General features: G+C 44.3%; 50 protein-coding genes and 2 tRNA genes (1 of these 52 running past the window's edge). 7 read left to right on the forward strand and 45 right to left on the reverse strand.

What is annotated here, in order from left to right; genetic code table 11:
- Positions 1–2: 2 nt before the first annotated feature.
- From Q4561_RS15080 to Q4561_RS15100, 5 genes are all read right to left on the reverse strand, one after another.
- Positions 3–76, reverse strand: a tRNA-Arg gene (locus Q4561_RS15080).
- 41 nt (positions 77–117) lie between these two features.
- A tRNA-Ser gene (locus Q4561_RS15085) sits at positions 118–208 on the reverse strand.
- A 282-nt stretch (positions 209–490) separates the two neighbouring features.
- Entirely contained in the window at positions 491–682 is a 192-nt protein-coding gene (csrA, locus tag Q4561_RS15090; RefSeq protein ID WP_013785064.1) for a carbon storage regulator CsrA, read from the reverse strand.
- A gap of 133 nt (positions 683–815) precedes the next feature.
- Positions 816–3,413, reverse strand: coding sequence for an alanine--tRNA ligase (gene alaS / locus Q4561_RS15095; RefSeq protein WP_303461674.1), 2,598 nt, complete (start codon positions 3,411–3,413; stop codon positions 816–818).
- Positions 3,414–3,644: 231 nt separating this feature from the next.
- Positions 3,645–4,094 carry a regulatory protein RecX gene (locus tag Q4561_RS15100; RefSeq protein WP_303461676.1) on the reverse strand — a complete coding sequence of 150 codons (450 nt, stop codon included), beginning with the start codon at positions 4,092–4,094 and terminating at the stop codon, positions 3,645–3,647.
- A gap of 104 nt (positions 4,095–4,198) precedes the next feature.
- On the opposite strand from Q4561_RS15100, the gene Q4561_RS15105 reads away from it, so the two are divergent.
- Positions 4,199–5,473, forward strand: coding sequence for a GNAT family N-acetyltransferase (locus Q4561_RS15105; protein WP_303461678.1), 1,275 nt, complete (start codon positions 4,199–4,201; stop codon positions 5,471–5,473).
- Positions 5,470–7,548, forward strand: coding sequence for a M13 family metallopeptidase (locus Q4561_RS15110; protein ID WP_303461681.1), 2,079 nt, complete (start codon positions 5,470–5,472; stop codon positions 7,546–7,548). The genes Q4561_RS15105 and Q4561_RS15110 overlap by 4 nt, the downstream gene beginning before the upstream one ends.
- A gap of 116 nt (positions 7,549–7,664) precedes the next feature.
- On the opposite strand, the gene betI is transcribed toward Q4561_RS15110, so the two are convergent.
- The 4 genes from betI to Q4561_RS15130 form a co-directional block, all read right to left on the reverse strand.
- Positions 7,665–8,246, reverse strand: coding sequence for a transcriptional regulator BetI (gene betI, locus Q4561_RS15115; protein ID WP_303461683.1), 582 nt, complete (start codon positions 8,244–8,246; stop codon positions 7,665–7,667).
- Between the two features lie 69 nt (positions 8,247–8,315).
- Positions 8,316–10,730 carry a TonB-dependent receptor gene (locus Q4561_RS15120; protein WP_303461685.1) on the reverse strand — a complete coding sequence of 805 codons (2,415 nt, stop codon included), beginning with the start codon at positions 10,728–10,730 and terminating at the stop codon, positions 8,316–8,318.
- 283 nt (positions 10,731–11,013) lie between these two features.
- Positions 11,014–12,651 carry a SulP family inorganic anion transporter gene (locus Q4561_RS15125; RefSeq protein WP_303461687.1) on the reverse strand — a complete coding sequence of 546 codons (1,638 nt, stop codon included), beginning with the start codon at positions 12,649–12,651 and terminating at the stop codon, positions 11,014–11,016.
- Between the two features lie 57 nt (positions 12,652–12,708).
- Complete coding sequence (locus Q4561_RS15130) at positions 12,709–13,356, reverse strand: carbonic anhydrase (protein WP_303461689.1); 648 nt, start codon at positions 13,354–13,356, stop codon at positions 12,709–12,711.
- Positions 13,357–13,498: 142 nt separating this feature from the next.
- Here Q4561_RS15130 and Q4561_RS15135 point away from each other — a divergent pair, with 142 nt between their 5' ends.
- Both Q4561_RS15135 and Q4561_RS15140 read left to right on the forward strand, forming a co-directional pair.
- Positions 13,499–14,443 (forward strand): hydrogen peroxide-inducible genes activator, encoded by a 945-nt coding sequence (locus Q4561_RS15135; RefSeq protein WP_303461690.1) that lies wholly within the window; start codon positions 13,499–13,501, stop codon positions 14,441–14,443.
- Positions 14,444–14,498: 55 nt separating this feature from the next.
- The gene (locus tag Q4561_RS15140; RefSeq protein ID WP_303461692.1) at positions 14,499–15,392 is read left to right on the forward strand and encodes a LysR family transcriptional regulator; all 894 of its coding nucleotides are present in this window, start codon (positions 14,499–14,501) and stop codon (positions 15,390–15,392) included.
- 14 nt (positions 15,393–15,406) lie between these two features.
- Here the strand turns inward: Q4561_RS15140 and Q4561_RS15145 are convergent, their stop codons facing one another.
- The 36 genes from Q4561_RS15145 to Q4561_RS15320 all read right to left on the reverse strand — a co-directional run bounded on the left by Q4561_RS15145 (position 15,407) and on the right by Q4561_RS15320 (position 55,312).
- The gene (locus tag Q4561_RS15145; RefSeq protein WP_303461694.1) at positions 15,407–17,428 is read right to left on the reverse strand and encodes a methyl-accepting chemotaxis protein; all 2,022 of its coding nucleotides are present in this window, start codon (positions 17,426–17,428) and stop codon (positions 15,407–15,409) included.
- A 551-nt stretch (positions 17,429–17,979) separates the two neighbouring features.
- Positions 17,980–18,576, reverse strand: a complete 597-nt coding sequence (locus tag Q4561_RS15150) for a DUF938 domain-containing protein (protein WP_303461695.1) — start codon at positions 18,574–18,576, stop codon at positions 17,980–17,982.
- Positions 18,569–21,193: a methionine synthase gene (gene metH / locus Q4561_RS15155; RefSeq protein ID WP_303461697.1), complete on the reverse strand. Its 2,625-nt coding sequence runs from the start codon at positions 21,191–21,193 to the stop codon at positions 18,569–18,571. The genes Q4561_RS15150 and metH overlap by 8 nt, the downstream gene beginning before the upstream one ends.
- A gap of 8 nt (positions 21,194–21,201) precedes the next feature.
- Positions 21,202–22,269 carry a homocysteine S-methyltransferase family protein gene (locus Q4561_RS15160; protein WP_303461698.1) on the reverse strand — a complete coding sequence of 356 codons (1,068 nt, stop codon included), beginning with the start codon at positions 22,267–22,269 and terminating at the stop codon, positions 21,202–21,204.
- A 3-nt stretch (positions 22,270–22,272) separates the two neighbouring features.
- A complete protein-coding gene (gene metA, locus Q4561_RS15165; protein WP_303461700.1) occupies positions 22,273–23,211 on the reverse strand; it encodes a homoserine O-succinyltransferase in 939 nt (312 codons plus the stop codon).
- Positions 23,212–23,311: 100 nt separating this feature from the next.
- Positions 23,312–23,752 (reverse strand): DUF2802 domain-containing protein, encoded by a 441-nt coding sequence (locus Q4561_RS15170; RefSeq protein ID WP_303461702.1) that lies wholly within the window; start codon positions 23,750–23,752, stop codon positions 23,312–23,314.
- Between the two features lie 90 nt (positions 23,753–23,842).
- On the reverse strand, positions 23,843–24,334 hold the full coding sequence (locus Q4561_RS15175; protein WP_303461703.1) for a chemotaxis protein CheW: 492 nt from the start codon (positions 24,332–24,334) through the stop codon (positions 23,843–23,845).
- Complete coding sequence (locus Q4561_RS15180) at positions 24,324–25,160, reverse strand: chemotaxis protein CheW (RefSeq protein WP_303461705.1); 837 nt, start codon at positions 25,158–25,160, stop codon at positions 24,324–24,326. Before Q4561_RS15180 ends, Q4561_RS15175 begins: the two co-directional genes overlap by 11 nt.
- A gap of 6 nt (positions 25,161–25,166) precedes the next feature.
- Positions 25,167–25,931 (reverse strand): ParA family protein, encoded by a 765-nt coding sequence (locus Q4561_RS15185; protein WP_303461707.1) that lies wholly within the window; start codon positions 25,929–25,931, stop codon positions 25,167–25,169.
- A gap of 113 nt (positions 25,932–26,044) precedes the next feature.
- Positions 26,045–27,175: a chemotaxis response regulator protein-glutamate methylesterase gene (locus Q4561_RS15190; RefSeq protein WP_303461709.1), complete on the reverse strand. Its 1,131-nt coding sequence runs from the start codon at positions 27,173–27,175 to the stop codon at positions 26,045–26,047.
- A gap of 29 nt (positions 27,176–27,204) precedes the next feature.
- On the reverse strand, positions 27,205–29,475 hold the full coding sequence (locus Q4561_RS15195) for a chemotaxis protein CheA (protein ID WP_303461710.1): 2,271 nt from the start codon (positions 29,473–29,475) through the stop codon (positions 27,205–27,207).
- An 11-nt stretch (positions 29,476–29,486) separates the two neighbouring features.
- A complete protein-coding gene (locus tag Q4561_RS15200; protein ID WP_303461712.1) occupies positions 29,487–30,263 on the reverse strand; it encodes a protein phosphatase CheZ in 777 nt (258 codons plus the stop codon).
- 34 nt (positions 30,264–30,297) lie between these two features.
- A complete protein-coding gene (gene cheY / locus Q4561_RS15205) occupies positions 30,298–30,681 on the reverse strand; it encodes a chemotaxis response regulator CheY (RefSeq protein ID WP_303461714.1) in 384 nt (127 codons plus the stop codon).
- Between the two features lie 36 nt (positions 30,682–30,717).
- The gene (locus tag Q4561_RS15210; protein ID WP_303461715.1) at positions 30,718–31,449 is read right to left on the reverse strand and encodes an RNA polymerase sigma factor FliA; all 732 of its coding nucleotides are present in this window, start codon (positions 31,447–31,449) and stop codon (positions 30,718–30,720) included.
- Positions 31,446–32,312, reverse strand: a complete 867-nt coding sequence (locus Q4561_RS15215) for a MinD/ParA family protein (RefSeq protein ID WP_303461717.1) — start codon at positions 32,310–32,312, stop codon at positions 31,446–31,448. Before Q4561_RS15215 ends, Q4561_RS15210 begins: the two co-directional genes overlap by 4 nt.
- Entirely contained in the window at positions 32,309–33,703 is a 1,395-nt protein-coding gene (flhF, locus tag Q4561_RS15220) for a flagellar biosynthesis protein FlhF (RefSeq protein ID WP_303461719.1), read from the reverse strand. Before flhF ends, Q4561_RS15215 begins: the two co-directional genes overlap by 4 nt.
- A 30-nt stretch (positions 33,704–33,733) precedes the next feature.
- The gene (flhA, locus tag Q4561_RS15225; protein WP_303461721.1) at positions 33,734–35,833 is read right to left on the reverse strand and encodes a flagellar biosynthesis protein FlhA; all 2,100 of its coding nucleotides are present in this window, start codon (positions 35,831–35,833) and stop codon (positions 33,734–33,736) included.
- Positions 35,834–36,066: 233 nt separating this feature from the next.
- Positions 36,067–37,197, reverse strand: coding sequence for a flagellar biosynthesis protein FlhB (gene flhB / locus Q4561_RS15230; protein ID WP_303461723.1), 1,131 nt, complete (start codon positions 37,195–37,197; stop codon positions 36,067–36,069).
- An 18-nt stretch (positions 37,198–37,215) separates the two neighbouring features.
- Positions 37,216–37,995, reverse strand: a complete 780-nt coding sequence (fliR, locus tag Q4561_RS15235; RefSeq protein WP_303461725.1) for a flagellar biosynthetic protein FliR — start codon at positions 37,993–37,995, stop codon at positions 37,216–37,218.
- Position 37,996: 1 nt separating this feature from the next.
- On the reverse strand, positions 37,997–38,266 hold the full coding sequence (fliQ, locus tag Q4561_RS15240; RefSeq protein ID WP_013785095.1) for a flagellar biosynthesis protein FliQ: 270 nt from the start codon (positions 38,264–38,266) through the stop codon (positions 37,997–37,999).
- 8 nt (positions 38,267–38,274) lie between these two features.
- Positions 38,275–39,033, reverse strand: coding sequence for a flagellar type III secretion system pore protein FliP (gene fliP / locus Q4561_RS15245; RefSeq protein ID WP_303461727.1), 759 nt, complete (start codon positions 39,031–39,033; stop codon positions 38,275–38,277).
- On the reverse strand, positions 39,026–39,445 hold the full coding sequence (fliO, locus tag Q4561_RS15250) for a flagellar biosynthetic protein FliO (protein WP_303461728.1): 420 nt from the start codon (positions 39,443–39,445) through the stop codon (positions 39,026–39,028). Before fliO ends, fliP begins: the two co-directional genes overlap by 8 nt.
- 28 nt (positions 39,446–39,473) lie before the next feature.
- Positions 39,474–39,875, reverse strand: coding sequence for a flagellar motor switch protein FliN (fliN, locus tag Q4561_RS15255; protein WP_303461729.1), 402 nt, complete (start codon positions 39,873–39,875; stop codon positions 39,474–39,476).
- Between the two features lie 17 nt (positions 39,876–39,892).
- Entirely contained in the window at positions 39,893–40,951 is a 1,059-nt protein-coding gene (gene fliM / locus Q4561_RS15260) for a flagellar motor switch protein FliM (RefSeq protein ID WP_303461731.1), read from the reverse strand.
- A 13-nt stretch (positions 40,952–40,964) separates the two neighbouring features.
- Positions 40,965–41,501: a flagellar basal body-associated protein FliL gene (gene fliL, locus Q4561_RS15265; RefSeq protein ID WP_303461733.1), complete on the reverse strand. Its 537-nt coding sequence runs from the start codon at positions 41,499–41,501 to the stop codon at positions 40,965–40,967.
- A gap of 151 nt (positions 41,502–41,652) precedes the next feature.
- Positions 41,653–43,848 carry a flagellar hook-length control protein FliK gene (locus tag Q4561_RS15270; protein ID WP_303461734.1) on the reverse strand — a complete coding sequence of 732 codons (2,196 nt, stop codon included), beginning with the start codon at positions 43,846–43,848 and terminating at the stop codon, positions 41,653–41,655.
- Positions 43,849–44,142: 294 nt separating this feature from the next.
- A complete protein-coding gene (gene fliJ / locus Q4561_RS15275) occupies positions 44,143–44,589 on the reverse strand; it encodes a flagellar export protein FliJ (RefSeq protein WP_303461736.1) in 447 nt (148 codons plus the stop codon).
- A gap of 6 nt (positions 44,590–44,595) precedes the next feature.
- Positions 44,596–45,930: a flagellar protein export ATPase FliI gene (fliI, locus tag Q4561_RS15280; RefSeq protein ID WP_211071157.1), complete on the reverse strand. Its 1,335-nt coding sequence runs from the start codon at positions 45,928–45,930 to the stop codon at positions 44,596–44,598.
- The gene (gene fliH / locus Q4561_RS15285; protein WP_303461738.1) at positions 45,923–46,708 is read right to left on the reverse strand and encodes a flagellar assembly protein FliH; all 786 of its coding nucleotides are present in this window, start codon (positions 46,706–46,708) and stop codon (positions 45,923–45,925) included. The genes fliI and fliH overlap by 8 nt, the downstream gene beginning before the upstream one ends.
- Positions 46,709–46,809: 101 nt before the next feature.
- A complete protein-coding gene (gene fliG / locus Q4561_RS15290) occupies positions 46,810–47,850 on the reverse strand; it encodes a flagellar motor switch protein FliG (protein WP_013785105.1) in 1,041 nt (346 codons plus the stop codon).
- A 13-nt stretch (positions 47,851–47,863) separates the two neighbouring features.
- A complete protein-coding gene (gene fliF, locus Q4561_RS15295; protein WP_303461740.1) occupies positions 47,864–49,558 on the reverse strand; it encodes a flagellar basal-body MS-ring/collar protein FliF in 1,695 nt (564 codons plus the stop codon).
- Positions 49,559–49,570: 12 nt separating this feature from the next.
- Positions 49,571–49,900: a flagellar hook-basal body complex protein FliE gene (gene fliE, locus Q4561_RS15300; protein ID WP_303461742.1), complete on the reverse strand. Its 330-nt coding sequence runs from the start codon at positions 49,898–49,900 to the stop codon at positions 49,571–49,573.
- A 352-nt stretch (positions 49,901–50,252) separates the two neighbouring features.
- Positions 50,253–51,593 carry a sigma-54 dependent transcriptional regulator gene (locus Q4561_RS15305; RefSeq protein ID WP_303461744.1) on the reverse strand — a complete coding sequence of 447 codons (1,341 nt, stop codon included), beginning with the start codon at positions 51,591–51,593 and terminating at the stop codon, positions 50,253–50,255.
- 18 nt (positions 51,594–51,611) lie between these two features.
- Positions 51,612–52,775, reverse strand: coding sequence for a PAS domain-containing sensor histidine kinase (locus Q4561_RS15310; protein WP_303461745.1), 1,164 nt, complete (start codon positions 52,773–52,775; stop codon positions 51,612–51,614).
- 132 nt (positions 52,776–52,907) lie between these two features.
- Complete coding sequence (locus tag Q4561_RS15315) at positions 52,908–54,359, reverse strand: sigma-54 dependent transcriptional regulator (RefSeq protein WP_303461746.1); 1,452 nt, start codon at positions 54,357–54,359, stop codon at positions 52,908–52,910.
- A gap of 155 nt (positions 54,360–54,514) precedes the next feature.
- Positions 54,515–55,312 (reverse strand): flagellin, encoded by a 798-nt coding sequence (locus Q4561_RS15320; protein ID WP_303461747.1) that lies wholly within the window; start codon positions 55,310–55,312, stop codon positions 54,515–54,517.
- A gap of 231 nt (positions 55,313–55,543) precedes the next feature.
- On the opposite strand from Q4561_RS15320, the gene Q4561_RS15325 reads away from it, so the two are divergent.
- The 3 genes in view from Q4561_RS15325 to pseG are tightly spaced (at most 22 nt apart) and all read left to right on the forward strand, a layout consistent with a single transcriptional unit that may run on beyond the window.
- Complete coding sequence (locus Q4561_RS15325; RefSeq protein ID WP_303461748.1) at positions 55,544–56,653, forward strand: hypothetical protein; 1,110 nt, start codon at positions 55,544–55,546, stop codon at positions 56,651–56,653.
- 22 nt (positions 56,654–56,675) lie between these two features.
- The gene (pseF, locus tag Q4561_RS15330; protein ID WP_303461749.1) at positions 56,676–57,380 is read left to right on the forward strand and encodes a pseudaminic acid cytidylyltransferase; all 705 of its coding nucleotides are present in this window, start codon (positions 56,676–56,678) and stop codon (positions 57,378–57,380) included.
- On the forward strand, positions 57,377–57,671 hold the 5' end (the start) of the coding sequence (gene pseG, locus Q4561_RS15335) for a UDP-2,4-diacetamido-2,4,6-trideoxy-beta-L-altropyranose hydrolase (protein ID WP_303461750.1). Its footprint extends 785 nt past the window's final position; only the first 295 of its 1,080 coding nucleotides appear in the window; its start codon is at positions 57,377–57,379; its stop codon lies off the right edge, out of view. Before pseF ends, pseG begins: the two co-directional genes overlap by 4 nt.

Raw genomic sequence — 57,671 nt, forward strand, 5'->3', positions numbered from 1 at the left:
GGCGCGTGTGGAAGGATTCGAACCTCCGACCGCCTGGTTCGTAGCCAGGTACTCTATCCAGCTGAGCTACACACGCGCAATAAAACTTTTGTTGACCGTCACACCATCAACGAACAATGGCGGAGAGGGAGGGATTCGAACCCTCGATACCAGTATTAGGTATGGTTCCTTAGCAGGGAACTGGTTTCAGCCACTCACCCACCTCTCCTTAAGTGGTGCCGCATTTTACGGATTCACTGGCCGGAGTCAAACCTTTTTTAGATAAAAATGTTTACTCGCTGTCATTTTGTACGATTCGTACAAAAAACCTGTGTTTTGGTTAGGTTATAACCAAATTTTAGCGGGTTAATTTAAGAATGCACGTCTTAGTGCAAAATGAACATTTTTAATAAATATTGAAAAATATCTAAATTTTTTGAAATTAATTTAAAAAAAGCCCTAAAAACAAAAAAGGCCAGCATAAGCTGACCGATTTTTGTGCAGAGAGTGATTACTCAGCCGTTCCAGGTTGTCCACCTTTCTCAGCTTGAATTCTCATGTAAATCTCTTCACGGTGCACAGAAACTTCTTTCGGTGCATTCACACCAATTCGGACCTGATTCCCTTTTACACCTAGAACAGTGACAGTTACATCATCACCAACCATTAGTGTTTCACCAACTCGACGAGTCAAAATAAGCATTCGCTTGCTCCTGTTCCTTAATACTGAACATTTCCTTAATTACTCCGCCACTTATCGGCACGACCCGACAGTAGCAACAGTGATTCCATGTTTCTGTGTCACTTCAAAAACTCACTGCAAGTCTCAGATTCGATTATAGCTTATCTTCCAACCAAGCGTTAACTGAATCTAACGCTGTACCCAGACACTCTGGCTTATCGCCACCTGCTTGAGCCATATCTGGGCGACCACCACCCTTTCCGCCAACTTGCGCAGCGATAAAGTTCACCAGTTCACCTGCTTTCACTTTACCGGTAAGGTTTTTAGTCACGCCAGTGATAAGATTGACCTTATCTTCACTTGCTACACCAAGTACTACGATACCTTCGCCAATTCGGTTTTTAATATCATCCATCATTGAACGTAGAGATTTCGCTTCAACACCTTCCAACTTAGCTATGAGTACTTTCACACCCTTTATTTCAATTGCATTACTAAGCATATCAGCACCTTGCTGACTCGCCAGTTTTTGTGTGGCAGAAGTGAGTGATTTCTCTAGTTCTTTAGTATGAGTTTGTACTGCAATTACTCGTTCAACCAAGTTTTGCGTGTCAGTTTTTAACAAACTAGACAATTCTGTCAGCGTGGCTTGCTGATCTTGAACATAATGCAGAGCGTGCTCACCGGTAATCGCTTCAATACGGCGTACGCCAGATGCTATGCCCGCTTCGCTGGTAATTTTGAATAAACCAATATCACCCGTACGGTTTACGTGAGTTCCACCACATAGCTCTATAGAGAAAGGCCCCATAGTCACTACACGTACTTTCTCGTCGTACTTTTCACCGAATAACGCCATCGCACCTGAAGCTTTGGCTTCATCTAAGTCCATCAGTTCAGTTTTTAACGCGTGGTTAGCACGAATTTCTTCGTTAACTCTACGTTCAACTTGAATAAGTTGTGCTTGCGTTACGGCTTCAAAGTGAGAAAAATCAAAACGCATACGCTGCGCTTCTACTAACGAGCCTTTCTGAGTAACGTGGTCACCTAGGGTTTCACGAAGGGCTGCGTGAAGTAAGTGAGTCGCACTGTGATTTTTCTTCACAGCATCACGGTTTGAGTTATCGATAGCAGAAGTAACACGATCACCTTTTGTAATGGTGCCTTTTACTTTTCCTTTGTGAGCGAAAGCATTACCCATTTTTTGGGTATCAGTAACGATAAACTCGCCATTCGCAACACGCAGTACACCTTTGTCACCAGACTGACCACCGCTTTCAGCGTAGAAAGGGGTTTGATCTAATACCACTACCCCTTCTTGACCGTCTTCTAAACGCTCACAAAAGGCGTTGTCTGCAATAAGCTCTACAATGTTTGCTTCGCCTTCAACATCACTGTAGCCAGTGAAAGATGTAGCATGGTCAACCGCAAGCGTATTGTTGTAATCGGCACCAAAGTTGCTGGCTTGTTGTGCTCGTGCGCGCTGCGCCTGCATAGCACTTTCGAAGCCTTTCACGTCGATTTTAAGATCGTGTTCACGAGCAACATCGTTGGTTAAATCAGTTGGGAAGCCGTAAGTGTCATAAAGCTTAAACACTACATCACCTGGAATAGTGTCACCTTCAAGGGTTTCTAGCGTGTCGTTTAGCATTGCCATACCGCGGGCTAGGGTTTTACTAAACTGCTCTTCTTCTACTCGTAGTACTTTTTCAACTACCGGTAGTTGGTCTACAAGCTCTGGGTAAGCTTCGCCCATTTCTCTGCTTAGTGCTGAAGCCAGTTTATAGAAGAAAATATCGCTGGCACCTAACTGGTAACCATGACGCACTGCACGTCGAATAATACGACGGAGCACATAGCCTCGGCCTTCGTTAGATGGCATCACACCATCACAAATCAAGAAGCTACAAGAACGAATATGATCGGCAATAACCCGTAAAGATTTATTCTCTAAATCTTCGCTGCCAACAATTGTGGCCGCCGCTTGAATCAGATTTTGGAACAAATCAATTTCGTAGTTACTGTGCACGTTTTGCAAAATAGCTGAAATACGCTCAAGCCCCATGCCGGTATCGATAGATGGCTTAGGCAACGGCTCCATAGTACCGTCGGCTTGCTTGTTGTATTGCATGAATACCAGGTTCCAGATTTCGATGAAACGATCGCCATCTTCTTCTGGTGTTCCTGGAGGACCGCCCCAAATATGCGCGCCATGGTCATAAAATATTTCTGAACACGGACCGCATGGCCCTGTGTCACCCATAGACCAGAAGTTATCTGATGTACTGATGCGAATAATCTTTTCTTTAGGTACACCAATGTGGTTTTCCCAAATATCGAAAGCTTCATCGTCTTCTGAATAAACGGTAACCAGTAGCTTTTCTTTTGGAAGGCCAATTTCAGATGTTAAGAAATTCCACGCAAACTCAATCGCTTCTTTTTTGAAGTAATCACCAAAGCTGAAGTTACCTAGCATTTCGAAGAATGTATGGTGACGGGCGGTATAACCAACGTTTTCTAAATCGTTATGCTTACCACCAGCACGAACGCAGCGCTGAGAAGAAACCGCGCGGGTATAACTGCGTTTTTCAGCACCTAAAAAGGTGTCTTTAAACTGGTTCATTCCCGCGTTAGTAAAAAGAAGGGTTGGATCATCTGCTGGTACTAGAGACGAGCTAGCCACAGGCTGGTGACCATGACTCTTGAAATAATCTTTAAACTTTTGGCGTAAGTCAGCAGTTGATAATGTCATTGAAAACCTAACTTCCTTAATACATTGAATGAGAATGTGCGGGATTGATGCCACAGACCGATTAATCGTTCTATTAACCACCTAGGTGTTTATGCATTTCATACCCTCGCACGGATGTGCGCAACAATACCATGGTTAGCGCTTTTTTGTTAAGCCCATAGCCTGCTCTAGCAGTATAAATAAGCCCTTTTATACCCGTTATAAAGGGCATAAATGAATTTTATGCGTTTTTTATTCACCCTTGACGGCAAATTCGATGTGTTCACTATAGAAACCACGATATTGAAGAAACTGCTTTTGCTTCATCAGTAGCTTAAAATCGGTTTCTTGTAACGGTCCGAACTTTTTATCTTTCACCCATTTCGCTTTTTCGAACCAATCAGGCTCTATTTCATCAAGGGCACGCTCAGCCGCAATTTCATCAACGCCGTATTGCTGCAAATCGAGTTTAATTTTTCTAGGACCAGAGCCCTTAATGTACAAAGCACGGGCGCGACTTTCAGCAAATCGCTCGTCACTTTGTATATCAGCTTCTCGGAATGCTTCCAATACGGGCATAAAAGCCTCACTTTCAATGCCTTTTTGGGAAAGCTTACGGCAAACTTCTGAAAAGCTATGCTCTCGTCGTGCAAGCATGCGGGTAATCGCGTCGGTAATGAATTTTCTGTCAAATTCTGACATTTTATTAATCGAAACCTTCTTAAAATACTTTTCAATCTCGTTATATTATTATTAATGGTAATCTTTAGCGTCGTTGAACGAAAGTGAATAAAGTAAACGTGAGCATGGAATATAAGGTAAAAGTAGTTAATGCGGTGGCGGATATTCCCCAAGCTACATGGGATGCGCTTGCAGAAGGCGAAGGCCCTTTCTTACGTTACGACTTTTTAAATGCGCTAGAACAAAGTGCATGCTGCGATGAAGCGTCTGGCTGGATACCGCAGCACCTTTTGATTGAGCAAGTGCCGATTAATGACCAAGCATCGATTAACGAAGAGACACTCTCAGCGTCAGTTGAAAGCACGGTAATAGCCATTATTCCCGGCTATTTAAAGACACACAGTTACGGCGAGTACGTGTTTGATCATTCATGGGCAAATGCCTACCACCAGCACGGTATTCCTTATTATCCTAAGTGGGTTGCTGCTATTCCGTTTACCCCCGTGACCGGTTCGCGAATCTTAACCCGTGAAGATACGTCGTTTGATGAAGCGCTATTAACCCTTGTTTCAAACACAGTGCAATCCATGGGCGAAGAAACCGTCTCTTCCTGTCATTGGCTATTTACTAATGCACGCACCCAAAAATTACTCGGTAACCATTCAGAGCTGCTCACACGCTACGCCGTTCAATTTCAATGGCACAACTACCAATACACCAGTTTCGACAGTTTTTTAAATGCGCTAACGTCACGCAAACGACGAGACATGAAAAAAACCCAGCGAAAATTGGTTGAACAAGGTATTCACTATCGCCATTTAACCGGTAGTGACATCACCGATGAGGTTCTCGACTTTTTCTTGCAGTGCTATCAAGCAACGTATTTAAAACGTAGTGGACATACGGGCTATTTAAACGAAGCATTTTTCCGTCAGTTGCGTGACACCATGGCCAACAACATGCTTATTGTCACGGCTTACAAAAATGAGACTCCCATAGCCAGTGCATTGTTCTTTTTCGATAAAACTGGCTTATATGGAAGATATTGGGGCGCACTAGAAGAAGTGAGCGGGTTGCATTTTGCGTGCTGCTATTTTGAAGGTATTGCCTTTGCCATAGAAAAAGGATTACCACTGTTTAACCCTGGTACTCAGGGTGAACATAAAATACTTCGTGGCTTCGAACCTATTTACTGCCAATCGCAACATCAGTTGTTTTCGGCCCCCTTTCATGATGCTGTAGCGTCATTTTTACAGCAAGAATCAGAACATATTGTGGCATATTTCAATCAGGCCCAAGATGTTTTACCTTTTAATAACGACATTACACCTAGCCTTAAAACGACAAACACCCCTAACCCACTGTTAGCGGTAGATAATCATAATGAGAAAACGATATGAAACATAAAATACTCGCGCTAGCCATAGCAGCATCCCTTGGCTTAGCAGGCTGTGGTCAGCCAGAACAAAATAAACAACAAGCCGCTGACAAAATGGCCATGGAAGAAGAACAGGGTCAGGCTGAACTCGGCTCATTTGGCGTAGATTTATCTGCTAGAAACGAAGCGGTTAAACCTGGCGACGACTTCTTCATGTACGCTGGCGGTAATTGGTACGACAATTATGAACTTCCAGCAGATAAAACCCGTTACGGCGCCTTTTCTGCGCTTGCCGACCGCAGTGAAGAGCAAGTTAAAAACATTATCGATGGCCTAATGGAAAAAGAAGACTTGAACGCTGACGAGCAGCTTGTTCACGACTTTTTTGTTTCTTACATGGACGTTGAAAAGCTGGACTCAAAAGGCATTGCGCCTATTTCAGATGTATTGTCGTCAATTGATGCGATAGCCTCAACAGAGGATTTAACCGAAGTATTTGGTAAAAGCTGGCTAACAGGCGCAAGCTCTCCTATTGATACTGGTTTGTGGTACAACCGCTTAGATCCGAATGAATACCAGCTTAGCGTTGGCGTGGGCGGCCTAAGTTTACCTGATCGCGACTACTACATAAGCGATCACGAAAGATTCGTAAAAATTCGTGAGGCTTACCTTGCTCACATTGAGCAAATGCTGAACTTTGCAGGGGTTGAAGATGCCGCTGATAAAGCCAAAACTATTCTAAAATTAGAAACCGAAATCGCTAACGTTCAATGGCCTCGGGAAAAGCGCCGTGATCGTGACCTGACATTAAATCAAATTGCCCGTAGTGAATTGACTGATGCTTACCCACAGTTCGATTGGGATACCTTTTTAGCTGAAACCGGTTTTAAAGCACCAGAGCTGAATATTACTCAGCCTCAGCCTATTAAAGATGTGATTGATATCATCAATGAGACCAGCCTTGATGACTGGAAGTCGTACCTGACCTACCACACAATCAAAAACAACGCCGGATTACTTGCTGAAGATATTTATCTGGCCAACTTTGATTTTTATGGCACAACGCTAAGTGGTCAACAAGAACCTCGCCCTCGCTGGAAACGTGCAGTAAGCCAAATGGCGGGTACGGAATCGTTAGGTTTTGCTATTGGTAAAATTTACGTAACTGAGTACTTTCCTGAAAGTTCGAAAGCACAAATGGCAGAGCTTGTTGAGAACCTTCGTACGGCGCTAGGTGAACGTATCGATAGCCTTGATTGGATGGGCGAAGATACCAAGGTTAACGCGAAAGAAAAGCTTATGGCATTTAGCCCTAAAATTGGCTACCCAGACGAGTGGCAGTCTTTTGATGGCCTAACGATTAGCAGTGATGATTTGCTAGGAAACGTACGTAATTTACGTAAGTTCTTTAAAGCGGAGAAAGTTGAGAAAGAATTAGAGAAAACGGACCGTCAACGCTGGGGTATGACACCACAACGGGTTAATGCGTACTACAACAGTTCATTTAATGAAATTGTATTCCCAGCTGCAATCCTTCAGCCGCCGTTTTTCGATCCTAATGCTGATGCCGCAGTAAACTATGGTGCAATTGGTGCGGTGATTGGCCATGAAATGGGACACGGCTTTGACGATCAGGGTTCTAAGTCTGATGCCAACGGTATTCAGCGTAACTGGTGGACTGACGAAGATCGTGCTGCGTTTGAGAAAAAGACCGATATGCTGGCAGAGCAGTACAATCAATACGAGCCGATTGAAGGTAATTTCGTTAATGGCCGTAACAGCCTAGGTGAGAACATTGGAGATGTAGGTGGTTTGTCGATGGCTTACCACGCTTATAAACTCAGCCTCAATGGCGAAGAAGCACCGGTAATTGATGGCCTAACCGGCGATCAGCGCTTCTTCCTAGCATGGGCGCAAGTATGGCGTGAAAAACGTACGGAAGAAAGTATGCTGAACCAGCTTCGTGGCGGAACTCATGCCCCTGGTCGCTACCGTGCACAAGCACCACGTAACCATGATGCATGGTATGAAGCCTTTAACGTGCAACCAGGCGATGCGTTATATCTTCCACCAGAAGAGCGTGTTCGTATTTGGTAATCCCAGTGCTTACGTAAGTACTTACATTAGTGCTTTCATAAGTGCTTAGTAAGGACTTTCGATATCAATAACCCATGCGGACGCCTTGTCCGTGTGGGTTTCATTTTACTCGGCCTTTATTGGTATTGTGATACCAGTAACCGCACATAACGCTTCACCGCGTTACTCGTCCTAATAACATTTTCCTTATTGTTTTGCTTTTCACCTTCAAGGGCATTGCGCAGCCAAAAGCCATCTATCATAGCTGCTGTAGACAAAGCTGCCTCTTTGGCATGCTCCCGAGGAATAAGGTTCGCAAAACTATAAGTTAAGTTACTTTCTAACCGTTTGTGGTTTATTCGTTGAAGACGATGTAAACCTTTATTATGCAGTGATAACGCCCAAAAATTCAGCCATGTATTGGTCGCTGAGGATTCTTGCTGTTCACCGGAAAAATTACTTTCAATGATGGCGTCTAAGCGCTCTAAATGGCTACTAAAACTACCCTGTAGTTTTAGCTTTTCTAATAAATATCGCATAGCGGCTTCTACTAACCCCTGCTTATCACCAAAATAATGGCTAATAATGCCGCTGGAAAGACCCGCTTGTTTGCTAATTAAACTAATGGTGGCGCTGTGAAACCCGTGCTCTGCTATGACCACCAAGGCGGCGTCTATTAGCTGCTGCTTTCGAATGGGCTCCATTCCTACTTTAGGCATGTAACTGCTCCATACCGTATGAGTCGCTGCAACATATGCCTATGCTACAGCGACCTGAATTACAGTGAATTAAAACGTTAAACGTGCATTAATGGCGACCGCGCGTGGCGCACCAATCCAAAATGCATTAGGGGCAATGGTAGACGCATAGTCTTCATCTAGCAGGTTATTTACGGTTAAGCGCACTTCAAGTTCTTCCATGCCTTGACCTATATTGCTGATGTATCCACCAATATAAAGATCGCTAACCAAATAATCATCTACTTCAGCGGTATTGTAAATATCGATGAAACGAGAGTCGACATACTTTGTCGATATACCTGCAAAATAATTATTTTTACTCCAATCTAGGCTGATAACTGCCATGGTATCTGGTGTACCAATAACCGTATTCCCTTTCACCGCCACTAACGACGATTCAGCATCGGTTGCATCAGCAATAGCAGCTTGGGCATTGGCGAGTGAATCGTACTGGGTACCTGTGCCACCAATGGTTTCAATGTATTCTGACTCACTTAATGTCAGTGACGTAAACACTGTAATGTTATCGGTAATGGCAAAGTCAGCAGACATTTCAAAACCGCTAGATTCGATACCACCTACATTACGATACCCACCCGCAGCGGCTTCTAAAAAGTCGATGCCGCTGGCGGTTTCATTACTGGTAAATTGAATGCGGTTATTAAACTCAATGGTGTAATAGGTGATATTGGCATTGAATTTAGCGCTTGAGTAACGAAGACCTACATCAATGTTCTCAGCGGTTTCTGGTTCAATAAAGCGCAAGTCCGTATCGTCGCGCTCAAGTTGTGCGTCTTTTATTGATGCGAAGTTTTCACCATAGCCAGCGAACAGTTCCAACCCATCGATTGCGATAGGCGCTACAAAACCAGCAGAAAATAGGGTGTCTGAATCAGAATTAACATCAAGGTTATTCACGCTGTCGAAATTATCATGCTTCGCAATATCAACATTAAAACGCTTAGCGCCTAGACGCACTCGGGCCACACCAAAATCAATTTCATCTTCCACGTAGTACATTAACGTATCGACTGGGAAGCTGCGGTCATATTGTACCCAGTAAGGCGAGTTATTAAAATCGTAGCCAATCGCTGAATCGGTGATTTTGTGCCAATCTCGGTACTCATCACGCTCATAATCTTCCCACCACACCCCAAAGCGAAGGGTATTATCGAACTCGCCTAACTTGGCGTACCAAATACCGTCTGCATTAAACCCAAGGCGCTCTTTGTTGTAATGTGTATGTCGGTACGAGCCAACTGGAATTGCCCCTTGTTCGTGACAGCTTGGGTCGTACTCAGCGCCCGCACCACCATAAGGGAAAGTGATTGAACTTTCACAACCTGCAATAGGAGAAAGCTGCATGCCATCGCTGTCTACAAAATAGATATTACCAAGTGCACTACCACCGTAAACCGTGTTTCCGTTGACCAACTCTGAGTGCCCCTCAGTGCCGTCATCTTTTACGTCAACAAGATACGGTGGCACCCAATCACCACGCCCTTCGTTTTCGTGATAATAGGCACTTGCCGAAATATCAACAGCGCCTAACGTAAACTCAGCTTTTAAATAAGCCAGTAGGTTTTCGCGCAAGGTAGACCAGCCACGACGGTAAGATTGGTCTTGGTAAGGAATACCGGTCCATTCACTGGTAAGCTGATCCCAGTCAGGATTTTGTGCATATTGTTCTAAGCTGTAAATACGTTGGTAATTCTCTTCATGGGTGTCGTCATAAGAGACATATCCCGTTAGCGCAACGTTTTCTACCGTTGAGGTAACTTTAAGCGCCACATGATCACGGGTGTTTTCTGCCACTTGATCCATAAAATCGCTGCTTTCTTGCGTAGAAAGACTGATCCACGCGTACGTATCTTTTAAGATTTCGCCGGTGTCATAACGCACATAGTATTTGGAAGCATCAAACTCCCCCGCCGTAACGCTAGCTACAAAGCCTTCTTCATCGCTCGGGTTGATAGTCGTAAAGTTTAGCGTGCCGCCTAGTGCTTCATGAGAGCGAGAGGCAATATCCGACGTACCTTGGGATACTTCGATAGTTTGTAGGTTTTCAGTATCGATATAACGGTTTGCTTTAGCGCCACCGCCATAGTTTGAATTTCCGTTGGCAATACCATCTACTGTCATACCGATTTGCTGTTCGTTTAAGTTAACTTGAAAGCCACGAATAACAATAGAAGTAGACCAATCGTCAGCACCAAAAGTATCACCTTCATTAATTAATACACCGGGTAAGTTATCTACCACAGCCAGTACACTGCTTAAATTTGCTTGTTGTTTTTGCATGTCGTCAGAAGCGGCATTATTAGCGTATGAAACGCTTCGGCCAACAACAGTAATTTCTTCTATTTCATTAGATTTATCTTCGGCTATGGCTTCGGCGCGGCTATTTGATGTGCCTGATAATCCGGCCAGCACACTTAGTGCAATAAGATGGTAACGTGTCATGTTTATTGTTCCCTGTTAGCGAGTTGAGTGTTTTTCACCCAAGTAGCTTAAAAAGGGGATATGACAGTTAGGTTAAGTTAAATTGAACATTCAATTAATAAAAGGTGACATTAGGTATGTAAAAGTAATAAATAGTTGCCGCAGATTGCAACGCCAGTAGGTCAAGTTGAAGAGCTACAAGATGCTGTAGCAAGTAGCTACTCGGATTAAAACGTTAGAAAAAGACCAAAAAAAACCCTTCATAAGAAGGGCTATAAATAAACTAAGTGAAAGTCTACATCACTTAGGGTTGGGATACCGTGTCAGCGCTCGCTGGCTTATTGGGTGTTTCGTTAACCCTATCCTGTGCGTAGAGCAAAGCATCATGCAGGTTATCGTAAATAATAATACCTGGGTGGTTAACACAAATGCTCTCAAGCACGCCGTTTACCTCTGTATTCGCACCACAGATAACCAATTGCCTACCTGCTGCAATGGCATCAACGGTAACCGTTTCAACCGCCATCGCGGCAGACACATCTACTGTGGGAACTCGGGTAAAATCTAAAATCATCACCTTTGAGCCTGATTTCACATTGTCTCGAACATGATGCCCTACGTCGGCAGCTGCACCAAAACTTAGCGGTCCACCAAAACTAAACAGAGATACCTTACCTTTAAGCGACTCTAGTAATGCGTTTTCTTTAGGATCGTTAAGTGACTCAGGGATCTTACGTAACTCTTCTAATTGCAAGTGAGCAACTTGACGTACATAAGCAAGGGCTGCGAATACTACACCTACGCCCACGGCAGTAATGAGGTCAACAAATACGGTAAGTGCTAGTACTAGAATCATTAAACCGAAGTCCCAACGCGGTCCTTTGTGAGCACGTTTTAGGTAGCTCCAGTCGATAATATCTAGGCCAACTTTTACCAAAATACCGGCTAACACTGCATGAGGAATTTTAGCGGCGAGTGGGCTAAGCCCCATTACAATGGCAAGCAATACTAGCGCATGCACCATACCCGAAATACGATCTTTACCACCGCTTCGAATATTTACTACAGTACGCATGGTGGCACCCGCACCGGCAATACCACCAATAAGACCTGCCACAGTATTACCTATGCCCTGACCTATTAATTCTTTGTTACTGTCATGACGGGTACGGGTCATATTGTCGGCAACCAGCGAGGTTAACAAACTATCGATTGCGCCCAGTACCGCCAAAATAAACGCAGCTTCTAAAATAAGTAATGCCGTATGTTGTTCGAACACAGGTAGATGAATACTAGGTAAACCCGTAGGGATTTGGCCTAGGATAGGAACCGTTAGCGCTAAACTTACTAGGGTACCAATGATAAGTGCTGCTAAGGCACCTGGGATATACTTGCCTAAAGACGCAGGCCATTTATAGGCAATAATTAATGTACCTACACCTAAAGCTAAAGTAGCAAAATTAATATCTGCAAGGGCAGTAGGTAGGTAACTTAGCGCGCCAATTGTGCCGCCTGGAGGCTCATGTCCAAGCAGTCGACCCAATTGTAGAATGATAATGATGGCACCAATGCCTGACATGAATCCCGATATAACAGGATATGGCACTAGGCGGATGTACTCTCCCACTTTCAAGAAGCCGAAAATTATCTGGAAAATACCGGCAAGTATAACAGCGGTAAAAATTAAGCTAGCATCGCCTGAAAGGCTGGCAAATAAGCCAGCTAACACTACAACCATAGGTCCAGTAGGACCAGATATTTGAGACGGCGTACCACCAAATAGGGCAGCAAAAAAACCTACCGCAATTGCACCATAAAGACCAGCCATAGGGCCAAGGCCTGACGCTACACCTAGCGCAAGTGCTAAAGGCAATGCAACAATACCGGCGGTAACACCACCGGTAATATCACCTCGTAAATTACTTAAATTCAACTTCAACATGAATCGTTTCCTAAGTTCTTATCATGAATTCTTATCGTAAATTCATATCACGAGCGCTTATCGAGCAAGTTGCGCTTCTGCGTGAGATTGATCCATTACCTCAAATTCACCAGATTCACTGTTGTAGCACAACACTTCACCACTACCGATGTTATAAACCCAACCATGCAGCGTAACTTGTTTATTCGCTATTTTTGCTGCTACAGCAGGATGAGTACGCAAGTGCTGAATCTGCTGCACTACGTTTTCTTTAGTGACATCTTCAAGGTGATCGTGGGTTAAATCAGCACAGCCACTGCGCTCTTTAACTACTTCTGTTGCGGCTCGACAATGGCCTAACCACTCTTTAACGTGAGGGAGTGAAGATAGCCCTTCTGGTTTTAACGCCCCCTTCATTGCACCACAATCTGTATGACCACAAATAACTATGTGTGTCACGCCTAGTGCAGCAACAGCGAATTCGATAGAGGCTGTCATACCGCCAGTCTCGTTACTATGCGGAGGCACAATGTTGCCCGCGTTACGGCAGATAAACAATTCGCCCGGCTCGGTTTGCGTCACCAAGTTAGGATCTATACGAGAGTCTGAACACGTGATGAAAAGCACTTCTGGGTTCTGACCATTCGCCAGCTTTTGGAAGGCCGCTTTTTTTCCTGGATAAACTTCTTTCTGGAATTTAGCTACACCCGAAATTACGTGATCCATAAATTTCTCCATTAAATAATAATTATTTTCTTTTACTGTCTGCGCCAGTGTCACCTGATAGATTAATAGTTTAATATACCAGTTCGTGATAGCCTTCATCTATCATGCGTGAGAATTATAGAAATTAGGCGGCACAATTACCATGTTACTGAACGGTAAAACTCCATCAATTAACCAGATTCGCTATTTCGTGGCGGTAGCTAAATACCTGAGTTTCCGACAAGCAGCGACAAGCTTGGGGATAAGTCAGCCTACCTTGACGAGTCAAATTAATACCCTTGAGAATAGTTTAGACTTAGTCTTGTTCGAGCGCTCAAGAACTGGCACTTTACTCTCTCCACAAGGTAAAGCACTTATCGAAGCTGCTGAAGAAGTGCTTCAAGCCAATCACCGCTTTAATGAGATTGCACGAGATCTTGCTGAAGGTGAAGTCGTCACTTTTCGTTTAGGTATACCACCTACGCTAGGGCCCTATTTACTACCTCATATACTGCCTGAACTACATCATCGTAAGCCAGGGCTACGTTTTTACGTGCGAGAAGCTGCTCCGCAGGCGTTACAACATGGGCTACTGCATGGTGAATACGACTTAATAATTTCCCCCCTTTCCAGTGAATACTCCCAGTTGATCACCGAGCCTTTGTTTAATGAACCCCTTAAGTTCGTTGTTCCCTCCGATCATCCCCTCGCAGGTAATGCCTATGTGCGGCCCGAGCAAATTGCCGGAGAAAAAGTATTAACCTTAGAAGATAGGCACCACTTCCATCACCAAGTACAGCATATTTGTGATGAAATTGGCGCAAACCTGCAGCGCGACTATGAAGGAACGAGCTTAGATACGCTTCGTCAAATGGTTGTTATGGGCATGGGCGTAGCATTTTTGCCGGGCTTGTATATTCACTCAGAGCTCCATCACCCTGAAGCTTTACATGTTTGTGAAATAGAAGGCATGCCGATTGAAAGGCAACATTCTTTGGCGTGGCGAAATACAGCGCCTGGGCGTAAAACCTTTAGAGAAATCACGTCGGTTATTCGTGACATTATCGCCAGTAGGCTATCTACCGCAGTAGATGTTATTAATAACTAATGAGAAAGAGTGATATATTCTTAATAATTTATGAACAAAGCTCATAACTAATAACATGATTGAACGCCAGCACCTTAAAATTATCAGCGCTATCCACAAGCACGGCACAATGACAGAGGCCGCGAAGTCTTTATTTGTTACCCAGTCTGCACTAAGTCATTCGATGAAAAAGCTAGAAGCGAGCTTTTCACTACCGCTTTGGCAAAAAGAAGGTCGTACATTAGTGCTGACGCAAGCGGGTAAAAGCTTGGTGGGGTTATCTCAAAGAGTACTGCCTCAGTTTGAACATACTGAGGCTCAGCTGCGCCGTATGGCAGAAGGGAAGCAAGGTATATTGCGTATTGGTATGGAATGTCACCCTTGTTTTGAGTGGTTACTAAAGGTAGTTGCGCCATTTTTAAAAGCCTTTCCCGATGTCGATGTTGACGTAAGACGGGCGTTTTCATTTGGCGGCTTACAAGCCTTACATGGTTACGACATCGATTTACTCCTCACCCCTGACCCATTACATGTAGATGCAATTAGTTACACCGGCGTATTAGATTACGAACAAGTGTTAGTTATGCACAATGAGCATCCGTTAGCAGATTGTGATTACATAAAGCCTAAACAATTAGCCAATGAAGTGGTGATTACCTACCCAGTGGAAACCAATCGCTTAGATATTTTTGCTGGATTTCTTACCCCTGCGGGGGCGAGCGTAAAACAACACAGAACCATTGAAACCACTGAAATCATCTTACAAATGGTAGCCGCAGGGCGCGGTGTTACCGCGCTACCTAAATGGCTGGTTGATGAAGCGAAAGAATCCGATGTGTTAACGTATAAGCCCTTAGGTGAAAAGGGCTTACAGAAAACTTTGTATTTGGGTCACCGAAAAGAGGTTGACCCTATTGGATTTGTAGACGAATTTATCTCGTTAGCCAAGGCTACCGTGTTGCCTAAATAAGTGCTTACAGGCACCTAAATTTTAAATTGCCCCACTAACTCATTTAACTCAGTCGATACACCGCTAAGCTGGGTTGCTTCAACAGCCAGCTCTTCTGCGTGCTGACTAGTACGATCGCTCAGCCCTGTAATGGCTACTAAAGATTTATGAATATCTTGCGCGACTTCAGTTTGTTGTTCAGTAGCGTGAGCTATATGGGTACTTTGTTCATGCACCGTGGCTATCGCTTGATTGATTTGCTCCAATGAGGTCACCACTTTAGCGGTTTTTTCAACACCACTTTGTGAAAGGCCCTTGCCCGTTTGCATAACTGAATCGGTTTGCTCCGCCATATGCTGCAAGCGCTCTACCATTTTACGAATATCCGTGGTGGACTCTTGCGTACGACTGGCAAGAGAGCGTACTTCATCTGCAACGACAGCAAACCCTCGGCCTTGCTCACCCGCTCGAGCAGCTTCGATGGCAGCATTTAGCGCAAGTAGATTAGTTTGATCAGCAATACTGTTAATGACATCGATTACCGCACCAATGTTATCCGACTCCTGACTTAACCCACTCACCACTTCCACGCCTTGGTCGATAGCTTCGGCTAACGAAGTGATTTCAGCCATGGCCTCTTTAGCTTGCTGACTACCTTGGGTAACAATCGCTTCCGCTTGGTTAGCCGCTTCACTAGAGTGCGCCGCATTTGTTGATATTTCCACGACTGTGGCGGCCATTTGGGTAACCGCGGAAGACACATTATCAACTTGGCTTCGCTCTTGATTGATTTCTGCACTGGTACTTTGAGATACGTCTCGTAAATGATCCGCAGCATCAGACACTGCCTTGGTGTTTAACGCAGTTTCCGTTAGCAGACCACGTAGCTTGTCGGTAAACCGATTAAATTCTACTGCCAATGCGCCAATTTCATCTTTGCTGGTAATATCTAAACGCTTAGTTAAATCGCCATCACCGCTAGCAATATCTGCCATGGCAACGCGCATTTTTGTCAAAGGTTGAGTTATTTTTGCGCTGGCCACATAGGTGATGAGCGCGATAAGGCTAATGATAACTAATGCCACTATAACCGCTGTCGAGATAGCGTTATTAATAGGCGCAGCAATAATGCTAGCGGGGATCAAAATACCTAATGACCAATCCATGGTAGGGTTATCAAGCTTAGCGTGCCTGAACACCGCCACGTATTCTTCGCCTTGCCATGTCACTGAAACTTGCCCTGATGATGTAGCCCCTATCTTTCTCGATAAAGCGCTAAAGCCCTTAGTATTGCTAAATACTGAATCAAACGACGTTAACGATGAGCTAAGCGGTAGCGGTGTGGTTTGCTTTGGAAAGTAAACAATGTTTTGGTTCTCATCCAGTAGGAACGCTGTACCTTGGCCTTCAAACCGAATATTGTCGATAACCGACCCTATAGTACTGATAAGAATATCAATACCACCTACGCCTATCAGTCTACCGTTTTGATAAACAGGTGATTGTACTACTGCTGACACACTGCCATCCTGAGAATCTACCGCGGGAGGGGTAACGTAAAGCTCTCCTTTGCTCACCGCCGTTTGGAACCAGGGTCGTTTAGATGCAAAGTAGCCTTTATTCACATCTCCAGCATCAGGGCCACTTTCATCAACCCCTACACGCCCTTGCTCAAAAAAGTACTCACTGGTAGCGGCAGATGCAAAAAAAGCCGACTTAATATTAGTGTCTTGGCTACTTATATTGTCAAAAACAGTATAAACAGTAGCGGCGTTAGACAGTTGGGCTTCACTGGCACCACGAAGGGTGTGTTGAATAAAGAAGTCTTTAAGAAAAGGGTTACTTAAAAAGGTTTTGGCTACACCACCATAAAGGGAGAAAAAGGCTTCCACTGAATCGGCTTCGTTAGCCACTCGTGCTGCAACTTCTTGTTCTACTTGGTGCCTAGTATTATCACCAACTATATTCACCAAGAAGAACGCGGTGACAAGCAACATAACTGCAATGCTTCCCCCCACGATCAACATAAACTTCTTCTGAAGGGACAATGAACTCATGATTACTACTCTATTTGTTTTTTTATTTTAGTCGCGCGCAATGGATAATGAACATCTGGCGCTTAATATCGTCCACTCTCTTAAAATAGTAAAAGGCGTTCCCTTCCACTTTACTCATAATAAACAGTGCATTATTACTTTCTAATACAAACGAATCGATTTCAACCCATATTTAACGCAAAAAGCCAATTCAACTAAAGTTTAAAAAAACAGATTAGATATTCTTGTTTATTTTGTACACAAGATGGCTTTAAGTGGTTAAATTTACTGCAATCAATGAAGGGAAGCCGGTACTAAAAACTGTGATATATAAGATGTAAGCTGTGATGTCAGTAAGAACTACTACAGCGAATAAAGCACTGCTAGATAATAAGGCCAACAGAGAATGAGATGCTGAAAACTGATTAGGGTAATAACAGATTATAAGACTTTGAAAGTTTAAAAAATTTAAAAACTATTTCGAAACCATTTCAAAACTCGTTCAAAAATACAAAACGAACAATACAGCCACGATCAAATACATCATGGCTGTATGCTGAAAAACATAAAGGTTACGGCTTGCGCCATTCTAGTAACAAGTTATTGGCCGGCATCTTATGTATTTCCCGTAACACTAAGTCCTGGCTCCACTCAGTCAGTTCGCTAATATCACGATAGCCGCCATATCCACGTTCGATAAGTGATTCATGGAATGACCTGTTACTTTCAGAGGAGAATTCGCCACCAATAGTAAAGGGGCCGTATTGGCAGAAAACACCCCCCGAAGGTAAGTATTCACTTACTGATTTCATCAACACTTCAGCTTCATGGCGCTGCATGATGTGAGCAGTATTAGCACTGTAAATACCTTCAACAGCGAGTGATGGAAAGCTGTCTTTACCTATAGTTAATGCCACGGGCTTTGAGACATTGGGTAACCCAGCTTCTTTCAACCACGCTGTAATACCTTCATGATAGTCAGGTTGGTCACTACAGTGCCATTGCAAATGTGGCAAGTTTTCAGCAAAGTAAACGGCATGCTGCCCTGTACCACTGCCAATTTCTAACACACCCTTACAATTCGCAAACGTACGATTTAGCACCGTTAAAATCGGCGCTTTATTATTTTCGCACGCTTGGCTAAACGGCTTTGAGAACGACTCAGTCATGTAAATTAGGCCCCAACCACTTCTCAGCTTCTTCCAATGTCCAACCCTTACGAGTGGCATAGTCTTCCACTTGGTCTTTTTGAATTTTAGCCACGGCAAAATATTTGCTTTGAGGGTGGGAGAAATACCACCCCGACACTGCCGCTCCAGGCCACATAGCGTAGCTTTCGGTGAGTTTCATACCAGTATGTTGTTCTGCCGATAATAAATCCCAAATAAGCTGCTTTTCCGTATGCTCAGGGCACGCTGCATAACCCGGCGCTGGTCGAATACCTTGGTATTTTTCACGAATAAGGTCGTCATTGGTTAAGTTTTCACTTTCGGCATAGCCCCAATATACTTTACGTACTTGTTCGTGAAGGTATTCGGCAAATGCTTCGGCTAACCTATCGGCCACGGCTTTCACCATAATACCGTTGTAGTCATCACCTGCTTTAATGAAGCTATCGGCTAGCTCATCTTCACCTATTCCGCCTGTCACCGCGAAAGCACCGATATAATCATTAATACCTGATGATTTCTCAGCAACATAATCGGCTAAGCAATAGTTAGCGAATTTATCTTTTAAGGTTTGCTGGCGTAGATGATGCGCGACGCCTTGTACTTCTGAGCGAGACTCATCGGTATACACTTCAATATCATCTTCTACCCTATTGGCAGGAAATAACCCAATAACCCCTTTAGCGGCTAATGAATTATTAGCGATAATGTTATCTAGCATTTCGTTTGCGTCGGCAAACAAGGACTTTGCTTCTTCCCCTACCACGTCATCTTCTAGAATTCGTGGGTACTTGCCGGCCAGAGACCACGTGAGGAAAAATGGTGTCCAATCGATATACGGGCGCAAGGTAGCGATATCTACATCCACCGGTGTTACCCCTAATTTCTTAGGTGTTACCGGTGCTTCTGTAAAATCTGGTGTGAATGCATTGGCGCGCGCTTGGGCTAGGGTAACTGGCTTGCTGCGCGGTTTTTTACGGGCGTGTTGGTCACGTACTTTGTCGTATTCTTTTGCCAGTTCTTCGGCATAAATATCTCGAGAGCCACGGTTAAGCAGCTTTTGACACACGCCAACTGCGCGACTCGCATTAGGTACATACACCACAGGGGCATGATAGTTTTGTTCTATCTTAACTGCCGTGTGTGCTTTGGAAGTCGTTGCACCGCCAATTAATAGCGGTAAATCGAAGCCTTGACGCTCCATCTCTTTGGCCACGTGCACCATTTCATCAAGTGAAGGTGTAATGAGCCCAGAGAGGCCAATCATGTCTACGTCTTCATCTTTTGCCACTTGCAAGATAGTAGCTGCAGGTACCATCACCCCGAGATCAATCACTTCGAAGTTATTACATTGCAGTACAACGCCTACAATGTTTTTACCAATGTCGTGAACGTCGCCTTTCACAGTGGCAAGCAATATCTTGCCATTGCTCTTAGTGCCATCGGATTTTTCGGCTTCAATGTAAGGCTGTAAGTGAGCTACGGCTTTTTTCATTACCCGTGCCGACTTTACAACTTGAGGCAAAAACATCTTACCTTCACCAAACAAATCTCCAACGATGTTCATGCCGTCCATCAACGGCCCTTCAATTACATGTAGCGGGCGTTCGGCTTGTAGGCGGGCTTCTTCAGTATCATCAATGATGTAATCGGTAATACCTTTAACAAGCGCATGAGCCAAACGCTTATTAACATCTTGCTCTCGCCAGCTCAAATCTTCTTTTGCCGCCGCTTTACCATCGCCTTGATAGTTAGGGGCGATATCAAGCAAGCGTTCAGTAGAGTCGCTACGACGATTTAGAATGACATCTTCTACTGCTTCACGAAGTTCTTTTGGTATTTCATCATAAACTTCAAGCTGCCCTGCATTCACGATAGCCATATCCATACCCGCACGAATGGCGTGATATAAAAACACCGAGTGCATCGCTTCGCGTACGGGGTTATTGCCTCTAAACGAGAACGATATATTAGAAAGGCCACCGGAAATATGTGCATAAGGGCAAAGCTCACGAATTTTCGCCGTGGCTTCAATAAAATCTACGGCGTAGTTATCGTGCTCTTCTATACCCGTTGCTACCGCAAAGATATTCGGGTCGAAGATAATATCTTCAGGTGGAAAACCGATAGATTCTGTCAGCAATTTATAACTGCGCTGGCATATCTCAACTTTGCGCGCTTGCGTATCGGCCTGCCCCGTTTCATCAAATGCCATCACTACTGTGGCAGCACCATAGCGTTTGATTTTCTTGGCTTGGGCCAGAAAGCTCTCTTCGCCTTCTTTAAGGCTGATTGAATTTACAATCGCCTTGCCTTGCACGCATTTTAGCCCGGCTTCAATCACTTCCCATTTTGATGAATCAATCATAATAGGCACCCGACTGATATCAGGCTCTGAAGCAATCAAGTTCAAAAAGGTGACCATGGCCTGCTTGGAATCAAGCATGGCCTCATCCATATTGATATCGATAATTTGCGCGCCGCTTTCAACTTGCTGGCGGGCAACATCAAGGGCGGTTTCATAATCGCCTTCAAGGATAAGACGTTTGAAGCGTGCTGAACCAGTTACGTTAGTACGCTCACCAATATTAATAAATGTAGAAAATTGTGCGCTCACGCTGCCTCCTAATGTACAAACGGCTCAAGGCCAGACAAACGCATTTTAGGTTCGAACTTAGGCACCGTTCTTGGTGATATGCTGTTTACCGCATCGGCAATAGCTCGAATATGTTCTGGGGTACTGCCGCAGCAGCCGCCAACAATATTCACTAAACCCGACTCTGCCCATTCTTTGATATGTTCGGCCATTTCAGGCGCTTCTAAATCGTATTCGCCAAATTCGTTTGGTAAACCGGCATTGGGATGAGCAGATACAAGGCACTCGCTAATCGTTGAGACTTCTTCAACATATTGGCGCAACAAGTCAGGCCCTAACGCGCAATTTAAGCCAAACGAAAACGGGCTAATGTGGCGCATTGAATAATAAAATGCTTCAGAGGTTTGCCCCGAAAGCGTTCTACCTGAGGCATCGGTAATGGTGCCCGAAATCATCACAGGTAAATACTTACCTAGTTTTTCGAATACGGTTTCCACGGCAAACGCCGCCGCTTTAGCATTTAGCGTATCGAAGATGGTTTCAAGCATAATTAAATCTACACCGCCTTCAATTAATGCTTCAGTAGATTCCATATACGCCTCTACCAAGATATCGAAGGTTACGTTGCGCTTACCTGGGTCGTTAACATCAGGAGAGATAGACGCAGTACGATTCGTTGGGCCTAGCACACCTGCGACAAACCTTGGTTTATCTGGCGTTTTTGCTGTGAACTCATCGGCTGCTTTTCTGGCTAATTTGGCGGCGGCAATATTAATGTCTCTTGATTGCGCTTCCATGTCGTAATCGGCCATGGCGATGGTAGTGGCATTAAAAGTATTGGTTTCAACAATATCAGCGCCTGCTTCAAAGTAATCGCAGTGAATTTGATAAATAATATCTGGCTGGGTGACGGCTAAAAGGTCGTTATTTCCTTTTACATCACAATGCCAATCGGCAAACTGTGTACCACGATAATCTTCTTCTTCCAGCTTATGCTGCTGGATCATGGTTCCCATTGCACCATCTAATACTAGAATACGTTGTTGTGCAGCGCTTAGCAGTGTTGCTTGCGCGCTAGAAACTGGATGTTGACTCACGCGTTACCTCTTTGGCTGTGATTTTTCAGCTAACTGATTTAAGTCATATGGCGTTGTTTGGTAAACATAGTAGTTTAACCAGTTGGTGAAGAACAGGCTCCCGTGAGAGCGCCACCTGACTATGGGTGATTTGTTCGGATCGTTATCCGTAAAATAATTTTTGGGAATAGCTGGCGTTTGGCCTGCTTTTACATCCCTAAAATATTCATCTTTAAGGGTATCAGCATCATATTCTGGATGCCCAGTAACAAATACCATGCGCTTGTCTTCAGAGGCAACGATATAAGCGCCGACTTCTTCAGACTCTGCCACCACATGTAAGCCATCTACACTATTGTAGTTCGCGGTATCAATGTGGCCGTAACGAGAATGAGGGGCATAGAATACAGGGTCGAACCCACGCAATAGTTCATTGTTTGGATCGTTAACTTTATGCTCAAACACGCCAGAAAACTTCTCTTTGCGCAGCGTGCGGGTGAAGTTGTAAAAGTGGTACATGGCAGCATGGGCTGCCCAGCATAAATACAATGTAGAGTTAACGTGACGCTGTGCCCATTCTAAAATGGTGGTCATGGTGTCCCAATACTTCACGTCTTCGTATTTTAACAAGGCTAATGGTGCCCCAGTTACAATTAGTCCATCATACTTTTTGTCAGCAATTTGAGAAAAGTCGTTGTAGAAGGCGTCCATGTGCGACTGAGGGGTATTTTTTGGCGCAAGATTATCAACGCGAATAAAATCTACATCAATCTGTAACGGCGTATTGGAAAGTAACCTTAGTAGCTGTACTTCAGTCTCAATTTTGTTGGGCATCAAATTTAAGATACCTACTTTAAGAGGACGTATATCCTGATTCGCCGCCCTATTGCTCTCCATGGTGAAGATATTTTCGCCCAACAACACATTCTGCGCAGGCAGTTGTTCTGGTATACGAATTGGCATAGAAGGCTCCAGTCATAAATTACTATGACTGTATTGTGGCAATTACCACACAGATGTCAACATCTTTACGTCTAGACGTCTAAACGGACGTCGAAAACCATTATTGGGAAGAGGATTGTTTGTGTACCATAAACAGCATTTCAGCTTCGGCACGAGGGATATCACAGGCTTCCATCACTTCTTGCATACTTGCGCCCTGCTTTACTAATTCCGCAGCACGCTTATAAAGCCTTAGTGAGGGATCTTGAAGTTTTAACTCTCGAATTTGATTTTCGAAATCGTCTTGTTTTTCTTGGAGTGCTTGAAGGTGACGAGTAACAACGAGGCTTCGGGTTTGCGCCTCATTTTGCTGATGACCAAAATCTCGAATTTGCACATCCATATCATCCGTACGTCGAGTAACTAGGCTCTGCAATTCTGACAACGCCGCATTGCTTTTACGGACTTTTATCATCAACCCTATTATTACTATAACCAGCACTACGACTAGCGCTAGCAATATTAATTCAATAACGGTGGGGGCAATAAACTGCAGTTCCATATGCGACGAGGCCTTAATACATAAATAGGTAAATCAGAAATAGAAAAGGCAGATAACCCAGTTACCTGCCCTTTAGAAGCAATAGACTGACTATATTGAACTTAGCTCATCCCACTCTTCATCACTTAACAGTTTATTCAAATCTACCAAAATGAGTAATTCACCCTCTCGGTTACTCACACCTTGGATAAACTTGGCACTTTCTTCAGTGCCAACATTTGGTGCACTATCAATTTCAGAAGAGCGAAGGTAAACCACTTCAGCCACGCTATCGACAAGTATACCCACGACTTGCTCATCAGACTCAATGATAACAATACGGGTATTGTCGGTTATTTCTGTAGGCGGTAACCCAAAACGCGCACGCGTATCAATAACCGTTACCACGTTGCCGCGAAGGTTAATAATACCCAGTACGTAATCGGGTGCGCCCGGTACAGGTGCAATTTCGGTATAACGTAATACTTCCTGCACTTGCATTACGTTAATACCGTATGTTTCTTCACCTAGGCGATATGTTACCCATTGGAGGACTTCATCATTACTGTCGGTGGTGTTGCTGTTTGTTCTATCATCGCTCATGAACCTGGCTCCCAATACTCGGCGTCTGGTCATTACTGCCTAAGCCTTTATTAAGCATCGATATTAACTCTTCTACGTTAATTATCGCACACATTTTTTCTTTAACCATCCCCGCCAACCAGGGACGCTTTCCTGTAGACTCACGCCATTTGACGTCAGCTTTTTTTAAGGTAACCGTGTTGACCAGTTTCTCGCTGGCCAGCCCCCACGTACTATCCCCTAACATAATTAAATATCGGTAGTTCAATGACTCTGCCATGCTCTCATCATACTTTTCTGGCATGACCCACCTTGCAGAATCTACAACGCTAAGTTTCTCTTTGCGATGTATCATTACGCCCATAAACCAATCTGGCTTGCCAAATAGCGGGCTTATCTTTTCAATTTGATGTATACCACCTAGGGTGGTTAATGGCACCGCCAACGTTAACCCTGCCACTTCAAAAAACAACGCCTGAAAATTATTTTCAAGGCTATCAACCAGCGCGCTTTTCGGTACTGGTTGCACGGCATCAGAATGGGTATCTACCGACTCTACTGCTTCATTATCTATTTCATTGTAGTTGTTTTTTTCGTATTGCGTAGTTTCTTCGACATCATTAACCTCTATTGGTGTAACGGTATCGATTATCGCTTCTTCAACCAAGGCTTCTTTATGGGTAAGTACATGTTCTTCGGTAGCTTCATCAGCTAGCGTTTGTACCGCCTGCTCAAGTAACTTTGCTGTTCGCGCAGTCGCCTGTGCCGGATCATCTGGCTCCTTTAATAAGCTATCGAGATAAGCCTCTACGACTTCTTCTCGTGCAAACGGTCCTTGATTACTCATTTAACTTTACTTCTCCAAAACCTCAAGTAGCTTACTATAAGCCGCTACTCCACGGGTTTTCGGGTACGCAGCAGAAATTGGCAACTGAACTAAACTCGCATCCCTAAAATGCGTATCTACAGGAATTACCCCGTGCCAAACCCGCTCTTTATAATCGGTCATTAAACGCTTTCTAGATGCCAAAGCCGCGTTCGTACGTTTGTCGAACATGGTAGGAATGATGACGGTATCGAAAGACTTTTGCAGTGAACGCCCCATTATCTCCATGGTACGCACCATTCGGTCTAAGCCTTTAAGCGCCAAATATTCTGTTTGTGTCGGCACTATCACTTTATGGCATGCTGCTAAGGCATTTACCATGAGTACACCTAATACGGGCGGGCAATCTATAATTACCACGTCAAACTCATTCTCTACCTTGGCTAGGGCTTTTTTTAGCACTAGACCCATGCCTTGCTCGCTGCCCATCGTTCTATCCAATGTGGCTAACGCCATAGTGGCAGGTAACACGTATAAATTATCTAACTTAGTTGGACACAGGCAGTCCATAACTATATCGGCAGTAAGTTCAGAAGACTTAACAAAAATATCGTAAACTGAGTGACTTAAAAGCTCTGCGTCTATGCCAAAATAATAACTGAGTGAAGCGTGGGGATCCGTATCTACCATCAATACACGTTTTCCACGCTGGGCTAACAAACCACCTAAAGATACAGTGGTGGTTGTTTTACCAACACCGCCTTTTTGGTTTGCTACTGTCCACACCTTCATCGTTATAATTTTCCAGCTTACATTTACTTTGGATTGCTGTGTTTTAGCGTCCGATCTTTCATTGCCAGAGCGCTACCTAACATTTTCAGAGCGACAATTAAAACAGTACCTATCTACTTCATTTCGGTAAGAATACAGCTGCTCATGTCATCTATATCTATACTCTTAACCGATATATTTGCCGCTGCTACCGCTTGGGGCATGCCATAAACAACACAGGAGTCCTGGTCTTGGGCCCAGATAGTTGCCCCGTTCTCTTTCATAAAACGGCAGCCTTCTCTTCCATCAGCCCCCATACCCGTTAAGATAATACCCAATATGTCGCCACCATAAGTTTTAGCGAGAGATCCAAACGTTAAATCAACACTGGGCTTATAATTAATTTTATCTGTCGGTTTGGCATCGGTAATTATTACTCTCTTTTGAAGGCCTGAACCCTCTATCAACATCTGCTTGCCGCCTGGCGCCAGATAAGCGCAACCCGGCTTTAATATATCGCCATGCTCTGCTTCTTTAACTGCAATATTACAGTGCGAGTTAAGCCGTTGAGCAAAAGCGTTAGTGAAGGTCCCCGGCATATGTTGCACCAACACTATTGGGTAAGGAAAGTCAGCCGGTAATGCTACTAATATCTTCTGTAACGCAACCGGACCACCGGTTGATGCACCGATTGCTAAACACTTATACTTTTTACCAGAGGCCGTAATGGATGAAAACGTAGGTTGACTCGTTGCATCCTTGCGGCCAGTGAGCAAAGTAGAGCTCTTGTAAAACGCCTGCTTGGGCGCATTTTCAGGTAATTTTCTACTCTCGACACGCTTCAATATGGGGCGTTTTAAACCTACCCCCCGCCTTGCTATCAACCTAACCTTAGTACATAGCAATCGAACGGCATCTTTGCGATCTTGTGCTATGTCTTCGAATTTTTTAGGAAGAAAATCTAACGCTCCTGCCTCTAGAGCATCTAACGTTGCTTGCGCGCCATGATGAGTAAGCGACGAAAACATCAAAATAGGAACGGGGCGTTTTTCCATAATGGCTTTAACGGCAGAAATGCCATCCATTACGGGCATTTCAACATCCATTGTTATCACATCAGGTAGCAGCGTATCTATTTTGTCGAGGGCATCTTGCCCATCTCGAGCTTCACCAACAACTTCTAGCTCTTTATCTTCGTCAAGAATTTCACGTACTCGACGACGATAAAATGTAGAATCGTCCACGACCAAGACTTTAAAGACCATGGATGTTAATTTCCTATATGTGTGCCGTATTACTTTAAAGGCTTGCGAGCATAGCGTTTAAGTAAGCTAGGAATATCTAAAATAAGCGCTATTCCACCGTCAGAAGTGATGGTTGCTCCCGCCATACCCGGCGTTCCCTGTAATAAGGCATCTAATGGTTTTATAACCACTTCTTCTTGGCCTATTAGCGCATCAACAACAAAGCCAACTTGCTGGGTGCCTATTTGAACCACGACGACGTGACCTTTGTCTTTATTTAAATTTTTAGGCCCGCGAATTAACCATTCACCTAAGAAGAACAGTGGTATCGCTTTTGACCGAACTATCATGGTTAGCTGGCCATCAACCGTATTGGTTTTCTTAATGTCCATATTGATAATTTCGTTGACCGCACCTAACGGTAGTGCAAACGTTTGTTTGCCAACGACTATCATTAGGGTAGGCAATATCGCAAGCGTAAGGGGTACTTTAATATCGAGTCGGGTGCCTTTTCCAAGGTGTGAATCAATACTTATGGTACCGTTAAGCTGGTTAATTTTTGTTTTAACCACATCCATACCCACGCCACGACCCGAGATATCACTAATCTCCGTTTTGGTCGAAAAGCCGGGGGCAAATATTAGATTGAACGCTTCAACATCAGACATTCGCGCAGCAGCATCGGCATCTAACACCCCTCTGCTAATCGCAATCTCTTTGAGTTTTTCTGCATCCATTCCCTTACCATCATCTTCAATGGTAAGTAAGATATGATCCCCTTCTTGAGAAGCCGATAATCTAACGGTTCCCATTCGGGCTTTACCTGAAGCTGCGCGATCATCTGGCATTTCAATGCCGTGATCTACCGAGTTTCTCACTAAGTGAACCAGTGGATCGGCCAGTGCTTCTACCAGGTTTTTATCTAAATCTGTTTCTTCACCTTCCAACTGCAGGGTGATTTCTTTTTTCAAGCTACGAGCTAAATCTCGAACAACCCGAGGGAAACGGCCAAAGACTTTCTTAATTGGCTGCATGCGGGTCTTCATGACCGCGCCTTGCAAGTCGCCGGTAACCACATCTAAGTTAGCAATGGCTTTAGACATGCTCTCATCAGCATTGTTTATTCCCAAACTAAGCAAACGATTTCGCACCAATACTAACTCACCGACCATATTCATAATTTGGTCTAGGCGTTTAGTGTCAACACGCACCGTTGTTTCAGCTTGAGGGGGGGCTGGGTTGGCCTTTTTATCATCTTTTTTCGCGGCGGATTTAGCCGGCTCTGCTGCTTTTTTCTCTACCGGCTTTGGTGTGGGCGCTTTTGCCACTGGAGCTGGTTTAGCAGGTGTACTTGCTGCCTGCTGCGCTTTCGCCTTTTGAATTTCTTCTGTCGCCTTTACATCTACCGCAGGTGTATTACTTGCCGAAGTGGTCGAAGCACTCGCAGAAGATTGCGCAGTAGGCCCTTGCCCTGAACCATGTAACTGGTCAAGCAAAGCTTCAAATTCATCGTCGGTAATTTCTTCACCACCCGGGGCAGCCGCTTTTGGCGCTGGCGTAGCAGCTGGGGCTGGCTCATTTTCTTTAAATTTGCCTTTACCGTGCAGCTCATCTAGCAGAGCTTCAAATTCATCATCAGTAATATCATCACCAGAGCCACTCGCTGCGCTGCTAGGTGCGGATGCAGGTGCGGGCGTTGCCGGTGTAGATTCTACTTTTGCTGCTGAACGCCCTGGTGCACTAGACCCATGAAGCTCATCAAGCAAAGCTTCAAATTCGTCTTCTGAAATTTCGTCAATTCCACCATCGCTAGTGGCTGCAGGCGTTGCAGAAACAGAAGGAGTTTCTACTACAGGTTCTTCTTCAACAACATCTGCAACAGTGGCATCTGCAGTATCAGCGCTGTCGCCAAAGATATTTTCGTCTGAGGTTTCAGGAGTGCTTAGCTTGTGAAGTAAATCAACGAGTTTTGCGTCTGCAGGTATTAATGGTTCTTGCGATTTGACACGCTCAAACATATCTACCACTACATCAGTCGCCTGAAGAATGGTGTCCATCAATTCAGGGGTTAACGTACGCTGACCATTTCGCATTACATCGAAAACGTTTTCAGCACCGTGGCAAATTTCGACAAGTTCTGTAAGCGAAAGAAAGCCAGCCCCACCTTTTACGGTATGGTACCCACGGAAGATAGCATTGAGTAAATCTGCATCCTCAGGGTTATTTTCTAGATCAACGAGCTGTTCTTGTAATTGTTCAAGGATCTCCCCAGCTTCTACTAGAAAGTCCTGTAATATATCCTCGTCAACATCAAACGCCATGCGCCCGCTCCCTAAAAACCTAAGCTAGACAAAAGATCATCTACGTCATCTTGGCCAGACACAACATCATCTCGTTGGTCTGCATCAATAATTGGACCTTCAGCTTTGACGCTATCGGCCTTGTTATCTACCTTGTTATCTTTTTCAATTTTAGTTTCCGATGGCTTACTTGGCTCTGATTGATCGCGATCGCCAAACATCGTTAACATATTAACTAAGCTATCTTCTACTTCTTTAACAAGTTCAATAACACGGCGAATAACCTGACCAGTAAGGTCCTGATAACCTTGTGCCATTAGCACTTCGGTTAGCAAAGACGTTAACTTGGTCGATTGTGTCGCGCCGTCTTCCAATAATTCGTCTAAGTCTGCACACAACACTTTGAATTCGCCTAGTTCGAGTTGACGATTCATCAACTTTTTCCACTCAGGCATGATTTTTTCAATACGAGTGGAAAGCATTTCAGCAATTGGCATACTTTCTTCAACTGCATCCATGGTGATATTGGCTGCTTTTTCTGTTTCTTCAATAACATATGTCAATCTAGTTTGCGCATCTGGGATATCATCAATCGCTAGATTTTTAATACGTTCATCGATTTGAAAATTGTTGAGCGAGTCATGCAGTTGGCGAGTTAGCTTGCCCACTTCGGCAAAGAGTTCAATAGACTCTTTCATCGTCACGACTTCTAAGACGGCATTCGCCGATGCAGTATCGCCTTCTTCTAGATACATCACCAATTTCTTGGCTTCTTCGAGCGTTATAGAGACACTTTCTTTTGTCGACATCCAGTAAACCTCATTTCTCTGGTGAGCGCCTGAATCAACCTAAACGTTCGAAGATTTTCTCAAGTTTCTCTTTCAGGGTAGCAGCTGTGAAAGGTTTAACCACATAACCGTTTACACCCGCTTGTGCTGCGGCAACGATTTGTTCTTTTTTCGCTTCAGCCGTCACCATAAGCACTGGCAAGTGTTTTAACTTGTCATCAGCACGTATAGCCCGCAATAAATCAATACCTTGCATACCTGGCATATTCCAATCTGTTACAACAAAGTCAAAATCACCTTGTTGTAGCATAGGCAGCGCGGTGTTACCGTCGTCCGCTTCCTGGATATTGGCAAAACCCAAATCTTTTAGCAGGTTCTTTATGATACGTCTCATGGTAGAAAAATCGTCAACCACGAGAATTTTCATACTTTTATCCAAAATAGCCTCCAATGAGGGGTTAATTGTTATTAATTTCTATTCTTCGTCAATATGCCACGATTTCATTCGTGATTTGAGTTTTAACATGGCCTGACTATGAATTTGGCTTACTCGCGATTCACTTACATCCAAAACTTCACCAATTTCTCGTAGGTTCAGTTCTTCATCATAGTATAGAGAAAGCACAATCGCTTCCCGTTCGGGTAAAGTAGTAATAGCATGTGCTAGCGCTTTTTGAAAAGCCCCTTGCATCAAATCTTCTAATGGCGCATCGCTGCCTCGGTTTTTTTCTGTAGAAATAACATCTTCAGAAACCCCTAAGTCTTCAATACCCACTAATTTTCCGGCGTTAACTTCGTTAAGCATTTGATGATAATCTTGCATGCTAACATTCATTTTAGCTGCAATATCTACATCTCGCGCGTCTCGCCCGGTTTCGCCTTCAACTTTTGAGATAGCATCAGTAATTGCTCGGCCGTTTTTATGCACAGAACGGGGCGTCCAATCACCTTTTCTAATTTCATCTAGCATAGCACCGCGAATGCGAATACCTGCAAAGGTTTCAAAACTCGCACCTTTAGAACCGTCAAAATTTCGTGCAGCTTCAAGCAACCCTATCATTCCTGATTGAATAAGATCATCGACCAGAACGCTGGCGGGCAATCGTGCAATTAAGTGATGTGCTATACGCTTCACCAGCGACGCGTGACGTTCAACTAACTGTGATTTGTCCGTTTGCTGTTGATAAGCGGCTGCTTTGCTATTCAACGCTGACTTCCTACTGCTTTATCTGCTATGAGTTGTTCAATAAAAAATTCTAAGTGCCCACCAGGCTGCGCTGGAATTGGCCAAGATCCCGCCTTAGCCGCTAATTGGCTAATTGCCACAGCTGCTGGCGAACTTGGGTAAGCATCGACAATTGAGGTTTGCTTTCGCACGGCGCGACGAATATTTTCATCGAAAGGCACCGTAGCTACCAATTCCAAAGCAACGTCTAAGAATCGCCCAGTCACTTTAGACAGCTTACTGAATAGCTCTTGGCCCTCTCTGACATCGCGAACCATATTGGCAACCACTTTAAAGCGGAAGACCCCGTGCTCACGGTTAAGAATTTTAATTAGCGCATAGGCATCAGTAAGCGACGTAGGCTCATCGCATACAACCACCATGATGTCTTGTGAGGCTTTAGAAAAGCTTAGCACCATGTCGGAAATACCCGCTGCGGTATCCACAATAAGCACATCAATAGGCGAGCGTAACTCGCTGAATGCTCTTATCAAACCAGCGTGTTGGGTTGGTGATAGCTCGGCCATTGACTGTGAACCTGATGTGGCTGGCGCTATCTTAATCCCATGAGGACCCGTGACAAGAACATCGTCTAAGGTGCACTCACCAGATAATACGTGAGAGAGATTTTTCTCTACCCGTAATCCTAGCATTACATCCACATTGGCCAAACCTAAGTCTGCGTCCAATACCATTACCCGCTTTCCCTGCTTTGCCATAGCAATCGCAGTGTTAAGCGTAATATTTGTTTTACCAACGCCACCTTTACCTCCGGTGACGGCGATAACTTTGATTAATCGTGATTGCTTCATTTTTCGTAAGCTACTCGCTTGATCATCAATCATACTGCTCGTGCTGTTTTAACCACATTGTTACTAGTAGTATGATTCAAACCGTACTTTTTATAAAGCTTTGCAGCAGCAGATACTAAAGATTTTGCTTCTGCAATCTTAATGTCTTCAGGAACTTTCTGTCCATCTGTTACATAACTGACAGGTAACTGGTACTCCACCGCTGCGCTAAGCACCTCGCCTAGAGAGTAGCACTCATCAAGCTTTGTAAAGATACAACCGCTCAGTTCCACCCCTTCATATGCATCGATTATACGTTGTAGCGCAGCATATTGCGTATTCGCTTGCGCTACTAAGTATTTTTTCACCGGCTGCATTTGGCCGTTATCAAATTGATTTATCTGCTTAATTAATCGACTATCACGCTGACTAAATCCAGCCGTATCAATTAACACTAGTCGTTTATGGCGTAATTGAAACAATAAATCTGATAATTCTTCACTACTTTGCGCTTTACGTACTGTACAGCCAATAATTTTTCCATAAGTAGCTAATTGTTCGAACGCCGCAATACGATAAGTATCTATGGTAATCATGGCGACGGAATCAGCACCGTATTTCTGTGCATAACGCGCGGCTAACTTAGCTACAGTCGTTGTTTTACCTGTGCCTGTTGGGCCAACGAGCGCTACTGCGCCTTGCTGCGTGAGTATATCGTTACCCGTCACATTTATACGATTAGCCAATAGGTTCAAAAGGTAAACCCACGCGTCTCGTTCGTTGTAATGCGACGGTGTATAGCTAATAAGTTGTTCTGCTAACGAAGCGCTCAAGCCCATATCGGTTAAGCGCTGAACCAAATAATGGTGCACTGGCTGCTTGCGACGACTTTTTGCTTCCATTAAGTCTGCAACTTGGTACTGAAGTACGTTTCGAAGCGACGCCAGCTCTTCTTTGATTTGTGCTAATTCATTAGATTGGGGAGCTGAACTCTCATCAATGCTTTCATCAATACTTGACGCTTGATGGCTTGGAAATTCTGAGGTTTGTTGGCTAGCCTCTACATCATCTATAAAGGCTTCGGAGAAATCTAAATGGGAGGCTATTTTATTAGCATGCTGCGCATTAACGCTTGCTGCAGGTCCACTAGGAGTAGTTTGCGCTCCACCGTGCTGCTTTTCTAATAATGCTTTTAGGCTATCAGGGCCATCATCGCCAATAATCTCACTGAGGCTTGGTACCGCGGCTTTTGATTGACCTGATGCGCTAGGTGCAGGCTTTTTAATCGACAGTTTGGCTTCTGGCTCTTTATCGTAAGCTGCTACCAGTTCGATACCGTCAGCGAGCTTTCGGTTTGACATGATAACAGCATCACTGCCTAATTCCGCTTTAACTTGACTTAATGCTTCACGCATATCTTTGCCAAAGAAACGTCTGATTTTCATTTGAAAACTCTCCAATCACCCAGTGTCAGATTATTGACCGACCGAACTGACTATTTTTATCTGCTTATCATCGGGTACTTCCTGGTAGGAAAGTACATGTAAGCCCGCGACCGAATACTTTAAGAAGCGAGAAAGCACTGGACGCAACATGCCAGAAGTAAGAAGCACCGCAGGTTCCCCTTCTAACTCTTGTTGCTGACTTGCCTGCTGCAATGATTTTTGCAGCTTGTCGGCCAGTCCTGGTTCGATACCAGCGCCATCCTCGCCACCTGCTTGTAGTGACTGGTGCAACATCTGTTCCAACTCTGGCGCCAAGGTTATGACGGGTATCTCTTTCGCCCCTTGGGTAATTTCTTGGGTGATTAAGCGTTTAAGTGCAATACGTACCGCAGATACCAGTACATCAGGGTCTTGGCTACGAGGGCCATACTCACTAAGGGTTTGAACAATAGTGCGCATATCGCGAATAGGCACACCTTCAAACAATAAGGTTTGCAGCACTTTAACGATGGTACTCAACGGTAAAATATCAGGTACTAACCCTTCAACTAATTTAGGATGTTGCTTAGCTAGCATGTCTAATAATTGTTGGGCTTCTTCATGACCTAGCAGCTGGTAAGCATTATTGGTTAGCAATTGGCTTAAATGCGTTGCCACTACGGTTGCAGCATCAACCACGGTATAGCCTAGGGTTTGTGCATGTTCACGTTTATTCGGTTTTATCCACACAGCATCTAACCCGAACGCAGGGTCTTTCGTCACCCGGCCTTCAAGCTTGCCAAATACCTGGCCTGGGTTTATCGCAAGTTCTTCATCATGGCTTATTTGAGCATCACCAATGGTCACGCCCAACATAGCAATGGTGTACAAATTAGGCTCTAAATCTAGATTATCGCGAATGTGTACCGGCGGAATAAGGAAGCCCAGCTCTTGAGACAGTTTCTTACGCACCCCTTTAATTCGCGTGAGAAGCTCACCGCCTTGGGACTTATCGACCAAAGGAATTAATCGGTAACCCACTTCAAGGCCTATGGTGTCTACGTGCTGAACATCATCCCAGCCTAGCTCTTTAATTTCAGGGGCTACCGTATCATCTTTCACTACGTTCGCTGGGGTTTTAGGTTTTTCTGCTTCACGCTTAGCGGCAACGCCCTGCCAGTATGCATAACCGGCTATAAGCACTGAAAAGCCAATAAACGCTAAGTGAGGCATACCGGGAATAATACCCATGACAAATAACACGCCTGAAGCTATGTAAAGGGCTTGGCTGTTACCTAATTGGCTACGAATTTCTTTACCCATTTCTTGGGTTTCGTTTTCACGGGTAACGATAATAGCGGTAGCAACTGACAGCAACAGTGATGGAATTTGTGCCACTAAACCGTCACCAATGGTTAAGATGGTGTACACCTCGATGGCGTTACCAAAACTTAACCCGTGTTGAATCATGCCGATAAAAAGGCCACCCACAATATTGATAAGCATAATGAAAAGGCCTGCTACTGCATCACCTTTTACAAATTTTGACGCACCGTCCATCGAGCCATAAAAGTCCGCTTCTGCGGTTATTTCTTCTCGGCGAGCACGCGCTTGATCTTGGTCGATATAACCAGCGTTCAAGTCGGCATCAATTGCCATTTGCTTACCGGGCATGGCATCAAGGGTAAAGCGTGCACTTACTTCTGAAATACGCCCTGCACCGGCGGTGACTACTTTAAAGTTAATAATGAGTAAGATAGCAAAGACCACTACACCCACCGCATAGTTACCGCCAATTACCACAGCACCGAAGGCTTCAATAACCTTCCCCGCGGCATCGCCACCTTCATGCCCGTAAAGTAACACCACACGAGTAGAGGCCACGTTTAGCGCTAAGCGCAGTACGGTAGCGATAAGTAGAACAAGAGGAAAAATGCCGAAATCAACCGGCTTTTGCGTTAGTACTGCCACCAAAATAATGACTAAAGACAGCGCAATATTAAAGCTGAACAATACGTCGAGCAGGAATGGCGGCATAGGAAGAATAACCATGCCCATAATGGCAAGAAGAACAATAGGTGCGCCTAAGCCACTGGTAATATTCTGCAGCTGATTTTTGTCGAATCGCTGAAGGTAGCCGGATAACTGCATTGCAGGGAGTCTCTCTATCGGAAAATTGACGCTAAACGCTGTCTTACCAAGAGTATTACAACTACCGTGCCAGCTTTAAGCAAACCTCATTAAACATAAGTTGGACAGGTAACTTCTGGGCCTGTGTCTATTGCATATTGCGTCATATTGGTAAGGTGTGGGCTAGGCTGAGCACGGCGTAGACTAATTCTGTAGCGCTTTGAAATCGTAAGTATTTAAAAATCGGCAGCGCCTTAACGCCGCAGCTCTGGTGGTATAGGTAAGTCACGTTTAAGTGGATTAGGTCGCTTGCCTTTACCTGCTCTGTGGGCTTTAAGCTGATATACGTGAGCGAGTACTTGCGCTACCGCCATAAATAAGGCGTTAGGTACTTCACCATCAATCTCGGTAGAGTAGTACACAGCACGGGCTAACATCGGAGACGGAATAAGCGGTACATCGTTAGCAGTGGCAATTTTACGAATATGCATGGCCAATTCATCAGTACCTTTTGCCACAACGACTGGGGCCCGGTTTCCACTATCGTCATACTTTATGGCTACAGAATAATGTGTAGGGTTAGTAACAACAACATCTGCTTGAGGCACGTCTTGCATCATACGCTTGGTCGCGGCTTGATATTGCAGGCGGCGTATACGCCCTTTTACTAAAGGGTCACCTTGTGAATTTTTGTTTTCGTCTTTCACCTCTTGTTTAGTCATTTTGATTTCTTCATTGTGCTTATACATTTGATAAGGCACATCGATAAGGGCAATAGGTATCATGCCGCAGACCAACATGATAAACGCCCATTGCAGCATATCTAATGCATGGAAAATATTTCCAGGGTAAAGCTCTAAATCTAGGTGTAAGGCTTCATCCTCAAAAAATAGTAATGCAATTAATGCCATTCCCACAATGACAACCACTTTGGCTATAGATTTAATTAATTCAACCAAACCGTTCATGCCAAACATACGCTTGAAGCCACTAAGTGGACTCATTTTAGAGCCTTTAAACTTAGCCCCCTCCCACGTAAAGTTGTAGCCTCCCAGCGCAATGGAGCCATATATTCCAGCAAACATGGCCACTGTCATATAAAGCAATACGGGGAAACTTACCGTGGAAATCGCTTCACCCCATGCGCCAAACATGTGGGTGGTATCGTAAGTTTCATCTCGAGATAAAACAAACATACGCTGCGTAAGCTTAAATACCGACTCGGCAATCCAGCCCCCAACGAACAAAAACATGAAGGCACTGACAACCAACACCAGTGTTGTCGATAACTCTCGAGATCGTGCTAACTGCCCTTTTTTTCGGGTGTCGGTGAGTTTTTTCCCCGTGGGGTCTTCTGTTTTTTCGCTAGAATCTGAATCAGCCATGTATCACCTGACTTATTTTCATGGGCAAATCCTCAGAAGCTGACACATAAACTGCTCTGCTCGCAGCCACTGTGTTTCAAAATGCGCGGTAAAGTTATCTAGGGTTATCCAAATAATTAGCAAGCCCATCACCTGCGCAATAGAAAAGCCAATACTGAAGATATTCAACTGAGGGGCGGCTTTGGTCATTACACCAAACGCTAAATTAACGATAAGCAGGGAAACGATGGGCGCCAATGATAACGTAATCGCGGAAATAAACATCCAACCGCCCCAATGGGCAATGTCTCTAAATTGCTCACCGGTCCACCACGCTTCACCTATGGGGAATGCGTGGAAGCTCATAACAATCATCTGGATCATGGCTAAATGCCCGTCTAGCGTCCAAAAAAGTAAGGTGGCTAAAATTAAATAAAACTGCCCTACCGCAGGTACGTTAATGCCATTAACGGGGTCAACAATTGAGGCGAAACCTAACCCTGTTTGCATAGCGATAACTTGCCCTGCCAGCACAAAGGTATTTAGCACCATCATGGAAATAAACCCGATAGCGACGCCAATTAATAGCTGCTGAATACCTAGGATAAAGGTGCCTAGATTCACTAAATCATCAACAGGTGCTGGAGGTACCACGGGCATAATAATCAGGGTAAGCATAATGCCCAACAACGCCCTAACTTGCGGCGGAATAGATTGTGCACTTAAGCCAATCATCGCCACAAACAGGCCACTGATACGCATAAAAGGCAGCATTAAATCAGCAAGAAACTGATTGATGGTAGCCAGTTCAACCTCCATATTAACCAACAACCTGAGGTATCATTTCTACCATGTGGAAAGTAAAGTCCATCAGCTTTTGCACCAACCAGTTGCCACCCCAGCTAAGCGCTAATAGGGTAACCAGCAATCGTGGTAAGAAACTCATGGTTTGTTCGTTAATTGAAGTTGCAGCCTGAAATACAGCCACTACCAAACCCACGATAAGGCTGGGTACAATAACCGCAGACACCAGAACGATAACCATGAACATGGCTTCGCGGAGTATTTCAACAAAGACTTCTGGTGACATAAGCCCTCCTACACACCCATACCGAAGCTGGTAGCCAGTGTGCCAAATATGAGATTCCAGCCATCAACTAACACAAACAGCATGAGTTTGAATGGCAAAGAAACAATCATGGGTGAAAGCATCATCATCCCCATCGCCATCAGTATTGAGGCCACGACGAGGTCGATAATAAGAAAGGGAATAAACAACATAAATCCAATTTGGAACGCGGTTTTGAGTTCGCTGGTCACAAATGCGGGGATAAGAATGGTGAGCGGTACTTCGTCTGTATCTGCATATTTGCCCTCATCACCAGCAATACGCACAAAGGTCTCTAAATCTTTCACCCGAGTTTGCGACAGCATAAAGGCGCGCATAGGCCCTTTAGCTTGCTCGATGGCATCCAAACTTGTCATCTGCTCTGACAAATACGGCTGCAATGCGCGCTCGTTAATTTCTTCAAACACCGGCGCCATAATAAACATAGATAGAAACAAACTCACCCCCACCAAAATTTGGTTTGAAGGAGATTGTTGCAAACCAATAGCTTGTCGCAAAATTGATAACACCACTATGATGCGGGTGAACGAGGTCATCATCATAATAAACGCTGGAATAAGGCTAAGCGCTGTCATGATAAACAGCGCTTGCAGCGTCATAGTGTAATCTTGCGAACCATCGTCGTTAGTTACTACAGTAACGGCAGAAATGCCTTGCTGTGCCAATGCAGGCTCAGCTATCACCCAAGAAGCTAGCACTACAAATAATGCGGTCCAAAACTTACGCATCGGTTTTATCGTCCTTTATTGAAGGGTTTAGCTTACCCGCCATGGCGGCAACCAGCTTTTGCTTGAACGCATCGCCACTGCCCTGCTGCCCATTTGCTGCTGGCGTTTCTAAGTGCTTTTCAAGTTTACTTAAATGAGAAATATTATGACTGGTGACACCCACAAGGTGCTGCTCGTCGCCCACCTGAATAACCATTATTTTTTCTTTAGTGCCTGCCACCATACTGGCGACCACCTTCATTTGCCCACTGCCCATACTACCGACATTAAATCGACGCATGAGGTAAGCAAGCGCAAAAATAATTCCAACCACTAAAAGAAGTGATAGAAAAATTGACACTACAGAGGTGGGGTTAGTGATTGATTGGGTAGATTGCGCATTCACTACTTGCGTAAAAATCAGGGGCAGCATTGCGCAACCCCTTGCTATATAAGAAGATTTATCGAAGCTTCTTGATTCTCTCGATTTGACTAATAACATCCGTTAACCGAATACCGAATTTATCGTTGACTACTACTACTTCACCATGAGCAATCAACGTGCCATTTACCAATACATCTAATGGCTCACCCGCAACGCGGTCTAGCTCCACCACAGATCCCTGATTCAACTGTAGCAGATTTCGGATACTTATTTGACTACGTCCAACTTCCATCGAGATAGTCACTGGAATATCCAAAATGGTATCCAGTTTCTTTTTCTCTTCTTGGCTTATGGGTGTGTCATCGGTTAATTCGTCAAATTCAGCAACCTGAACACCATCATTTTCCTGATCTTCAGCTTCAGAATCGGCTTGCTCTGCCATCGCAGCAGCCCAATCGTCCATACCGTCTTCACTCATGGGATATTCCCCTCGCCTTACAGGTCTTCTTCGAGTACTTGCAGCTCGGCATCATTATCAATAATGCGTCCGCCACGGGTTAATAATTGTAGCTCAGACTTCACTGAAGTCGGTCTTGCAATCTTTTCTACTATTTTCAGGGCCAAGTTGTCTCGCGAACGACCTAACTTAGCTCTGAAAGTTGGTAAATCTTCAATTAGCACCGTAATGGTCTCTGGCATTTCTACCGGAATAATTTCACCCGGTTTAAATTCCATCACACGGCGCAATGGCACATCCACATCAAGCATGTGGGTGGTCAGTGCTACTTTTACATCCATGATTTCATCGCGAAGTGCTTTACTCCAGCGTAAATCAGTATCTTCTTTATCGCTTTGCACACCAGCATCTAGCAATTCGCGGATAGGCTCTAACATTGAGTATGGAAGTGACACGTGGAAATCGCCACCGCCACCATCTAGCTCAATATGAAACGAGCTAATTACCACCACTTCTGTGGGGCTTACAATGTTTGCCATCGCTGGGTTTACTTCCGAGTCTAAATACTCAAAAGAGACATCCATAACAGGTGCCCATGCTTCTTTGTAATCTTCAAAGATAATTTTAAGTAGCATTTGAATAATACGCCGTTCTGTTGGCGTAAATTCTCGGCCTTCAATTTTGGCATGATAGCGGCCATCGCCACCAAAAAAGTTATCTACCAAAATGAAAACCAAGCGGGCTTCCATGGTGATAAGACCGGTACCTTTAAGGGGGCGAAAACGCACCATGTTTAAGCTGGTAGGTACAAACAAAGTATGTATGTACTCTCCAAACTTAATCATTTGAATACCGTTAATAGAGACTTCCGCGGAACGGCGCATCATATTAAATAAACTAACACGCATGTGACGTGCAAAGCGCTCATTAACAATTTCAAGTGTGGGCATGCGCCCACGAACAATCCTGTCCTGTGAGGAGAAGTCGTACTCTAGTGTAGAAGCATCCGAGTCGACATCGCCAACCTCATCTTCTTCTACATCGTCTACCCCGTGTAAGAGGGCATCGATTTCATCTTGAGATAATAAATCACTCACAGTTTTCTACCTGTTATTGCATTACAAAACCAGTGAAGAGCACGCGCTCAACCACATCACTTCCAGCAATGTCTTTAAGTACCTTTTGTACTTCAGTCACCGCTTGTTCACGCAGTTCAATTTTACCCGCCTCGGTTACTAAGTCATCGGCATTTGATGTACTGAAAACTTGTAACAAGGTACCTTCAATAAGGGGAATGTGAGTTTTGGCCAACTCTTCGTTGTCTGAACCCCGAACTAAAAGCTGTACTTTAATTTGTACTAGTCTGTCTCGACCCGTGCCTGGTACGTTAAAAACGAAAGGGCGTGGCATCGCTACGTAAAGCGCTGTACCTACCTCAGCATCGCCACCAGGGGCCACAACTTCTTCAGCGGCTTGTTCGTCGGTTGCGGCGAGTTGTTCTGCTGCTGCTGGCTCATCACCACCTGCGAATAAAAGAAAATAGGCTGCTGCACCACCGCCAACTAGCACTACGGCGATAATAATGATCAGCATCATTTTACCTTTCTTTTTACCGCCTTCTTCAATCTGTAACTCTTCTTCAGCCATGTTTAATCCGTCAATAACCCACGAGGAACTCGTATTATCAGGTTTGCGCCGCAAATGGCAATGCAAGCCTGAATAAATTTGTCGTTCTTTTAGCAAATAGCCTAAATGTACATCAACCCAGCTTACATCGTTAGTAAGGCTATCTACTTATTTAAGCATAATAGTCTATGCCGCCTTTTGCTTGTCGAGTTACTGACTGCTCTATTACTGTAGTACCGTCGTCAAACTCACCGTCGGTATCTTGGCTAGATAAATGGTTACCTGCAAGTTGCTGGCCACTTCCATCACCATTTTGTGACGAGTTATCTTTACGGACTTCTGACTCACCTAAATTAATTCCCTGCTCGGCCAACATATCTTTCAGCCTAGGCATGGCATCGGCTAGCGCGTCTTTAGCGTGTTGCGACTGCACAATGAAACTCACGCTCGCCGCATCACCTGATACGTTCACACGCACTTGCATACTGCCTAGCTCTGGCGGGTCGAGCCTAATTTCCGCCATGCTGTTACGCGCATTCACCATCCAGCGAATTTTCTCGTGTAGTTGTTGCTGGCCTTCGGGCTTCAAAATATTGACCGCTTTATCTGCGCCATCGAACTGAAGTTGTGACTTGGTTGACTCTGCACGTACCTGATTGTTTTCAGTCATGTGGGTGTCAATACTGGCCAACTCACTTTGCATAGCGTGGTGGGCATTTTGCTGCGTACCCTGTACCAGCTGCATAAATTGCCCCGCTAACGCTTCAGTTTGACCGGATATACTTTGTGTTTGGGCTTGGGTTAAGCCAGCTTCTGTTACTGCATCGACCACTAACGCGGCTAAATCGATGCCAGGCTCATGACCCTGAGCAACTTGTTGCTGAAACTCGTTAATGCCAGCTATAACATTTGATTTAACTGCTTGTTGTTGGGCTGCCGTAGTGGCAGTAGGCAATGATGCCGCTACGCGCTCGGCAAATGCTTCCGTGGCCTTCTGTGCACTTTCAGGCGACATCAACGCCATAGATTGCAACAAAGACTCACTTTGACTCTCAGCCAATACATCACTGGCTTCGCTCGATAAGGTGTTATCAAGATTAGTAGTAGTTTGCTCTGTGGTACTGCCCGCTTGATTTGCAGCACTTAAACCCACAGTTGTCGCGTTTTTAGCGGCTAACTCATCTTTTAAGAGGCTTAGCACAAGCGCTTCTTCAGCACTTAAAGATGTCTCATCATTTTCGTCTATCAGCTGAGCATTTTCTAGCTGAGAGCCTGCTAGTTCAAGGTCTGTCAACGCTACCTCAGCTTCCTGCGACGACTGTATTAGTGCTGCATTTAATGGGTCATCTGCATTTTCACTGCTACCTTCATCTTTACTGCCACTTTCACTCGATTGCCCTAAAAACTGTGCCAGGATACTGGTTAAAGGGTCGCTATCTTCAGCTTGAGCATCGCTGTTGCCGTTATTTGTGTCGGCCAACAATGAAGCAGTTAACGCTTTCAAGGCTTCTATCGCGTCTTGGTTTAGGTTGTCTAGGCTTAGGGCTTCATTACCAAGAGCGTCTTGGCCTTCATTCACACCTTGACCAAACTCGTCACCGGTTTGGTTTTCTAACAAGCTCATTAAATAGGCTTTTAATTCGGTGGTTGAATTAGCACTGCCAGCTAATTTACCTGATGTTATTCCATCGCTCTCACCTGTGCTGGTTCCGCTAATGCCTTTATTTAAGGCGAGTGCACTGAGCACGTCTTCACTCAAAGTCTCATCATTTATCTCAGCAACTGACTTCCCATCGACTTCACCTGTAACACCCATCATAGACGTTACATAGTCAATCCAATCCGTAGGACTTTCAGCGTCTGATTCTACTTGACCGCCGATAGTGCCACTTCCCACTTTCGTAACATCTTCAGGTGGTAAATCAATGTTTCCGCCAAAGATGTCTTTTCTATCTTCAGCATCACCCAAATGTGGATCGTCTTTCTTAGCGCCATTATCAATACGGCGTGATTTGGCGTCGGTAATGACACCCTCATCGTCTGATGTATCAGAGGCTTTTTCGCTGGGGGATTTGAGTTGGCCAACTTGCGCTTCATCATCGTGTATTGGCGGTAAATCAATATTGCCATCTTCTTGATCAGACGAACGGCCAGATGCCGTATTTTGCTGCGGCTTGTGGTTTCTACTTTCAACATCAAGGGCTTTCGTGCCTGATTCTTTTGCCTGAATATAGGCAGCTTCAAACGCGTTGTTGTTTTGCGATGAACTGTCAGAACCCATACCTGCTTCAACAGCTTTTGCCGTTGATGTGGCCGTAAGAGGCAATGCGGCAATGTCTGTTTTTTGTGCGGCAACTTGTTGCATCATATTTCTACCGTCCTGCTATGACTTTATAAGTCAGAACCATGAAAACCTAGATTGAATAATTTTGTCTTTACAACCCCACTGTCCGTGGGCTGTAGAGCGATACTTAGCGTTCAACTGTACGAGGTATCGCTATTCAAATTAGGCGTTTAAACACATTAATAGTTAACGAAACTGCAAAGAGCGTTCCATTGTGTGGCTTGGAGGGTGAGATATTTTATTTGGAGGGTGAAATATTTTAAAAATTGCGTGAATTGAGCAACTTGGGAGAACTGAAAGAGCAGGCTCACTGACCTTTTAGAAAAATGTTTTACCACTTCTAAAAAACTTCTGCGTAGCAAATTCATCCATTAAGGCTTGCTCTGCTCTAGCTTCTTTAGCGACTTTGGCAAGGTGGCGTTTATTAAGTAATAATTCCACTGCTTTCACTTTTTGCTGTTGCTTGAGCCAAAGCTGCTTGCGTTGATCCGCTGCCATATTAGCTTGTGCGACTACATTCATTTGCTGCTCACAGGCTTTATCTAATTTGCCTACAAACGATAAATGCTGCTGATAATGCGTGGCGGTTACACCACTCTTTCCGGTTTGCTGAATGCCTTTCAAATAATCAATTCGATATTGTTCAAGGCTTGTCAGCTTTTGTTTCTGCTGCATCACATTTTGCTGAGCTTGTTGAAACATCTGCGCAATGCGTTGCTCTCTTTCTCGTTCAAACTCAGCGAGCCGTTCTAATTGTTTAGACATAATTGTTTACCCTTGCCCTAAGCCTTTCGCTAATGCCGCCATGCCTTCTAAACATTCATCGTAAGGCAACACATTCTTCATGCCTTGTTGCAAAAATGCATTAATTGCAGGCTCTGCTCGAATGGCTAAATCGATGCGAGGATCTGAACCTTTTGCATAGGCTCCAATAGAAATAAGGTCTTGGTTTTGCTTATAGTTTGAATAGACCTGTCTTACTCTGCGCGCCATCTGTTGATGTTCATCGCTTACCACCATAGGCATAACGCGGCTGATAGATGCTTCTATATCAATAGCAGGGTAATGACCACTATCAGCGAGGGTTCTAGACAACACCACGTGACCATCTAAAATAGCCCTTGCTGCATCGGCGATGGGATCTTGCAAATCATCCCCCTCGGTCAATACAGTATAAAACGCCGTGATAGACCCTTGCTTCTCGCTACCATTACCAGCCCTTTCTACCAATGCAGGTAATCGGGCAAATACTGAAGGCGGATAGCCTTTTGTTGCAGGAGGTTCTCCTACTGCTAATGCAATTTCACGCTGCGCCATGGCATAACGTGTCAGCGAATCGATAAGCAGCAAAACTTTTAAGCCTTGATCGCGAAAATACTCGGCAATCGTGACTGCGGTTTCGCAGCCCTTTAATCGCATTAATGGTGAGGTATCAGCAGGCGCTGCTACCACAACCGCACGGGCGCGCTCTTCTTCGGTTAAAATATCGTGGATAAACTCTTTTACTTCTCGGCCCCGCTCGCCCACTAGCCCAACAACAACTACATCAGCTTCGCAGCCTCGGGTCATCATGCCGAGTAAGACACTTTTTCCCACGCCACTGCCTGCAAAAAGCCCCATGCGTTGCCCTACGCCAACAGTATTGAGCGCATTAATGGCGCGAACGCCTACATCCATAGGCTGGGTAATAGCACGGCGAATTAGCGGGTTAATTGGAGGCCGCGTAGTAGGTACGCGGGTTTCAGTTTGAATTTCGCCAAGCCCATCTAAGGGGTTACCGTTGCCATCAACAACTCTGCCCAAAAGCCCCATGCCAACGGCAAGGCCACTTTGGCGGTTAAGTGGCATTACCCGACTTCCAGGTACTATGCCCCGTACAGCTTCGGTAGGCATTAAATAAGTAATATCGGCACCAAAGCCGACAACTTCGGCTTCAATTTCGCCTTCAATAGTTTGTACCAAACACTGGCTCCCCACAGGAAGTTGGCAACCAACGGCTTCAAGGGTAAGTCCTATGCCTCTTACTAATTTGCCAGCCGCCACGATAGGCGGCGATGACACTTGTTTCTGCAAACTATCGAAATGGGCATGCCAAGGGCTAGTCATCAGATAAACCCTGATTCACCATAAATTTGTCGATAACATCGCGACAGCGGCGTTCTATTGAAACATCTACAGCGTTTTGTTCAGTCGCAATATCACAGCCACCTCGCTCCATGGTAGGCGCTTCAATAAACTGCCACTCCTTTTCTTTTAGCGTAGCTTCGGAGTAATGTTCAGTTACTAGCGCTATATCATCAGGATGCATATGAATTTGGTAACGGGTTTGATTTACCGGTAACGCCTTCATTCCTTCGCTAAGCGCTTGTAAGATCACTTGAGAGTTCGTAGTGACTTCAGTTTTAATTACTGATTTAGCAAGGGTTACTGCAAGCTTTACAAGCTGATCACGGGTTTCATCGTTAGCTTGTGATAAGGGTGCGTGAAGTTTTTCGATAAGCTGCTGCCATACCTCTACTTGCGTAGCAATAAGGCCTTTCCCTTCTTCTAAGCCTTGTTCGAGGCCTTCGGCTTGGCCCGATTCACGCCCCTCACTTAGTCCTTGTTCTATTCCTTCAGCTTTACCCTCTTCATAGCCTTGCGTCTTACCTTGCGCGTAGCCTTCATCGTGGGCAGCTTGTTGGATAGCTTCAATTTCCAATGCGGTAGGAGGGAGGATTTCAACTTCTTCCTCTTCAGGCGGCTCATATTTCCAATCTGAGCGGAAATTTAGCGCGTTGGTTTTTTCTTTGTCTTGCGGTGTTTCAGCTTGTTCAACGAACGGCAAATCCCAAGGCTTTGCTTCGTTTTGTTCGTCTTCACTGAAACCGTTATTTGATGACATCAATCTACCCAGGTAAGGTTTAAGAGGCCGTTGCTAAGCTAAACACAGAACAGTTCAGCAACGACCTATTTTAATCACAATGGCGAATGTAACATGAAGGGTTATAAGAACTCTTCACCGCCTCCACCGCCCAGCATAATTTCACCTGAGTCAGAAAGTCTTCTGGCAACAGACAGAATTTCTTTCTGCGCGGTTTCAACTTCAGATATACGTACAGGCCCCAAGGCTTCAAGATCATCGTTAAGCATTTCTGCCGCACGCTTCGACATGTTTTTCATGATCTTATTCTTAAGCTCTTCGTCCGCACCTTTAATCGACTTAAGCAACGCGTCTTGTTGCACTTCGCGCAAGATAGCTTGAATACCTTTGTCGTCTACATCGACTAAGTTGTCGAATACAAACATAAGATCTTGAATTTGCTGACTCATCTCTTCGTCTTGTTCACGGATAGCATCCATCAACTGACCTTCAATGGCAGTATCAAGGTAGTTCATAATATTCGCAGCAGATTTCAGGCCGCCCATTTTAGCCGCTTGTGTACCCGCTTGACCGGCGAACTGTTTCTCCATGATTTCGTTAAGCTCTTGCAGTGCTGCAGGCTGAACTTCTTCAAGATTCGCAATACGCATAAGTAAGTCTAAACGCACTTTTTCTGGGAACTGCGCCAATATCTCGGCACTCTGTTCAGGCTCTAAGTACGACAACACAATGGTTTGAATCTGAGGGTGTTCGTTTCGGATAATGCTGGCTACCTGTTTCGAGTCCATCCACTTTAAGGAGTCGAGACCTTTAGCCCCACTTCCCATTAGAATTTGGTCGATTAAGTTAGCCGCTTTATCTTCACCAAGTGCAGCCGTAAGCGCACGCTTAACAAAGTCTTGGCTTTGGAAACCAATGGTACTGTAGTTTTGTATTTCTTCGATGAAATGCTTATGCACAGACGTGATTTTTGTCTGTGTCATATCATCCACTTTCGCCATCTCAGAGCCCAGCTTTTGAACTTGCTTTGGCTCAAGATGTTTTAAAATTTGTGCAGCATCTTCTTCAGACAAACTCAGTAGCAAAATAGCGGCTTTTTCTACCCCTTCTAGCTTACTGACGTCGTAAGACGCTTCTTCAGTAGTGGCAAGTTCTTCAGCCATAATACGCTCTCGCTTACTCGTCGTGCATCAACCAGCCCTTAACAACTTGGGCTGATAATTCAGGTTCATTGGCAACAAGTGCCCGCACTGCTTTTAATACATCTTCATCTTTATGTAAATCTGGCAGCATTAATGAGCCATCTGCCGCAAACCCTACCTGACCTTCATCGAAGTCAGTAGACAGCATACTGATGGTTTCATCGCCAAGATCTAAGCCTTCGTCTGCATCAAAATCATCCGCTTCTTTCGACTCATCTGGGTTAATCAAACGGCGTAGCATTGGTCTAATTACAAAGATAATCAGCACGATGATAACCAAGCCACCAATGACTAGCTTGAGTATAGGCAAAAATGCTGGCTGTTCCCATATTGGCGCGTCTTCAATTACACCGTCATCCATTCGAGTGAATGGAACACTAACCACTTCTAATGAGTCGCCTCGAGTTACATCAAATCCAACACCACCTTGTAACAAACGGCGAATATTCAATAACGCTTCTTGATTACGCGGCTCTGTAGAGGTAGTGCCATCTTCACCAGCAACTTGCAGATAGTCTACTGCCACCGATACACTCAATCGGCGAATTACGCCACTTTGCTTTTTGGTATGACTGATAGTGGTATCAAGCTCGTAGTTTCGAGTAGAAACTTTCGATGTGCTACCTGGCATTGTCGCTTGCCCACCCGCTTGTGCATTTTCAGGTATATTTGAATCTAGCGGAGGCTGATTAGATAGCGCGCCTGGAATGCCCATAGCACCGCCACCCACACTGTTTTGTTCGTTGATCATTTCGCTACGAACAGCCGGTAAGTCAGGGTTATAACTACGCTGAGTTTGTTCAAGCGCTGTAAAATCCATGCTCACGTCTGCTTGCGCGGTGTAATTACCTATACCTAGAACTGGGATAAGAATGGCATCAATTTTTTCTAGGTATTCTTGTTCACGCTGGCGTTCAATTTCATATTCTTTGCGGGCGCGGGCGCTTAATGAGTCTTGTGAACCCGAGTTTAGTAATCGGCCATTGCTATCAGTAACCGTTACCGCAGATGGCTCCATGTTTTGTACCGCTGACGCCACGATATCAATAACTGAGTCAACTTCTTCTCCGGCAATCACTTTACCGCGCTTAGCAGTAAGAACCACGGTAGCAGAGGCTTTTTTCTCTCGGCGAGCGAACACGTTTTCTTTTGGCATGGCCAACAGAACCCGGGCTTTTTGAATACTGGAGATATCTTCGATGGTCGCGGCTATTTGTTGTTCACGAGCGTGTTTCAAACGTTCCATCTCTACTCGCTGACTAACGCCGAACCCCATGTCTTGCATGATAATATCGGTGCCTGGATCAGAAGAGCTCGATAAACCTTCTCGCGTCATACCTAAGCGAATCGTTTGAAACTCATCACTTCTAACGTATACCGTATTTCCTTCTAAGCGATATTCAATTTGATTTGCATCCATGTAATCCAAGGTTTCAATAAGCTCTTGGGTTTCCATTTTTGCCAAAGGACGAAAATCCGGCTCTTGCGACCAAATTAAAATAAAGACTGCAATGGCAACACAGATAACCAGTACCACCACTAACGCCATCTGGCGCATCATGTCTGCACTGCCTAAAGTATCCATAAATCCAGATTTATTCTCAGGCTCGTTATCGTTCCCCATGGAAGGATCGTTAACGGTTAAATTGGTGCCTGTTGCTTCAGCCATAACTTACTCCAACTACACCGGCATGTTCATAATGGTTTTATACGCTTCAAGCACTTTATTTCGCACTTGAACTGTGGCCTCAAAGGCTATTCCTGCTTTTTCTTTGGTAAGCATAACTTCAGCTAAACTCAAGGAATTATCACCCATTTCAAATCGTTGTTGTAAATCTTTAGAATCTAATTGCATGCCATTAACCCCATCTACCGCTTGCTTAAGCATGGTAGAAAAATCACTCGCTGAGGGATTAATCTCACTTGAGGGTTGAAGTTCGTTTGAAGGCATACGAGTTTGCCCAATCATGCTTTGCATTTCTTGGTATAAACTATTGGCTTTAACGTCCATAACCACTCCTTAGATATCGTTGAGAAATTGCCGTACAACGACAATGAGCTTTAATTACTGATGTGTATACTCATACTAAGCAAGGGGCAAGCCAACTTTAAAAGCAATCAATAAACAACGAATAAACAATGAGTTACATAATTCAGTAAAGGGATAGCCAATTTTATGACAGAGAGGAAAAGATTGCGTCAAGAAAGCGAAATTGTTGAACTAAAACTAAAACGCGCCAGTAAGGGTACTGGCGCTGTCAAATTAGCTGTTAAATTAGCTGTTAAATCGATAGGTTAATGCCACTAACGTAGAAAGAAACGTCCTACCGTTTGCGCATATCAAAGAAAACGCCCTCATTATACTAGGCTGGAAGTTCGATACCATCTTCACGCATTCTAGCTAGTTTATAACGGAGGGTTCGAGGGCTAATACCCAGCTTTTCAGCCACATCTTTACGTTTACCGTTACACAGCGTAAGTGTATCTAGAATAATTTGGTGTTCTTGCTGGCGAAGCTCCGACCCAAGACGACTATTGTCTTCAGATTCCTCCTGCCTTACTTCCATCTCGTCATGTACCGCCATATCAATCATCAAATCACCAGACTCAATACTGCCGTCTTCACACAATATAAGTGCCCGCTGAATCACGTTTTCAAGTTCACGTACATTGCCCGGCCAAGTGTATTGCGCCAATTTATTTCGTGCCGCTGCACTGAGACGTACATTACCTAAGCCTTGCACACTAGTGTGACGATTAATAAGGTGTTCAGCGAGGGGCACAATATCGCCTGGACGCTCTGCAAGCGGGCGCCATGTGATAGGAAAAACATTTAAGCGGTAATATAAATCTTCTCGGAAGTTTCCAAGCTCTACCGCTTTACGTAAATCACGGTTACTGGTTGCAATAACACGTACGTCTAGCTTAATGGTTTTGCGACCGCCTAGTCGTTCCACTTCACGCTCTTGAATAACACGAAGCAGCTTCGCCTGAAGCGCTAAATCCATTTCCGTAATTTCATCTAATAGCAGTGTACCGCCCTGGGCTTGCTCAAACTTACCTGGGCAAGCTTGAATAGCGCCAGTAAACGCGCCTTTTTCATAACCAAATAAAGTGGCTTCAAGCATGTTTTCAGGAATAGCCGCACAGTTAATTGCCACAAAAGGTGCATCTGCGCGAGAAGACTGGTCGTGTATATAGCGAGAAAGTACTTCCTTACCAGAACCACTTGGCCCAAGCACCATGACGGTTGCTTCTGATTTCGCCACTTTTCTTGATAATTCGAGTAATTTTAAACTTGAAGGGTCAGCCACAATAGGCGTGCAAGATTCTACTTTTTGAGCAGGCGCATAACGCCCAACAAGGTTAAGTAGCACTTCAGGAGCGAAAGGCTTAGACAGATAATCTGTCGCGCCGTCTCGCATCGCCTGCACGGCGTCATCAATAGTGGCATACGCTGTCATTAATAATACAGGTAGCTGAGGGTATTTCGCTTTGATGCTTTTTAGCAAAGCAAGACCGCTCATTTCACCCATTTGGATGTCACTCACCACCAAATCTATTTTGCGTCCCGCTAACACCATCAGCGCCGCTTCGGCACAATCAGCATCTACAACATCGTAATCGCCCAGCAACAAAGTGTCGTACAACGCTTCGCGTAACCCAGCATCGTCTTCCACGATAAGAATAGTTGTTTTAGACATTTCTAAATCTCCTAGCAATTAAGCGACATTTGTTTGAGGCTTACTGTGTTGCCCAACAGCATGAGTATTACAAGGCAATGAAAACGTAAAGCAGGCACCACCTTCATTAAGGTTAACCACGCTAAGCGAACCGTTATGTGCTTTAGCCACCGACTTAACAACGGCTAACCCAAGCCCTGTACCATGAGTTTTGGTGGTAAAAAACGGTTCGAAAATTTTGTTAACTAAGGTTGTCGGTACACCAGGCCCTTGATCGTTAACACAAATTAGTACGCTATCGTTATGTACTGCCGCATTAACCGATACCGTGTAGCCTTTTGGCGTAACCTGACTGGCATTTTGAATAAGATTCAACAGGGCACCCTGCAACGCGGTCAGGTTACCGGTGATGATCTCGTCGGTTGAATCGAAACCATTGAATACAATTTTCTGCGCATTTTGCGATGTGATAGTTTGGCCGTTCGGCTCTATAGCTTCACGCAAACTGTTAAGCGATAAACCATTAACCACTTGTTGTTCGCCAGATTTAGCAAACAGCAGCATGTCATTAACTTGGCTTTCTAATTCTTTAAGTCTGTCTGTCATCTTATGAGCAAATTGCTCGGCAGCATGCTGGGGTAAATCTTTTCGGGTAAGGTTTGATGCGTAAAGCATGGCAGCGGACAAAGGCGTACGAATTTGATGTGCAAGCGATGCCACCATTTTTCCTAGTGATGATAGACGCTGCATGTGACTGACACTGGCTTGAAGCCGGCGGGTTTCAGTCAAATCTGTAATGACAATAAGCTGACCCGGCTCGTCTTCTAATGGCGTGATAGAGAGCTTAACGCGACGACCATCGACCAAAGATACTTCATGACCATCATCTGCCCGCGGATTAAATGAGCGAGAAATGATGCTACGCCATACTTGTTCTTCTAGCGGCTCACCAAGCAATGCTTTAGCTAAGTCATTGGCTTGACGTACAACCCCTTTACCGTCAATTACGATGACGCCAGCTGGCATGACCTGAAGCAAGTTTTCCAAACGACTGGCTTGGCGACGAAGTGAGTTCACTTCTGCTTCACTTGCATATGATGGCGACGTAGCCTCAAGCGCATGCTCGACACTAGGTACATCAAAAGATGAAGTAAATTGGTCAGAAGACGAAGTACTGCTGTCGTGTGTGCTATCAAATATCATATGGCTCTCGTCAATTTAAAGACGGTTTGTGTATATGATTTTATATAGCAGAAGGCATGCCAGTTTTTTAAATGATACTTATCAGATAGTTACATTTAATTCGGAAAGAAACTTAACGTCAATTACCTGACGTTAAACTTCTTCCATACGCTGAATTTCGTACTTACGCATTTTTTCAACTAGAGTGGTTCTTCGCATTCCGAGCTTATCTGCAGCGCGAGCGACTACCCACTCTTGCTGTTCTAAGGCTTGGCGAATGAGAGTGATCTCTAGCTCAGAAAGATACTCTTTTAGATTAACCCCTTCTTCAGGAAGTGAGGAAGAAACCGGCAAGCTAGACTCTTCTTCTGGTTCATCGTACGGGTCTTGTGAGGCTGATTCTGCGAAAAGCGCATTAAACGCGTCTCGCTCCAGCAATTCTTCAGGGTAATCTGGCTCATAAGCTTGAATTTCACCGTACTGGTATTTTTCAGGCAGGTCGGCCACATCAACAATTTGGCCAGGGTATAGAATACTTAATCGCTCAACTAAGTTTGATAGTTCACGAACATTTCCCGCCCAGTTATGTTCCATTAACGATGCGATGGCGCGCTCGGTGAAACGAACGCTATCTACGCCATCACCTTGAATACGGCTGTTGAGTTCTTGCAACAGTAATGGGATGTCGTCTTTTCGTTGACGCAATGCAGGGCTATCAATAGGGAATACGTTCAAGCGGTAGTACAAATCTTCACGAAACTTATCTTCTTGAATCATGGTTTCTAGATGACGATGGGTTGCAGCAATGATACGAACATTACACTGTAGAGGCTTACTGCCCCCTACCCGCTCGTATATGCGCTCTTGCAGCACCCGAAGCAGCTTAACCTGCATCTGCAACGGCATGTCGCCAATTTCATCTAGAAATAATGTTCCGCCTTCGGCTAACTCGAAACGGCCTTTACGAGCACTTATAGCACCAGTAAACGCCCCTTTTTCGTGACCAAACAGCTCACTTTCAAGAAGTTCGCCAGGAATAGCACCACAGTTAACAGGAATAAAGGGGCCATCTTTACGTTCTGACAAAAAATGCACGTTCCGGGCAACCACTTCTTTACCTGTACCGGATTCACCCAAAATAAGTACCGTTGCCTCTGTAGGAGCCACTTGCTCTACTAAACGGCGTACTATTTGAATTTCGTCACTTTTACCTACCAAACTTCTGAACAGACGAGTTTTAGAACCACCAGCACGGGTTTTCCCTGGCTTTCTACGACTGTATTCTTGGCAGCGATGGATAGATTGCGTTAACACCGGATAAGTTAGCGGTAATGTAACAACGCTGACTAAATTGCACGACGCAGCAACTTCGCCATTTGAATGTAAAATAGCGACGAACGGTATGTGTGGAAAACGAGCAACCAGTGAATTAACCACTGATGGTGATGCGTACTCTATCAGCACCGCATCTGCGCCCTTTTCTTTCAGGTAACTTTCACAGTCAGAAAGCATTCGTGACTGACACGACTCTCCCAAAAAGGTGACTATGGTTTCTAAGCTATGAATTAGTTCCTGGTTATCACTAACCAGCAAGATATCCTTCATCAATTCCCCAAGAACGCTTTGTTATTATTTACAGTTTAGCGCATTTGCAAATTGTAACGACAAAAGATCGCAGCGCAACTGGTGATTTTGGAAATATTGATATAAAAAAAGCAGGTTACCCTGCTTTTTTCCAGTCATTTGCTAAAATTTAATATTTAATTTAGTAACGCCAAAACCTGCCCTTGCTGCTGATTTGCTTGGGCTTGAACTGTTAAGGCTGCTTGTCCTTGCACATCATTTGCAGCTTGTTGAGAACTTGCTTGTGCATAATCTAAATCTTGAATTCTACTACGCGCTTCTGCAGCATTTACATTAGACTGGGTTAAATTTCGAGCAGTACTAGCCAAACTATTCTGTGTTGCTCCTAAATCGCCCCGAGCACCACCTACTATTTCAATTGCTTCATCGGTTGCGCTTAATGCATCTTCGATACTAGTTCCAGATGTTAAATCGATAGATAAAACACTGGCTAATTGGCTTCCAATATCTTGGGTTTGAATGTCGACAGAATTTCCGCTATTCGCACCAACTTGAAAGCTTAACGATTCATTACCAGATAGTAATGGCTTACCAGCGAAATTGGTTTGCTCAATAGTTAAATTAATATTGTCTTGAAGCTGCGTAATTTCAGACTGCAAAGCTTGACGGTCGCCATCGCTTAAAACGCCATTACCAGACTGAATAGTAAGTTCACGTATACGGTTCACATCATCGTTGATGTTACTTAACCCGCCCTCAGCGACTTGCGCCAAAGAAATACCGTCGTAAACGTTATTCACCGCCTGGCGGTTACCCTCTACTTCGGAAGTGAGGCGGTCGATAATTTGCTGGGCTGCAGCGCCGTCGGCCGCATTGTTAATTTCTTTTCCGGATGCGAGCTTTTCAAACAAGGATTCTTGTTTTTCTTGTACTTGCTGAAGAAGTGAAGAAACGCCGCTATTTTCAATTTGCATAATGAAAACTCCGTTAAAAATTTAGTCAAATTATAGCACATTGCTGTTCATGATCTAACCAGCAATAAGTATATAGCTATATACCAAGACTCGAATATTGATAAAGATTTTTTATAACCATCCGATATCTGGTCAATTTATATGCCAAACGGCTATAGTTAGAATTGTATTAAAGTACTTAAAAAAACGTACATTTCGCGCTAACAGTTGCCAAATTAAAGGACTAGAATTTTGCGAACCTTGATGCTCTTAACCGCAAACCAGTATGGGGTGGTCAGCCACTTCTTCGAAGGGATCTATTTTACGCTAGCGAAAAAAGGCTACGACATTGACTGTATAGATTGTTCAACGCCAGAAACCATAAAAGAAAGTTTAGGGTCAATCAGTTCAGTTGAGGATTATGACAATATATTCAGCTTCAACGGTGTTGGATTAGGCCCAATTTCTTCTAACTTCAATACGCTTGAGTTTGCAAAAACCAAACCTGTATATGTATATTGCGTTGATAATCCAATACATATAATCACACGATTTTACGGACATCCTGTTGTGATATTATGTGTTGCGAAAGAACATGCAGAATTAATGCGGCAATTCGGCCACAAAGCTGAATACTTTCCACATGCGGTTAGTTCCGACACTGAGTTGTATAAAATCACTCTACACCAAGAGAAAACCAAGGAAATTATCTTCCCCGTTTCTTTCATGGAAAGTCAGGCCCTAAAACCCAATTTAAAAGCAGTTTGGGGGCAAGTCGGCCACATTATTGATGGATCTAATTCTGTTACAGACTTTCTTATAAATATAGGTGTGCTTGCTACTAGTCAATCGCCATCTAAGGTTGTGTTCGATGAAAACATACGAAGAGTTAGTGTGTTAGTCGATAAGTACATAAGGGCAAAGCAGCGTGAATCCTGTCTTTTAGCCTTCGCGGATAAAGGGATAGAACTGACCGTTATAGGCCGCCACAGTGATAAATTCAAAGCCATAACTCCGTTCCATCGATACGAGGAAAAAGTAACTTTTCCAGAACTACTTTCTCGTATTTCAAAGTCTAGCTACGTACTACATCAATCACCTGGATTTGAATACGGACTGCATGAACGATTAGTATATCCATTAATTTGTGGAACACCTGTTTTAACGTGGAATACACCGTTTATCAATTCCACATTTAAACACGCTGGTATTGTAAAGTTTGGCGATAGCTTGCCGATGAAAGAGACAGTAGATTATGCAAACCTTGTAGAGGCAGGTCGAAGGTTTGTAAACGAGAACCACACGTGGACAAATCGACTTACTTCTCTTTTCGAAAATGTCGAAAAGCATACCAATACGTGAATAAATTTTTACCGAGAAAATAATGAATATTGCTATCATTCCGGCAAGAGGCGGCAGTAAACGAATACCTCGCAAAAATATTAAACATTTTTGTGGAAAGCCTATGGTGGCTCACGCGGTTGAAAATGCACTGGCTAGCCAATTTATTGATAAAGTTGTGGTCTCCACCGACGATGAAGATATCGCCAAAGTTGCGCAGCAGTATGGCGCGGAAGTACCATTTCTACGTCCTAAAGAACTCGCCGACGATTATACTGGCACAAGCCCCGTTGTACGCCATGCAATTTCAGCGTTAATAGATTTGGCTTGGCCCATTGATAATTGTGCATGCATATATGCTACTTCTCCTTTACTTTCCCCAGCGATAATTAATTCTAGTTACGAAACACTTATCAATACGCCAGAAGTGGATTATGTATTTACCGCTGCGAGATTTTCGTTTCCCATTCAACGGGCAATATTAGAGACTGAAAATGGCGGTGTAACACCTTTTGATTCATTTGGTATTACTCAGCGGTCTCAAGATTTACCACCCGCTTATCACGATGCAGGCCAACTCTATTGGGGGCATCATTCAACTTGGCTCAATACGAATAAACATATTTTCGGTGCTAATTCGAAGATGATAGTAATCCCAGACCACCTTGTTCAAGACATTGATACACCTGAAGATTGGGTGAGAGCAGAGCTACTTTACAAATTAATTAATGACGAGAAAGTACAGTGAGAATAGCGTTTCGTGTGGACGGGTCTACTGCAATGGGATTCGGCCATATCATGCGCTGTTTAGCTTTAGCAGAGCAACTGAAGCAAAATCATGATATTTATTTTTTATCTAGCGCGCTTCCATCAAATATTGCTGCAAAAATAGACGCCGCGGGCGCAACATTAATTTTAGTTAGCATTGATAGCGTAGGTTTTGACGCTGTTGATGACGCTGACAGTAAACAATTAGAAATGTGGCAGAAGCTACACGCAAACGAGTGTTTAGCTCATGTTAATGAAAAACTAGACTTAC

This window comes from Alteromonas sp. 1_MG-2023 (genome assembly GCF_030547075.1).
In the GTDB taxonomy this organism is placed as follows: domain Bacteria; phylum Pseudomonadota; class Gammaproteobacteria; order Enterobacterales; family Alteromonadaceae; genus Alteromonas.

Excerpts from the sequence above, each read along its gene's own strand:
- csrA (WP_013785064.1), bottom strand. The coding sequence starts at position 682 with ATGCTTATTTTGACTCGTCGAGTTGGTGAAACACTAATGGTTGGTGAT.
- alaS (WP_303461674.1), bottom strand. The coding sequence starts at position 3,413 with ATGACATTATCAACTGCTGACTTACGCCAAAAGTTTAAAGATTATTTC.
- Q4561_RS15100 (WP_303461676.1), bottom strand. The coding sequence starts at position 4,094 with ATGTCAGAATTTGACAGAAAATTCATTACCGACGCGATTACCCGCATG.
- Q4561_RS15105 (WP_303461678.1), top strand. The coding sequence starts at position 4,199 with ATGGAATATAAGGTAAAAGTAGTTAATGCGGTGGCGGATATTCCCCAA.
- Q4561_RS15110 (WP_303461681.1), top strand. The coding sequence starts at position 5,470 with ATGAAACATAAAATACTCGCGCTAGCCATAGCAGCATCCCTTGGCTTA.
- betI (WP_303461683.1), bottom strand. The coding sequence starts at position 8,246 with ATGCCTAAAGTAGGAATGGAGCCCATTCGAAAGCAGCAGCTAATAGAC.
- Q4561_RS15120 (WP_303461685.1), bottom strand. The coding sequence starts at position 10,730 with ATGACACGTTACCATCTTATTGCACTAAGTGTGCTGGCCGGATTATCA.
- Q4561_RS15125 (WP_303461687.1), bottom strand. The coding sequence starts at position 12,651 with ATGTTGAAGTTGAATTTAAGTAATTTACGAGGTGATATTACCGGTGGT.
- Q4561_RS15130 (WP_303461689.1), bottom strand. The coding sequence starts at position 13,356 with ATGGATCACGTAATTTCGGGTGTAGCTAAATTCCAGAAAGAAGTTTAT.
- Q4561_RS15135 (WP_303461690.1), top strand. The coding sequence starts at position 13,499 with ATGTTACTGAACGGTAAAACTCCATCAATTAACCAGATTCGCTATTTC.
- Q4561_RS15140 (WP_303461692.1), top strand. The coding sequence starts at position 14,499 with ATGATTGAACGCCAGCACCTTAAAATTATCAGCGCTATCCACAAGCAC.
- Q4561_RS15145 (WP_303461694.1), bottom strand. The coding sequence starts at position 17,428 with ATGAGTTCATTGTCCCTTCAGAAGAAGTTTATGTTGATCGTGGGGGGA.
- Q4561_RS15150 (WP_303461695.1), bottom strand. The coding sequence starts at position 18,576 with ATGACTGAGTCGTTCTCAAAGCCGTTTAGCCAAGCGTGCGAAAATAAT.
- metA (WP_303461700.1), bottom strand. The coding sequence starts at position 23,211 with ATGCCAATTCGTATACCAGAACAACTGCCTGCGCAGAATGTGTTGTTG.
- Q4561_RS15170 (WP_303461702.1), bottom strand. The coding sequence starts at position 23,752 with ATGGAACTGCAGTTTATTGCCCCCACCGTTATTGAATTAATATTGCTA.
- Q4561_RS15175 (WP_303461703.1), bottom strand. The coding sequence starts at position 24,334 with ATGAGCGATGATAGAACAAACAGCAACACCACCGACAGTAATGATGAA.
- Q4561_RS15180 (WP_303461705.1), bottom strand. The coding sequence starts at position 25,160 with ATGAGTAATCAAGGACCGTTTGCACGAGAAGAAGTCGTAGAGGCTTAT.
- Q4561_RS15185 (WP_303461707.1), bottom strand. The coding sequence starts at position 25,931 with ATGAAGGTGTGGACAGTAGCAAACCAAAAAGGCGGTGTTGGTAAAACA.
- Q4561_RS15190 (WP_303461709.1), bottom strand. The coding sequence starts at position 27,175 with ATGGTCTTTAAAGTCTTGGTCGTGGACGATTCTACATTTTATCGTCGT.
- Q4561_RS15195 (WP_303461710.1), bottom strand. The coding sequence starts at position 29,475 with ATGGCGTTTGATGTTGACGAGGATATATTACAGGACTTTCTAGTAGAA.
- Q4561_RS15200 (WP_303461712.1), bottom strand. The coding sequence starts at position 30,263 with ATGTCGACAAAAGAAAGTGTCTCTATAACGCTCGAAGAAGCCAAGAAA.
- Q4561_RS15215 (WP_303461717.1), bottom strand. The coding sequence starts at position 32,312 with ATGATTGATGATCAAGCGAGTAGCTTACGAAAAATGAAGCAATCACGA.
- flhF (WP_303461719.1), bottom strand. The coding sequence starts at position 33,703 with ATGAAAATCAGACGTTTCTTTGGCAAAGATATGCGTGAAGCATTAAGT.
- flhA (WP_303461721.1), bottom strand. The coding sequence starts at position 35,833 with ATGCAGTTATCCGGCTACCTTCAGCGATTCGACAAAAATCAGCTGCAG.
- flhB (WP_303461723.1), bottom strand. The coding sequence starts at position 37,197 with ATGGCTGATTCAGATTCTAGCGAAAAAACAGAAGACCCCACGGGGAAA.
- fliR (WP_303461725.1), bottom strand. The coding sequence starts at position 37,995 with ATGGAGGTTGAACTGGCTACCATCAATCAGTTTCTTGCTGATTTAATG.
- fliQ (WP_013785095.1), bottom strand. The coding sequence starts at position 38,266 with ATGTCACCAGAAGTCTTTGTTGAAATACTCCGCGAAGCCATGTTCATG.
- fliP (WP_303461727.1), bottom strand. The coding sequence starts at position 39,033 with ATGCGTAAGTTTTGGACCGCATTATTTGTAGTGCTAGCTTCTTGGGTG.
- fliO (WP_303461728.1), bottom strand. The coding sequence starts at position 39,445 with ATGCTGCCCCTGATTTTTACGCAAGTAGTGAATGCGCAATCTACCCAA.
- fliN (WP_303461729.1), bottom strand. The coding sequence starts at position 39,875 with ATGAGTGAAGACGGTATGGACGATTGGGCTGCTGCGATGGCAGAGCAA.
- fliL (WP_303461733.1), bottom strand. The coding sequence starts at position 41,501 with ATGGCTGAAGAAGAGTTACAGATTGAAGAAGGCGGTAAAAAGAAAGGT.
- Q4561_RS15270 (WP_303461734.1), bottom strand. The coding sequence starts at position 43,848 with ATGATGCAACAAGTTGCCGCACAAAAAACAGACATTGCCGCATTGCCT.
- fliJ (WP_303461736.1), bottom strand. The coding sequence starts at position 44,589 with ATGTCTAAACAATTAGAACGGCTCGCTGAGTTTGAACGAGAAAGAGAG.
- fliI (WP_211071157.1), bottom strand. The coding sequence starts at position 45,930 with ATGACTAGCCCTTGGCATGCCCATTTCGATAGTTTGCAGAAACAAGTG.
- fliH (WP_303461738.1), bottom strand. The coding sequence starts at position 46,708 with ATGTCATCAAATAACGGTTTCAGTGAAGACGAACAAAACGAAGCAAAG.
- fliG (WP_013785105.1), bottom strand. The coding sequence starts at position 47,850 with ATGGCTGAAGAACTTGCCACTACTGAAGAAGCGTCTTACGACGTCAGT.
- fliF (WP_303461740.1), bottom strand. The coding sequence starts at position 49,558 with ATGGCTGAAGCAACAGGCACCAATTTAACCGTTAACGATCCTTCCATG.
- fliE (WP_303461742.1), bottom strand. The coding sequence starts at position 49,900 with ATGGACGTTAAAGCCAATAGTTTATACCAAGAAATGCAAAGCATGATT.
- Q4561_RS15305 (WP_303461744.1), bottom strand. The coding sequence starts at position 51,593 with ATGTCTAAAACAACTATTCTTATCGTGGAAGACGATGCTGGGTTACGC.
- Q4561_RS15310 (WP_303461745.1), bottom strand. The coding sequence starts at position 52,775 with ATGATATTTGATAGCACACACGACAGCAGTACTTCGTCTTCTGACCAA.
- Q4561_RS15315 (WP_303461746.1), bottom strand. The coding sequence starts at position 54,359 with ATGAAGGATATCTTGCTGGTTAGTGATAACCAGGAACTAATTCATAGC.
- Q4561_RS15320 (WP_303461747.1), bottom strand. The coding sequence starts at position 55,312 with ATGCAAATTGAAAATAGCGGCGTTTCTTCACTTCTTCAGCAAGTACAA.
- pseF (WP_303461749.1), top strand. The coding sequence starts at position 56,676 with ATGAATATTGCTATCATTCCGGCAAGAGGCGGCAGTAAACGAATACCT.